Genomic DNA, 57,671 nt, shown 5'->3' on the forward strand with positions numbered 1-57,671 from the left:
GAAGAGAATTCAAATTCATGAATTCTCTTCTTTCTTTTTATCGGATTGTATCAAATTTATTTTGATACAGCTCCTTTGTATTTCCCCTAATTTTCTTTTCTTAATTCTTTGGATTTATCAAAACCCGGATCAACTTTAAATATACTTACAGATAATTTCTTATATACTAACATAGTTATTGCCGACACCAAAATAGCTTTTAGTCCGTTAAATGGTATTAAACCTACCATTACATATTGAGTTATATCAATCTTTCCCGACATACCGAAAACAGGTAACAACAAGTATATATTTGCTAAAATTCCTGCTACCTCCATAAATAGTCCACCAACTATCATTCCAATAATAGCACTCTTCTTACTTTTATTTCTATGATAAATCATTGCTGCTGGTACTACAAAAGATACACCTATTATAAAGTTTGCAAGTTCCCCTACAAAACCTGTTGCAGTTCCTGTCATTAATAGATTTAAAAGAATTTTTAAACCTTCTATAATAACACCTGCCATTGGTCCAAAGGCAAAAGCTCCTATAAGAACTGGTAACTCACTTAAGTCCATCTTTAACCATGGAAATAATGGTATTAGTGGTATTTCAAAAAGCATAATTACCACTGCAATTGCACTAAGTAATGCAATTTTAACAAATTTACTAAGATTTTTTGAAGTATTCATTTTCCCTTCTCCTCCCAAAAGTTAATCTTCTGGGGTAGCTTATTAGAATTTAGCTTTTTAATCATATTTAATATAGCCTCCGGAAAACTATTTATACATCTTAGTGTATAAAAATATGATTTAAAAAATAAAAAAGCCCTGATAATAATTATCAGGGCCACAAAAAAACACACTTATTATAGAGCTAGCTCTACTAAATCCTAATACGTTACCTTCTTTCATCCAGACTATACTGTCGGCCTCGGAGTTTCACCGAATCTGCTAAAAATAGCTCGCGGGCTTTACCGCCGGTGGGGAATTACGCCCCGCCCTGAAGATTTATTTAATTTACAAATATATTATACATATATGTACAAACATATTCAAGTTATTACTATATTTTTTTATACAACTAAAAGAGAGAAGTCTCCTTAGACTTCTCTCTTTTAGTTGTATTCTACTCATCTTCCTTAATATCTTTCATAGTTAAAGCAATTCTATGTCTCTTTGTATCTACTTCCATTACTCTAACCTTTATTACATCTCCAACCTTAACAATATCAAGTGGATGCTTTACAAATCTATTAGCCATTTGGCTCTTATGAACTAATCCATCTTGGTGAACTCCAATATCAACAAAGGCACCAAAATCAGAAACATTTCTTACAGTTCCCATAAGAACCATACCTGGTTGTAAGTCCTCAAGGTTAATTACACCAGTCTTTAAAATAGGTTTTGGCATTTCATCTCTTGGGTCTCTACCTGGCTTTTGAAGTTCTTTAATTATATCCTTTAATGTCATTTCACCAATTTCTAATTCTTTTTCTATGTTCTTTAAGCCCTTTTCTGCAACCCTATCCTCAATATCAGAAAGCTTATTGTTCTTTAAATCTTCACTAGTATATCCCAGTAACTTTATAAGTTCTTTGGCTTCCTTATATGATTCTGGGTGAACAGCAGTGTTATCTAAAGGTTCTTTACTTTCTTGAACTCTTAAGAAACCAGCACATTGCTCATATGCCTTTTGACCTAATCTCTTAACTTTTAAAAGCTCTTTTCTTGCTTTAAATCCACCTTGTTCATCTCTATAATCAACTATATTCTTAGCTATAGCTGCATTTATACCTGAAACATATGTTAAAAGGCTTGGAGTTGCTGTATTTAAGTCTACACCAACCTTATTTACTGAATCTTCAACAACACCCTTTAAAGATTCCTCTAACCTTTTTTGAGTAACATCATGTTGATATTGACCAACTCCTATTGCTTTAGGATCAATTTTAACAAGTTCTGCCATAGGATCTTGTAATCTTCTACCTATGGATATTGCTCCTCTTACAGTAACATCTAAATCAGGATATTCCTTAGTTGCAAGTTCTGATGCTGAATAAACTGAAGCTCCTGCCTCTGAAACTATAACATAAGCTACTTCTTTTCCACTTTCTTTCTTAATTTCAGAAATCATTTCTGCAATAACTTCTTCAGATTCTCTTGATGCTGTACCATTTCCTAAAGAAATAACATCTACATCATATTTATATATTAATTCCTTTAATGTCTTCTTAGTTCCTACAATATCTCTCCTTGGAACTGTTGGATATACTGCTACATTTTCAAGGAATTTACCTGTACTATCTAATACTGCTATCTTACATCCTGTTCTAAATCCAGGGTCATATCCCATAACAGTCTTTCCTTTAATAGGTGCTTGCATAAGTAAAGCCTTAAGGTTTTCCTTAAAAATTAAAATTGCCCCTACTTCTCCCTTATCAGTTAATTCACTTCTTATTTCTCTTTCTATTGAGGGGAATATTAATCTCTTGTAAGCATCCCTAATTGCTAACTTTAACTGCTCATCTGAAACTTTATTTCCCTTAAGAATTTCTCTTTCTAAATAAGATATAATCTTATCTTCTCCAATTGTTATCTTAACAGAAAGAATTTTTTCCTTTTCTCCTCTATTAATAGCTAATATTCTATGTGGAGGTATCTTTCTAACCTCTTCACTATAGTCATAGTACATTTCATAAGGAGTTGTTTCTTCTGAAGATCCTTTAGACTCTATTAACCCTTCTCTCATTACTAATTCTCTTATGAATTTTCTGTACTTAGCTTCTTCTGAAATTCCTTCTGCAATTATATCTAAAGCACCTGATACTGCATCTTCTGCTTTTTCAACTCCCTTTTCTTCATCTATATACTTAGAAGCTTCCTGAAGTAAATCTCCTTTGAATGCACCTTCTAATATAAGATTAGCTAATGGTTCTAATCCCTTCTCTTTAGCTATAGTTGCTCTTGTTCTCTTCTTTGGCTTATATGGTCTATATATATCTTCCACTTCAGTTAAAGTTTCAGCCTTGCCTAATGCTTCTGTTATTTCTTGGGTTAACTTTCCTTGCTCCTCTATAAGCCTAGAAACATCAGCTTTTCTCTCATCTAAATTCCTTAAATAAGTTAATCTTTCAGAAAACTTTCTTAAAACTTCATCTGAAAGTCCACCTGTTTTTTCTTTTCTGTAACGAGCTATGAAAGGAACTGTGTTTCCTTCATCTAGCATTTCTACTACATTATTTACTACTCCAATCTTTAGTTCTAATTCCTTGGCTAATCTTTCTTCAATACTTACCATTTTTTCCTCCTAAGATTTACCTCTATATTAATAGTATTTTTCTATTATATGCTTTTTTATTCCTTTTGAAAATAATAGTTACTCTTCTAATAACTTCTTAAGCTCTATCCAATTATTAATTTCTATATAATCAACCATTGGTGTATATTTTTCTTCCCTAAGTGCTCCTTTAAACCATATAGGTTTTATGCCACTTAAACTAGCTCCTTCAACATCAGCAATTACATTATCTCCACAAAACCATACATCCTTACTCTCTAAATTAGCTTTTCTAAGTGCTAATTCAAAAATTCTTTTATGAGGTTTCTTAAACATATATTCACTTGATGCAATAATAAACTCAAAATGATTATTAGGAAGAAAGGTATTTATCCTATTTTTTAAGGTTTCTCCACTATAGCTTAAATTACTAATAACACCAGTTCTTATTCCTTTTTCATGTAAAAAGTTTAATAAAAGTTCAATATTTTCTACTGGTTTTCCTGGTGCTGAAGCATCCCAGAATATTCTATCCATCTCATTTTGAGTAAGATCAAACTCAATTCCAAAATAATCATATAAATAATTTTGAAAACAATAATTATGGACCTCTATACTATTAAAAAACTTTTTGCCATCACCTTCTCTTCCAATTTCAATATTTAGTTCAGTATAAAAATCAAATACTTCCTCTGCACTAATATTATTAGGATTCTTAGTTGCTTTACCTAAAAGAACATTTAATCCTTCTAACCTATTAAATTTTTGTTCTTCAATAAGAGTCTGTCCATAGTCAAAAAGTATCATCTTTGGATAATCCATATATTCTTCCCCCTTTAAACCTCTTTCACCATCCTATAATATCATTTTTTTCAATATTATTGAAATCACTTTTTTCTTTTCTTGTGATTTTTTCTTACTCTCTTTATAATAATTATTATTTATACTGCAAAGGAGAAGGTGTTAATGGAAAAGATAAACATGCTTGGTACAGGCTCTGCTATGGTTACTAAATGCTATAATACTTGCTTTACTATTTCTAACAATGATGAGTACTTTTTAGTTGATTGTGGTGGGGGGAATACCGTTCTTACTAACTTAGAGAAATCAGAAATCCCTATTAATAAAATTCATAATATGTTTATTTCACATAACCATAACGATCATATATTAGGTTCTATATGGGTTATAAGAGCTGTGTGTAATAATATTCTCAATGGAAAATATGAGGGAAACTTAAATATATACTGTCACCAATCTTCAATAGATGCTATCAAGAGTATAAGCTTTTATGTACTCCAAAATAAATTCACAAAATTCTTTGATAACAGAGTACTCTTCATCCCAATAAATAATGGTGATGAAGCTGAAATACTTGGAAGAAAAACTATATTTTTTGATATAAAGAGCACTAAACAACTTCAACATGGATTTAAAACTTATCTTCTAAATGGTAAATCTCTTACTTTCCTTGGTGACGAACCCTATAGAGAATATGTTAAAGATTACTGTATAAATACAGATTATCTTATGCATGAAGCTTTTTGTTCTTATGAAGATAGAGAAATTTTTAAACCTTATGAAAAGCATCATGCTACATCAAAGGATGCTTGTGAAAATGCAGCAAAACTTAATGTAGGAACTGTAATTCTATATCATGCTGAAGATAAAAACTTAGCTACAAGGAAGGAACGCTATATTAAGGAAGGTAAAGAAGTTTTTAATGGAACTATCTATGTTCCAGATGATTTAGATATTATTAAACTATAAAATAAAGTAGAACTTATCCTTTTATATTATGTAACCTTCTGATATAATATAATTTGTAAATATTTTACAGTAGGTGATTTTATGAATAAAATGATACAAAAAATAGTCTCTCTAGCATTACTTTTTTTAATAAGCCTCTTAGTATTAGATTATTTTAAAATAATAGAATTTAATAATGTTTTAGGAAGTTCCCTAGCTTTTATAACAATTGTTTTAATAGTTTTTTCTTCTACATCTGTAATATGTACAAGCAAATCTGGATTAAATAAATTTATAAACTATTTAATTTTAACTGCAATCACTGTAGGAATAGTTCTTAGAATTATTTACGGAAAATTAAATATGGTTATATATGCCGCACTACTACTTACAGTTGTTTACGCATTAATGGATATGCTCTATAAAAGACCAGACTAACATAATCATAATATTGCCCCTGAATTAATAGTATTAAATGAATAACTATTAATTCGGGGTTTTATTATGAAAAAAATTATTTACAGCATTGCCACCTTACTTTCCTTAACTGGACTCATAGTTTGTATATTTTTCAAAAGTAGTTACTACAACTTCAATCCTTCAAATGTTAAAAAAAATATAGAATATCTTTCTTCAGAAGAACTTAAAGGAAGACTTTCTGGAAGTTCTGAAAATGAAAGAGTTGCAAATGAAATAGAAGGACTATTTAAAGAACTTAATCTTAAACCTTTAAATAATGAATATAAACAAAGCTTTAATGTAAATGCTCCTATTTTCACAGGAGGTACCCCTACTCTTAAATTGTTGGCAGGTGAATCTGTTGTGCAAGAATTTAAATTGGGTGATGAATTCAAAGAGGACATGCTTAATTTCAAAACAACCTCTATTCAATTTACAAAGAATGATAAGTATGACATCTATAAAAGCGGATTTGCATTTCATAAAAATAATGAAACATACTTTTTTACCTCTAACTTAAATAAAGAATCCTCCTTTAGAAGCTCTTTTTGGAATGAGGCTCCATATTCTTTTGTTATAGAGATAAATATTGATACTTTTAACGCAATACTAGATGGTATAAGAATGGGATATACCTTAGATGTAAGTTTGCCATATAAGGTTGAAGAAAAAACTATATACAACGTTTGTGGTATGATAGAAGGTACCTCGAAAGACCTACCTCCTTTAGTATTTACTGCACACTTTGACCATTTAGGTGCCGATAGTTTAGGAACAGTTTATTCTGGAGCTTTAGATAATGCATCAGGTACAGCTTTTTTATTTGAACTAGCAAAAACCTTTTCCACTTTAAGACTTCCTGAACGTGATATTATATTTGTTGCTTTAAATGCAGAAGAATTTGGTCTACTTGGTTCTAAGGCTTTTGCAGATAAATATAAGGATGAATTAAGTGGTGCAGAAATAATCAATTTTGATATGGTAGGATGTGAAGATTATCCAATAACTATGATGAGTAGTGCATCTAACCTTGATAAAACTACTCCTTTAATAGATAGCTTAATTGAAATATGTAATAACTTTGATATTGAAAATAAGGTTACTTATCAAGATTCAAGTGATCATGCTAGTTTCTGTAACGATGGCTTTGACTCATTAACATTATCTCATTCTAATACCACCAATATCCACACTCCAAATGATACTGTAGACAAAATATCAACTAGAGGAATCTCTCAAGTCTATGAAGTTGTAGAGTGCAAGACAATAGATTATGCTTACAATAATATAATATTAATTTTCTATAACTCAAAAACACTAATCCTTTTTGCCTTAACTTCTATTGCCTTATTACTTATTGGATTAGTTAAATTAAAACATATTGTAATAAAAGATGAAGATTTAAGTGCTTAAAAAAGTGGAGTGGATATTTATTTTTCTTGTTCCGTCGCAATCTCTAAGTCACAGAAAAATAAATATCTATTCCCTTTCTACTAAAGGTAAGGAAATTATAAAACTATTATCTGTGATTTTATATTTTCCTATGTCATTTTATAATCTTCTTTCAATAAGGAATACCATGCTGCATCACAAATCCCCTGATTATTTATATCGGATTGTCTAAGAGTCCCTTCATACTTTAAACCGCACTTCTCCATAACCTTGCCAGAATTTGTATTCCTCGGATCATGTCTTGACTCTATTCTATTTATTCCAACCTCTTCAATTAAAAATTTTATAACTGCTAAAAAGGCTTCAGAAGTAATTCCTTTATTCCACCAACGTCTTCCAATACAATATCCTATATGAGCACTTCCTACTTCTTCATTCAATCTAACTACCCCAATTGAACCAATTACCTGACCAATTTCTTTTAGCTCTATCCCCCAATCATAGGTTCTGGGATCACTATAATTACTTATTAAAGACTTTATATATTCTTTAGATATATCTAAACTCTTATGGGCAGGCCACATCAAATACTTAGTAACCTCATTATCACTTGCCCAATTATGAAACATAACTTCTCCATCATCTATGTTAAATTTTCTTAAAATCAATCGATTAGTTTCTAATGTTACCGTACCTAAATTCTTCATATTATACCCCCAATTAATCTCTATAAAATTATTTTTTATTATTAAATTTTATTTCTAACAAAACTTTTATATGTGACTAAAATATGAGCAATTCCCCAAACCCCTGTTGGTATAAAAGCTACGAAATTCCCAATGCAAATTTCACTTAGAATAAAGTATACAACGGGAAATACGGCCATACAAATAAGTATCACAAAATTTATTTTTCCTAAATTTAACTTTATTTATTCTTAAGTTCTTGCTCACTATAATGTTTCCTAATCTATTTTATCTTAATTATCTCGTTTATTTATATTAACTAATTAAACCCACAAAAAGAAGCTATCAATAATAGCTTCTTTGTTTAAATTGTTTCCATTTTAATTTTATATATAGCTTATTATCTTCTTTTTCCGCCCAAATCTTTTGTCCTTGCTTCTCTACCAAAACCTTAGTTATTGCAAGACCTAATCCTGTATTTTGTCCTGTTCTCATTCTATCCCCAGTAAAAAATCGTTCAAAAATCCTTGATGCATCATCCTTTTTCAAACTACTTGCATCATTACAAAAAACTATTAACACTCCATTTTTTTCTTTCTTTAACTCAATTGATAAATCTCCTTCTGCATGCTTTAATGCATTTTGAATTAGATTAGTAAAAATTCGATTTATAGCTTTTTTGTCACCGTATACTAACGGGATATTCTCTTCAATATCAATCTTTGGCTCTAATCCCTTGCTAATAAATTCACTATAGAATGAAGCTATATGGTCACATAAAATATTACTTAAACTAACCCATTCACAATCAATAACATATTCATCTGCTTGCAATCTTGATAAGTCATAAAAACTAGATATTAATTCTTTTAAATTGTTAGACCTTGATTCTAGAATAGATATATATTGTTTTTTCTCCTTCTTAGTTATATCCTCATCCTGAATTAATTGGATATAACCTATTATAGATGTTAATGGAGTTCTTAGATCATGAGATATATTTGCAATAGATTGCCTTAGTTCTATATCCTTCTTTTTATATTCTTCAGTTATTTTCTTATTAATCTTTAAAGATTTATTTATTTCTTCTATTAAATCTTCTATCTTACTATTAGGATATCCCATTCTAAGCTCTTCATTGGTCTCACTATCATTTATTTCTCTTAACTTTTCAGTTAATTTTTCAATCTCCCTACGTCTTAAAATAAGTAAGGTAATTGTAATACAAAGAAATACTAGTAATATACTTATTATTAAATTTTGCACTACACTCACCTTCCTTTTATTAAACTTCTCTTCTCCTAAAAATCAATAATGATATGGTAGTAAAAAATATAACTGTAAAAATTCCAACCCATAAAACATGAATCATCATATCATTTGTAGCATTAAAATTACCAACTATATATGCTTGTGGAATTATAAGCCATCTCCTTAATATACTTACTCCGCTCCACGCCCTTCTACCTAAATTAGCTATAATGCCTTCTGATAAAGCCAAAGAAAAAATATACATTGCTGGCGCCATACTATCTATTTTTAATAATACAACCCAAAAGTTTGCGATTGCAAGGCTCCCAATAAAAATTGGGTATACACATAATATCCTTATAATAAAGCTTCTAAAAATATCGCTTGTATAACCTTCTCCACCTTCTAAAAAACACATCCCTATGATTAAAGCTAAAACTATTAATATAAATGTTATAGTTCCCATAATACCTTGACCAATAAATTTAGCTATATATATCTTACCTCGAGATACATTTGAAGTTACTGTATTCTTTATTGTTCCATACTTAAACTCTTCACCAAAAAGCACTCCCAAGAATGCTAACATAAAAAGAGCTGCTTCTATTCCTAAGTTTGAAACTTTCTCTATTACATATAGTTTCGTAGTACTTCCTTCAAATATAAATAATGCAAATACCAAAAATGTTATTCCTAATAACACACCATTAAAAACATAGATATACGGTCTATGAATAAATTTGTACAGTTCTGATTTTACTATGTTTAACATACCCCTTCCCCCTCTTAAGCTTCTTGTTTCTTATAGATACTAACAGAAGCCGCGGTAAACAAGATTATATAGCATAAACTTACTGTAAATACTTTAGGTAACTCTCCCCAACCTGAAAATAATGTTGATATATCTCCAACTTGGGTAGATAAAAATATCCATTGAACTTTTCCTATACCACTCCATACTGTTCTTTCAATAATATAAATCACATTAGAAATTTGCATCAATATAAAATAGTATATTATACATACTATAGATTGCTTTTTAAAAATAACTCCTAAAAAGTTTACTATAGAAATCCCTCCTATATACGGAATTGTGCTTATATAAAACCTTTTAATAAACTCTATAATAAGTTCTTTATTGTAACCCTCTCCTGGTTCTAATAAACTAAGTAATAATAGAAAAATTATCATACAAATAGTTGCTACTATATATGCAAGAATAACTTGTACTATAAACTTACTAAAGAATATCTTAGTTCTTGATACGCTAGAAGAAATTAAATTTTTCAAACTTCTATTCCCATATTCTTCTACTAAAACCACTCCAAATATCATCATTAAATAGAAAAAGAATGTAAAAGCGTTAAAATCGCAAATCAAGTTTATCATTTCAACTCTTGTTATTCCTCTTAACTCTACTATATTTATATTTAGAGTCCCCTTGGCGGACAACATAACCAAAGTTATACCTACAACTAAAGCTCCACATACACTATACATAAATGGACTTCTTAAATATCTATAAATATCTGCTTTAATTAACTTTACCATTTTTTTCGCCCCCTATTAGGTTGATGAAATAATCCTCTAAACTACTTCCCACCTTATCTAAAGAGGACACCATAACCCCTCCATTAAGTAGCTCTTTGTTAACTATAAATGGCTCTTCTAAATATTCATAAACATTAATTAAGTTATTATTTAAAACCTCATATTTATTACAATTTAATTTTTCCTCTAATATTATTGCTGCTTTTTCAGCATTATCTACCTTAATCGCTAAACAGTGCTTACATTTTTCTGCTAATTTCTCTGCTGATATCTCTTCTACTAATTTCCCATCATTAATAAATCCATAGCAAGTAGCAAGTTGAGAAAGTTCTCCTAATATATGACTAGATATTAAAATAGTAATATTTTTAACCCTATTTAAGTTTATTAAAAGTTGTCTTATTTCTTTAATCCCCATAGGATCTAATCCATTAATAGGCTCATCTAATATTAATAAATCTGGGTTTCCCATAATGGCTAGTGCAATTCCTAATCTCTGCTTCATCCCAAGTGAAAAACCTTTAAATTTCTTCTTTCCTACATCTTCTAGGCCTACAAGTTTTAATGCTTCATCAACACATTCTTTTCCTACTATTCCTCTTTGAATCCTATAATACTCTAAATTTTCTTTTGCAGATAAATATGGGTAAAAACATGGTGATTCTACAAGACATCCTATTTTCGAATGTACTTTTATCCTGTCCTTTTCCGAAGTCTTCCCAAACAACTCCACTTCACCATCTGTAATATTGGCTAAAGATAATGCCATTCTGATTATTGTAGTTTTACCAGCACCATTTTTTCCAATTAGTCCATATATATCACCTTTATTAACTGTTAGATTAACTTTATCTACTACATATTTATCTCCATACTTCTTACTTAAATTTCTTGTAACAAGTACATTTTCTTTCATATTTATCATCCCTTCCTCTATATTTTCTCTTTAAGAGCTCTCTTACAATTCCTATTGTAAAATCAATAAAACAAGATATCTTAAAGAAAACATTAAGAAAGTATTAAGTTAATCAGCTAATTTAAATCCTATTCCCCATACAGTTTTGATGTACTCATTATCTTTATCAATACTACTAATTTTTGAACGTAAATTACTCACATGAACATTAACCGTGTTATCATCTCCAAAAAAATCATCATTCCACACATGCTCAAACAAATTCTCTCTAGTAAATACTTTTTTAGGATTACTCATTAGCAACTCCAATATAGAAAACTCTTTCCCTGTTAGAGTAATTCTTTCATTCTTAACTCTAACTTCTATTTGCTCTTTATCCAATACCAACTCTTTATACTTAAGCACTTTTTTAGAATTTTCTCCTATAGAAAACTTAGTGTATCTTCTAAGCTGCGCTTCAACCCTAGCTAATATTTCTTTGATATCAAATGGTTTAGATACAAAATCATCTGCCCCCATTTTTAGAACATTTACTTTATCATCTAAGGCTGTTTTAGCTGAAATAACTATTATAGGCATATTTTTAGTTTCTCTAATATTCCCAATTATTTCTTCCCCAGTCATTCCAGGAAGCATTAAGTCTAATAATACTAACTGAAAATTATACATATTTAAAAGCATCTTTCCTTCTGTTCCTGAAAAGGCTTGTCTAACATTATATCCTTGCTTAATTAAAATCTTATAAATCAAATTATTTATACTTTCGTCATCTTCTATAACTAATATATTTTCCTTCATATAGTTCTCACTCCTATAACATAGTAGATTATATCTTAATTATAATATTTTATAAAAGTAAACTAGAAATTGCAAAATAATTTACCATCATTAATTACTCTCGCTCATAGTTAGGTAATTATAACCTTTTAATGATCTGAATTATGCATAGGAATACAATCCTATGGGATTGCATAAGTTCATCTATTTTATCTTAATTACCTGGTTTATCTATATTAACTAATTAAACACTCTTTTTACCTAGTGCCTTCTTATCTTTTACCTCCTTACCTTTTTACCTAGTATCTTAACCCTGTACCTTCTATCGCTTTTCACAAAAAGAAACTGCCCTTAGGCAGTTTCCCTTATTTTGCATTTTTTCTTTTTTTAAGAACTACTACTGTTACTCCAGAGCATAGCATTAAAGCAACAAGTACTATTACCACTGTCATTGAATTACTGTCCCCAGTTTTTGATGGTGTTCCTTGAGTATTACTTGTAGTTCCACCATTATTATTTGTATCACCAGGTTTTATTGAATCTCCAGGCTTACCTGGATTCTCTGTATCTCCTCCACTAGGTGGTGTTATTACACCAGAATCTGAAATAATCTTAAAGTGTCTTGTAACAACTAAAGATTTATTTCCAGCCTTATCTGTAGCATAAGCCTCTAAAGTATATTCTCCTTCAGCTGTAATTTCCTCTCCACCATATGAATTTCCATTTAATAAAAGAGTAATTGTAGCTTCTTCATCATTACAAACAACATTAGGTATTACTGATTCTGTGAATTCTTGTCCTTCACCTATATTTGTAATGTTTACTTGTGGAGCTTCAGTATCTATCTTAACCTCAGCTAATGCAACTTCACTCACATTACCTGCATAATCAGTTACTCTTGCATATACCTTAGAAGATATACCTACTGAGAATTGTCCGTTATATTCAGTATAATTTTCTCCATCAAAACTGTATTCAATCTTATCAATTTGAATTTCATTAGAACTAATTGTTACATTAACAGGTTTATTAGTTAATTCTGTAGTGCTTAAGTTTATAGAAGGCTTTACTGGAGCTTCCTTATCTAAAATAACAGGAATATATTCAGCAACACTATTTCCCATCATATCAACAGCTTCAACTAATACATTATTAACACCTTGTTGTAATTTTATGTTCTTAGAGAACTCTCTTTGTAATTTATCTTCTCCCTCTACAAACATTTGATCTAAAGTTAATACTGCTTCACCATTTATATATAGGGAATATCCATGTAGATTATCTGTAACATTTCCTTTTAAAGTGAAATTTTCATTGTTAGTGTAAACTTTATTATCATCTCTAACATTTAAATCAAATGATACTGATGGTGCTTTTGAATCATAAAGAACTTTATAGTTCTTATTAACAATAACTTTTCCGTCCTTATCTTCCAAATAAACATTAATCCTATTTGTGCCTTGTTCTAGTTTTTGCTTAAATTCAAATGTTAAATCATTCTTTACAGTTACATCTTCTCCAGAAATCTTAAAGACTCCAGGTTTATTGCTTAACTTACCTTCAATTGTATAAAAATCATTTTCTGTTAATTGAGCTGAAATAATATTAAGTGCTTCTAAATTATAGAATTCAACTGATAAATTATTATCTTCACTATACCTAGAAATAACCATATCTTTATAAGATATATTTCCAGCTGCATCTGCTGCTATTATGGATATACCATTTAATCCATCTGTAAGGTTCACTTCTACGCTTCCTTTTCCATTTGCATCTAAGGATATAGGTTGTAAATCTTCACTATTAACTCCTAGGTATGCCTCAACATAATTCCCAGTAAACTCATTTATTTCAGAAACTGATACCTGAAGATTTATAGAATCTTCTGTAGTTGTATAGTAAGGTGATACAGTTCCTATATCAGGTGTAACAGAAAGAACTGGTGCAATAGTATCTAATAATACTAGTATACTTGTTCTAACTATAGTATTTCCGTCCCTATCTTCTGCATATAGACTTACTTCATTAACTCCCTCAACTACTGGCAATGGGTAATTAAATCTATTATTTTCTATTTCTACATCTTCACCATTTATCTTTAAAACTCCCACTGAATCATTAGCTAAACCAGTTACATTATACTTACCATCAGCTAACATATCTGCTGAAATAATCATGCCATTAGATATATTAGTAAATTTAACATCTGCATTTGTAACATTTGAGATAACCTTTTGATCTAATCCAAAATTACCTGCATTATCCATTGTAGCAACTACTATATCATTAGTAGTTTCAATTGCAAAAGGAATTATAGCATAGTAATTACCATTAGAATCTTTACTTATATTATCTTCAGATAATACAAGCATTTTATCTCCAATCATAACTACAAAGATATCACTTAATCCTGAGGCTTCATCATTAGACTTCCATTTTAAAACATAGTTAACACTATTATTATCACTTGCAATACTCTCAACTCCAAGAATATCTATTTCTGGAGCAACTGTATCTACCATAATTGGCATATCTAAGTTTTGAGGAGTTGCATTTGGTAAATCAACTTTATTAACTACTCTAATATAATAATTACCGTCTTCAGCATTTTCATATCTACCAGTATTCATATTATATAGTGTTCCATCCCAAGCTCCTTCACTAACTAGCTTAGGACCACTAGTTCCATTAATATATTCTTCAAGAATATTCTTCCTAACATTATTTTCTTTATATATTTCAGATAAAACATCTCCATTTTCATCTAAAACTTGAATCTTAAGTTCTTTAGAATTTCTAAGCATATATAAATATGGCATTACTTCATCTAAAGTACCATCATTATTAGGAGAGAAGGCCATCTTACTCTTATCAAATACTGTATATTGTCCATTATTAACTGCTCCAATATAAGATAAACTTTCACCAGAAACTCCAATTAAAGCTGTTTCTGCAGTAATACTAGAAGTTGATCCATCAGTGTATTCAGGATCATCTACTATTTTTTCAGCAGACCAATCTCCATAGAAGCCCATAAATGGCATTACTAAAGAAGGTGTATTTTCATTACCTACAAATTTTACAAATCCTTCAACAAACTTTTGTGCTGTAACAGCTGATGAAAGATTTAAAGTACAAGTTACTGTAGCAGTTCCATTAGCTGGTACTGTTACTGATGACTTATCAAAATTTATTGAAGCACCTTCAAGTTCAACTTCATGAATATATCCAGCTTGATCAGTTACCTCACTATATACCTTAACTTCTGGAATAGAATAAGTTATTTCTTCACTTCCATAATTCTTTAAAGTTAAGGTAAAGCTTGTGCTATTTCCAATTTCCTTTAAGGCTACAGATGCTTGTCCATCAGAATTAGTAACCATTACCTTGTTATTTATTGCATTTCTTATTTGTAAAAGCCCAGCTCCTTGTCTTCTTGGAGAATAAGGAGTTACTCCATTTCCATACTTGTCAGTCATAGGAACTGATGTATTCATTGCAGTATTCTTTGCAAATGTAACTAAATCTCTTTCTGATAGGTTTAATCCATTAGCTTTAATGCCTTGCATAATTAATGCTTGAGCACCTGAAGTGTGTGGTGCAGCCATAGATGTACCACTCATACTTTGATAATTATCATTATTTGCAAGAGAATAAATATCTCCACCTGGTGCAGTTATTTCAGGCTTAAATTCTAGGCTTGGTGTTGGACCCCATGAAGTAAATTGAGACATATCACCCTTATCTATATTTTCGCTTGATAATGCTCCACCTTGCTCAAACTTTATTGTACTATCCCCTGATGTTATTAGAGATCTTAGCCTTTCACCATCTGAATATCCTACACTAAATATAGGTTTATCAGCTATAACATTATCAACTGCCATAGAGATGGTTTCATTTCCACCATCTGCATGGTTATATATAATAACTGCCGAAGCACCTGCGTTTATAGCATTATTATATTTTTCTGTAAAGCTTATATCTCCTCTAATAATTAAAGCTATCTTACCATCTGCATTTGTACAGTCACTTTCGCTACCTATACCACAATAAACTAATTCATGGTTATTTGATAGAGAATCGTAATTAGATCCACTTACCTTTGAATATTGAACTTTTCCAGTAGCATTACCTGTTGTTGTGTAAGTTAATGCTGGCCCTATTGCTGATGTATTTTCCATGGATGCAACTGATAAAGCATCAGAAGCTGTTGATGGAGAACCTATTAAACCTGTATCAATAGTTCCAAATAAGTTATGAGGTTGTTCCCATGAGCTTGAACTTGTAGATACTTGTGCATTACCAGCTGATATTACACATAAAACGCCCTTATCTGTAGCATTCTTTATAGCCACTTCTTGTGGATCATCAGGATCACTAAAACCTGCATCTGATCCTAAGCTCATGTTAATTACATCTGCTCCTAATTTAACAGAGTCTTCAATAGCAGCAATTATATCATCATCATATGCTCCTTTTATTTCAGGATTATTAGAAAATACCTTCATTGCTAGAAGTTGTGCCTCTGGGGCAACCCCCTTAACACCCATTAATCCTTCTACCTCATCTGAAGATCCGTTGGCTCCCACGATTCCAGCTACATGCATACCATGTTCCCCTGCAGCTCCAACATCAATAATGTCATTATTTCCATCTGCATAGTTATATCCATATGGAACCTTATTGGTAAAGTACTTACCGTAATCAAATTGTTCAATAGCAGCATTCATATTACTTTGTGTTAACTTAACATCATTATTTGTAATCTTTAAGTCCTTATGCCTATAATCAATACCACTATCAATTATGGACACTACCATTCCTTCACCCTTATAACCTAATTCACTCCATACACTAGTAGCTCCTGTTATCTCATCTGCATATGCCATGGTTGGATAATATTTTCTAACCTCAGTTACAGACTTAACTTCTGATATGGCTCTAATTTTATTTATATTTTTTCTTGTAGTACTTATTGAGAAACCATTAACTAAATATCCAAAGCTTCTTTTCACCTTTGTTCCTGTTATTGCTTCTACCTTCTTTATCACACTTTGTTGAGCACCCTTAACTGTGTTTTCCTTAGTTTTCACATTAGAATTATAACCGTTAGATTCTGAAATAATAGCAGGTGAATCTTTTAGCTGAACTATAACTCTAATCTCCTCATTTTCGTCTAGCTTATTGCCATTCTCATCAAAGTCTTTTCCAAATTCACTTTGGCCTTTGCTATGCTCTGAAAGTTCTCCTTGTGATTCTTTCATCTGCTTTAATAACTCAGACTTAAGTTTTGATGCTAAATCTTCTTTAGCACTAATCTTAACTCCATTACCAAGAATCATAGTAGTTCCTAATGCAATAGCCGTAAGTAATGATAAGAACTTCTTGTTTTTCCCCCTCATAATTACCTCCCCATTAATAATATTTATATATATAAACATTACTTAAATTAAGTAATGATAATTTTTAATGATGAATAGCAATTACGCTAGTACATATTTATTTTTCTTTTCTATAATTATACTATTTTGCTTTATTTTACAATATATGTATTTTAAATCTATTAATAATTTAAGGTTATTTTTATATAAGCTATTACTTATCAAAGAATTTAATTACCAATTTATTAACAAAACAAAAAGGTAAAATAGATATTTATTTTGCTTGTTCCGTCGCAAGCTCCAAGTCACAGAAAAATAAATATCTATTCCCTTCATACTAAAGATAAGAAAAAGAGAGAAATTTAAAAACTTCTCTCTTTCTGATACTTAAACTTATATATAACTTTCTACTAATTCTTTATACTTTTCTCTAAGCTTAATAAGCTCTTCATTATTACTTTTCTCTTTTTCATATAATTCTTCTTTACATCTATCCAATTTATCTTTTACATTTCTCACGCTACCTAAAGATGAATCTATTTTGTTACTTACACTTATATCTGTAAATATATTATCAAAGAATACATCTACCAAATAACTTGATTCTATATTATTAAAATTTCCTGATATGCTTATCATGTTAATATCACTTAGCTCTTTTTCTAGCTTTGTTATAGCATAACCCAATCTCTCTATTTCTTTTTTAGCTGAGTTAACAGCATCATGTTTCATAATAGATGTAACAGCTCCTCCACCTAATACGTCCCATGTTGCCAACCCTGATGCATCATTAAGATATTTTAATGCAGAATTAACTGTAAAATCACAATTAATAGCTTCATCTATTGCTTCCTTTATCTCTATACCTTCTTTTACATATCTGTTTATTGAATCTTCTATTTCTTCAAGTTCTAACCTCTTATTTAAGTCTAGCCCCTTTAATAGCTCTGACTTTTCCTGAATAAGTTCATCATATCTTTCCTCATAATTACTAATAGATTCAATTCTACTTTTTGTAGTTTCTAAATCATTCTTTAACTCTTCAACAGTAACTCTATATTCTTCGTATCTTAACTTTGCCTCTAGATATTCTTGCTCTTCCTTGTACAACTTTTCTTCCCTAAAATTAAATATAGTACTTATTATATTAACAACTGATATTTTATTAAATTTCTCTACATCCTTAAATTCTTTATTCAGCTTTTCTTCTAACCTTTCTAAGACCTTATTATTTTTATAGTAAGTATCTTCTAAAGTAACTAATTTTTCTTCTAAGGTTTCCTTTAATAAAATATTATCCTTACATTCTCTCAGTTCTCTATTAATATCTTCAAACACTTATATTCCCCCTATAACTATTTAATTAACCAGTATACTTTATCTTCTGATATTTCATAACCTAATTTCTTCTGTAAATTTAAAGACTTAATGTTATCTTCTATAACTTGTCCATAAGCATAAGCTCCAGACTTTATTCTTTCGTTTGTAGCCACAGCCTGAAGTCTTAAAGCTATACCCCTTCCCCTATATTCAGGTAATACCTCAAGCATACCTATTGAGCCTTCTTTATGATAGCCAATAAAGCCACATAAATTTCCATCAATAAAAGCTCCATATACTGCATCATTTCTTATTCTATCTTCTACATACCCATCTAATACAGTTATAGATTTAGAATATACTTCACTAACTTTATAAGCATAATCTTCTGATAATAGCTTTATAGTAACCTCTGAATTTCCAATATCGATTGGTTTTTCTTTTGTATATATTACATTAAAACATACCATCTTCTCATAAAGCTTAAATCTATCTTCTAATAACCTAAAATCTAACTCTTTATGTCCAACTATCAACTCTGCATCTTTGGGAATCATATTAACTATATTTTTAGTTGTCTTTTCATCTAATGCATACATCATATAGGCTTTAGAGACCTTTTCATATATCAATATTCCTTTGGAAGATAAATAAAGAATCTTTGCGCTTCCTCTTCTAATAGGTTCTATCATATCTACTGTTAACATAAAATTCTTCATTAATAATTCTACTGCTTTTCTCATAATACCCTCTCCTATAAACATATTTTACCACAAAATATTAATATCTTTTATAAGCTTTTAATATAGGTGAATACAATGCAAATTTGTTAAATAAAAAAGAAGTCATCTCTTGATAACTTCCCTTTAACTTTTATTTCCTTTTTTAATAGTTAACCATAATAGAATTAAAGCAATTATAGTAATTATAAGTTTAATGCTACCCTCATTTGCATTTATGAATTCATGACTTACTAAAGCCTCTAAGGCTATTGAAGGTATCTTTCCTAAAAAAGTTGTTACAACAAATATAAATGAATTTACACTGCTTAATGCTGCTCCTAAAGTTATAAATCCTGAAGGAATAAATGGTATTAATCTTCCTTCAAAAATAAGAACACCAGCTTTCCAACCTTTACTCTTTACTAAATTATCAACTAACCTATACTTTCCTAATATAGAGGTAATACTTTTTTTTAAACCTAATCTATAAACTTTAAAGCTTATATATCCCCCTATACTTTCACCAAGTAAGGATATTATAAATCCCCAAATTGGTCCAAAAAATATAATATTAGCTCCAGTTACAAATATGGATGGAACTACTCCTAGTAAAGCAATTATAACACTAATTATTATAGATATAAAAATTGCAAATTCTCTATATTGTCCTAAAATCTCTAATACACTATCAATACTAAACATTTTCTAATATATCAATTACATCTAATAAGCTTTCACATATCCTATATGATTTAGATTTCATATTTTCATCTGGTTCTTTCATATCTGGAATATTTACTCCTAACATTCCTGCACTATAAGCTGCTTCTATCCCAGCACCTGAATCTTCTAAAACCATACACTCTTTTGGTTCTACTCCTAGCTTTTCTGCCGCTTTTAAGAATATCTCTGGGTCTGGCTTAGAATTTACAACTTCATCACCACAGATAACATAATCTGCTTTTTCTAATACACCGCCTAATTTAAGTAAATGCTCTGCTCTATCTCTTGAGGTAGAGGTAGCAACAGCAACCTTATAACCATTCTTCTTAAGATAATCTAAAAGTTCATGAATTCCTCTTTTTAGTGGTATACCATCTTTTTCAATAGCATTCATTTGATGCTTTATCTTTTTCTCATATAAGCTTTCTAGCGGAAAATCTTCACCGAATTTTTCTATCATAAGTTTTCCAAATCCCTTAAGATTTCTTCCAATTAAAGTACAGTAGAAATTTCTATCCATCTCATATCCTATTTCTGCACAAATATCTCTCCATGCATTAAATGATAGTCTTTCTGTATCAAAAATAAGACCATCCATATCAAATATTACACCATTCACCCTTCTCATATATAGCCTCCTTAGTTTATCTGAGTTTATTTATTACTTGAAAGATATGAATTTATAAATAAATCAATATCTCCATCCATTACTCCGTTAACATTAGATGTTTCCACATTAGTTCTATGATCTTTAACCATGCTATAAGGATGGAATACATAAGATCTTATTTGACTTCCCCATCCCATATCCTTTAAATCTCCAGTTAAGTCTTCTATCTTTTCTTTATGTGCTCTTTCTTTTAACTCTATTAACTTTGCTTTTAACATAGCCATAGCAGTATCTCTATTAGCAAATTGACTTCTTTCATTTTGGCATTGTACAACTATTCCAGTTGGAATGTGAGTTATTCTTACCGCTGATTCTGTTTTATTAACGTGTTGCCCACCTGCTCCACCTGATCTATAAGTATCTATCTTTAAGTCATCCGACTTTATATCAATATCCTGTTCTTTTGTAAGCTCTGGTAATACTTCAAGTGAAGCAAATGATGTTTGTCTCTTACCATTAGCATTAAAAGGAGATATTCTTACAAGTCTATGAACGCCTTTTTCAGCTTTTAAATATCCATAAGCATTCTCACCCTTAACTCTTAGGGTAACGCTCTTTATACCAGCTTCATCACCTTCTAATAAGTCTAAAGTTTCAACCTTATACCCTTTCTTTTCACACCATCTTGTATACATTCTAAGAAGCATTTCAGTCCAATCATTGGCATCTGAACCTCCTACTCCTGCATGTAAAGTTAAGATAGCATCATTACCATCATATTCTCCTGATAATAATATCTCTATTTTATATTGATAAAGTTCCTTTTCCAATTCCCTTACTTCAGAGATTATTTCTTGTGCTGACTCTTCATCATCCTCTTCCATAAGCTCATAAAGAACCTCTATATCCTCAACTCTTCTTACAAAATCATTATGTTTAGAAACTTTATTTTTAATTCTTTTACTTTCTTTTGTAACTTCTTCTGCCCTTTTTATATCATCCCAAAATCCACTTTCCTGCATTTGAAGTTCTAATTCTTTTAATTGTTTTTCTAAAGCTTCCTTGTCAAAGTGAAGCCCCCATTTCCTTTATAGTCTCTTTTAAGCTAGGAACCTTACTCATTTCCTTTTCTAGCTCAAGTATCATATAATCATCTCCTTCACTATTAAAAAGGCTAACCATCAAATGGTTAGCCTATACATATTCTATGCTTCTCTTCCACAGCAGTTCTTATACTTTTTACCACTACCACATGGACATGGTTCATTTCTGCCAATTTCCATTTTCTTTCTTACAGGCTCTCTCTTTGTTGACTTTGAATCCCCATCAGCTCCTGCATGAACAGCTGAAGTTTCCTTAGCTACTCTTTCTCTTTCTGGAGCCTTTTCCATTTGAACATGGAAGATATATTTAACTGTATCAGTTTTGATTCCTTGAATCATTTCATCAAACATTTGACTACCTTCCATTTGGTAAGCTTGAACAGGGTCTTGTTGCTTAAATGCTCTTAATCCCATACCTTGCTTTAAGTGGTCCATGTTATCAATATGATTCATCCACTTTGAATCAACTGTTCTAAGAAGAATTACTCTTTCAATCTCTCTCATCTTTTCAGAACCAAATTCTTCTTCTTTTCCATTGTAAATTTCAGTTGCTATATTCTTATACTTTTCAATGATTTCATCATTAGTAATCTTCATTAATTCTTCAACAGTTACTCTGTTATCTGGAACGCATATATCATCTAAATATGCTATAAGCTTCTTCATTTCAACTTCAACATCGTCACCCTCAACACCATTTAAGTGGCTTAATACAGCATTTGAGATAACATCTGAAGTCATATTTAGAATTTGATCCTTTAAGTCTTCACCTTCTAGAACTTGTGCTCTTTGCTTGTAGATAACTTCTCTTTGCATATTCATAACATCATCATATCCTAATAATGTTTTTCTTATGTTAAAGTTATTACCTTCAACCTTCTTTTGAGCATTTTCTATTTGCTTTGTAATTATCTTATTTTCTATAGCATCATCTTCTTCTAATCCTATCTTATCAACAACTGCTTGAATCTTATCAGAACCAAAGATTCTCATTAAGTCATCATCTAATGATATATAGAATGTAGAAGAACCTGGATCTCCTTGTCTTCCTGAACGTCCTCTTAATTGGTTATCAATTCTTCTAGACTCATGTCTTGCAGTACCAATGATCTTAAGACCACCAACTTCAACTACACCTTCTCCAAGCTTAATATCAGTACCTCTACCAGCCATGTTAGTAGCTATAGTTACCATTCCTAACTCACCTGCATGAGATATGATTTCTGCTTCTTGTTCATGATACTTAGCATTTAATACTTGGTGAGGAATTCCTCTCTTCTTAAGTATCTTTGATAATTCTTCTGACTTCTCAATACTTACAGTACCAACAAGAATTGGTTGACCTGTCTTATGAGTTTCTATGATATCCTCAACTATTGCATTAAACTTACCTTTTTCATTTTTAAATACAAGGTCTGCATTATCAACTCTTTGTACTGGTCTATGTGTTGGAACAACTATAACGTCAAGTCCATAAATTTCTCTAAATTCATTTTCTTCTGTTAAAGCTGTACCTGTCATACCTGATAATTTATTATACATTCTAAAGTAGTTTTGGAATGTAATTGTAGCTAAAGTCTTAGATTCTCTTGCAATCTTAACTCCTTCTTTAGCTTCAATAGCTTGATGAAGACCATCTGAGTATCTTCTACCTTCCATAAGTCTTCCTGTAAACTCATCAACTATGATAACTTCTCCATCCTTAACCATGTAGTCCTTATCTCTTCTCATAGAGTAGTTAGCTTTTAAGGCTTGAGTTACATAGTGTTGAAGAGCCATATTATCAGCATCAGCATAGTTATCTAGCTTAAATGCTCTTTCTGCCTTTTCTACACCTGCATCAGTTAACATAACTGCATTAGCTTCTTCATCTATTGTATAATCTTCTTCTTCTCTTAAAGTCTTTACAAAGTAATCTGCTACTTTATAGAATTCAGTTGATTTTTCACCTGCTCCTGAAATTATAAGTGGTGTTCTAGCTTCATCGATAAGAATAGAGTCAACCTCGTCCACTATACAGAAGTTAAGCTGTCTTTGTACTCTTTCTTCTTTGTAAATAACCATGTTATCTCTTAAGTAGTCAAAACCAAATTCATTATTTGTTCCGTAAGTAATATCAGAACCATATGCCTCTCTTCTTTGGTCATTTGTAAGTTCATGAACAATAACACCTGTAGTTAAACCTAAGAAGTTGTAGATTTGTCCCATCCACTCCATATCTCTTTTTGCAAGATAATCATTAACTGTTATTATGTGAACTCCGTTTCCAGATAACGCATTTAAATATGCAGGTAAGGTAGCAACTAATGTTTTACCTTCACCAGTTTTCATTTCTGCAATTCTTCCTTGGTGAAGTACAATTCCTCCAATAAGTTGCTCTCTATAATGCTTCATTTGAAGAACTCTCCAAGATGCCTCTCTAACAGTTGCAAAAGCCTCTACTAGTATATCATCAAGAGTTTCTCCATTTGCTAATCTCTCTTTAAATTCAACAGTTTTATTCTTTAATTCTTCATCTGTTAACTTAGACATTGACCCATCTAACGCTTCAATCTTATCAACGATAGGTTTTATTCTATTAACTTCTCTTTCACTATATGACTTAAATAATCCTCCAAAAAGTCCCATAATTTCATCCTTTCAACTATTTATTAATAACGTTACTATATAATTTCATATTCTAATTTCTATATTTATAAATTATACCATTGTAACTTATATATATACAACAATTATAACTATTTATTAACATAAATGCAAAAACTCCATAGAGCTTTGGATTTCTCCTTAACCCTATGGAGTCTACACTCTTTATTTATATTCTGGTTCTATCAAACCATAATTTCCATCTTTTCTTTTATAAACAACACTTACGTTATTTGTATCAGCATCTTGATATACAAAGAAGCTATGTCCTAGTAATTCCATTTGTAGTACTGCTTCATCTGCAGACATTGGTTTTACATTAAAAGATTTAGTCTTTACAATTCTTGAAGTATCCTCATCAGCATCCTCGTTCTTAAATTCTAATGAATTGAACTCTGGATACCTTAATGACCCTGAATTATTCTTTCTAGAAAGCTTGGTTCTTTGTTTTCTTATTTGTCTTACAAGCTTTTCTTCTACAAGGTCAATTGACTTATACATGTCGTCTGTAACTTCTTCTCCTCTTAGAATAACCCCATTAAAAGGAATTGTTACTTCTATTCTTTGTCTATTCTTTTGTACACTTAATGTAGCTCTTGCTTCTACATCCGGTCCAAAGTACTTCTCCAGTTTAGAGATCTTTCTTTCCACCATTTCCTTTAATGAAGGTGTTAACTCAATATTTTTTGCTATTACTGTAACTTTCATAAGCCCAGCCCCTCTCATAATTATTATGATTCTTTAGACCTTTATTAAGTTGTTTTTTATTATACTTTAATTTTACATAACTTCTGAAATCTTAACAACTTTTAATTTTCAGAATATTCTTTTACTTTATTCATACTACTTCAACTATCTTAATATTCCTCTTTTTTTTGCAAAATATGTATACATTTTATCATTTGACATAATTATTAATACTATATTTTCCTAGACATAAAAAAAAGAGCAGTGTTTACACTACTCTTGTTAAGCTAGCTGACCTGGTCTTTGCCCCCACACTCGCCTACTGGAGATTTCGCTACCCAGAATTACCCTCTCACTACTAACCCTCTCAATTAAAATTGGTAGGACTTACTTCTATACCGCACCATGCTCATCAAAACTTTGTTTGAGTTACGTGGATCGTTTTGCCTGCGACTAGCCTCGACTTTCAACCACAGACCTAGCTTACATTAATATTATACATACGATTTTGCCATAGTCAACAATTTTATTTGAACAACCCCTGCCTCTTTTAATACTCGCTCTGCTTCATGAAGGGTTGCACCTGTTGTAATTACATCATCTAGTATTATAAATTTCTTTCCTTTTACTTCTTCTTTATTAATAATTTCAAATACACCTTTTATATTTTTTAATCGCTCTTCTCTTTTTAAAGTCTTCTGTATTTTGCTATCTTTCACCCTTTTTAAGGTATTTAATATGGTAAAATTATTTCTTAACCCTAATTCCTTAGCTAAATACTCACATTGGTTAAAACCTCTCATCTTAAGGCTTTCTTTTCCTATAGGAATATATGTTATTATATAATCCTTTTCTATAAAATTAACCAATCTTTCCTCAACTAGCTTAATAAGTTCTTCTCCTGCATCAAATCTTCCCTTAAATTTAAATTTTAATATTAATTCCTTTAATGCACCTTTATAATATCCAAGACAAAGCTCCCCACTATCACAATATGTAATTGAAGATTTACATTTATGACATAACCCATAGGTATCCTCTTCTCCACACACTATACACTTACTATCCCTTGGATATATTATTTCTAATAAACTTCTTTTTATTATTGATAAAACCTTTATAATCCTTTTTCCCATAACATCTTATTAAAATCTCTAGATACATCCCTAACCCTATCTATAGTATTAGTTACTTCATTTGCTACAAATAACATTTCTGAAGTTTTACTTAATGTTTTTGATATTTGACCACATATATACATAAGTTGTTTATAACTATACTCATCACTGTCTGCAAATAGTACTATAGCATCTCCAATGTTAGTTTCCTCTAAAGATATCTCCTTAAAATCTGTTATTATAAATGTTGCCTTATCTTTTACTTTTAAAACATTTATCTTATTATTTTTATCTTTGTATACTTTTTTTATTTGAACCTTATTTAATTTAAGCTTATTTGAATAATATTCATATACATTTTCTAAAGCTTCACTATTAGGGACATATATGACTAAATTTCTTTTATTATCCTTAAACCATTTTATATAATCATATAAAATATATGGAATATCCTTATTTAAATCAATTCTAGTATTTATAACTCTAGGTTCTATAAATGGCTTTTTAGTAACTATAGGAGTACATTCTATTTTATCTCCTAGCATAGTTACCTCTTCTAAAGAATACACTATTATTCTTTCTGACTTGCTAATTATAAAGTTATACATATCTCTTAACTTTCTATTGTCTATAGTAGAAAAATTTGATATATCATCTAAAATAACTAAATCGTATTTTCCTTCTATATCCTTTATATGTTTATACTTTACAAAATTAATATCACATTCTCCAAGACCACTTTCTAATTTACAATAAGTCATATGTTTATACTTATTACTTAATCCATCTAATAGTTTCTTTTCTTGATACCCTTCATCTGATATATATAAAACTTTCTTTCTCATGGAAATAAAATAACTTACTATATCTATAAAAATTGTATTTGTATTAAAAGGACATGTACTTATGGATAAAGTTTTTATACCACTTTTATACCAACTATATATTCTTCTAGAAACATCTAATATCTCTTCTGATATATTTTTATTAAATATAACCATATTACCCTCTCTTTTATTCTATTACATCACTATTAAGTAAATCTTTTATTCTATTCTCTAATGATGAATATCTCTCAGTACTATTAGTGTTTGCAACCATATATTGAAGTGCCCTTGGATATCCAACCACCGTTACTAGTTCCTTTGCTCTGGTTATTCCAGTATATATTAAGTTTCTATTCATTAAAAAAGGTGATCCCATAAATGATGGAATAATTACAACCTTAAATTCACTTCCTTGACTTTTATGTATTGTAATTGCATAAGCCAATTCTAATTCATCAATATTTTCAGCATCGTATATCACCTTTTTTTCATCATCAAATATTACTGTAATACTTCCTCTTTCATTATCAATACTTTGAATGAATCCCATATCTCCATTAAATACACCTTCACCGTCAAGGTCTCCCTTGCCACTTATAGAAGTCCACTTTATTGAGTAATTATTCTTAGTTTGCATAACCTTATCCCCTTCTCTAAGAATAAGATTCTTTATCTTTTTCTCTTTTTTGTCCTTTGAGGGTGGATTTAATATTTCTTGTATTTTTTCATTCAAATTTATTATTCCTAAAACTCCTTTTTTCATAGGACTTAAAACTTGAATATCTCTTCTTTTATCCCATGATTTATTGAAGTTTGGTAATCTCCTATTAACTAAATCTAAAGTAACAGAAAGAATATTATCTACATTTTCTTCCTTTAAAAAATAAAAATCTTTATTCTTTTGATTTAAATATGGCATCTCCCCATTATTTATTCTATGTGCATTAGTGATAATTAAACTCTCTGCTCCCTGTCTAAATATTTCTTTTAATCTAACTACCTTTATTAATCCACTATTTATTAAATCTTTTAGCACATTTCCAGGCCCTACCGATGGTAATTGATCCACGTCTCCTACTATAATAAGCCTTGTTCCAACTCTTATGGATTTTAATAAACTGTGCATTAAGAATATATCTATCATAGAAGCTTCATCTATTATTACTACATCTCCATCTAATGGTTCATCTGATTCATCATCTAAAGGTGTATCATCATCCCCAGCCCCTATATCTAATAATCTATGTATTGTTTTTGCTTCTCTTCCAGTTGATTCAGTCATTCTCTTAGCTGCCCTTCCTGTTGGGGCTGCTAAAAGCACTTTCATTCCCTCATTTTCATAAATTTCAATTATGCTTTTTATAATTGTTGTTTTACCTGTTCCTGGTCCTCCAGTTATTATCTCTATTCCATCAGTAAAAGCCCCCATAATAGCTTCCTTCTGAGAGCCTGCAAAGTTAATGCCACTTTTCTTTTCAAACAAAGAAATCTCAAATTCTATATCTGTATTTATAGTTTGGTAATTTTGAATTGATAACCTTGCTATTCTTTCTGTTATACCTAATTCACTATAATAAAATATAGGTATAAATACACATTCCATCTCATTTATTTTTTGTACTATTAGCTTTTTCTCTAAAAATGCATTATATATATTTCCTTCTATTAGTTCTTCCTTAACCAATAAAAGTTCTTTAGTTTCTTCTATAACCTTATCCTTAGGCATATATGTATTTCCAGCAGCACAGAATCTATTTATTACAAAGTCTATTCCACTCTTTATTCTAGAATCAGACTCCCTATTGATTCCTATCATTGACCCAATTCTATCCGCCGTAGCAAAACCTATTCCCTTTATTTCTCTGCAAAGAATATAAGGGTCCTTCTGAACAATATCTTTAGCATTAGGTCCAAATCTTTTATATATTTTTAAACACTGCCCATGGGTTATTCCAAAACCTTGAAAATATATCATTATATCCTTTAAATCATGTTGTTCTAAATATGATTCATAGATAATATTAAATTTCTTTTCTCCAATACCATCAATCTCTTTTATTCTTTCAATATTATTATCTAGCACATCCATGGCCTCTTCACCAAAGTGGTCTATGATTTTCTTTGCGGTAACAGGACCAATTCCTCTAATTATTCCAGATGATAAATACTTCTCTAAACCATCTATTGTAGTTGGCATAATCTCTTCACATTTACTAATGCTAAACTGCTTACCAAATTGTTTATGCATTATCCAAGTACCAGTTAACTTTACATGTTGCCCTTCTCTTAAGTAAGGAATTGTTCCTACAGCTGTTATAGGCTTATTATCTATATTAATTTTAGATACTACATATCCTGTATCATCACTTTTAAAAAGTATTACTTCAACAAAGCCTTCTAAGACTTCCATATTATCTCTCCATATCCAATAAACTTATTTTTATTCTTGACTATATATATTATAATTATATCATAGGATTATAAAGTTTCTAAAAATTGATGGAGGTGTTTTAATGCTAATAAAAAATTGTAATATTATTTATTTAGACAAAATTGAAAAAGGTTCTGTACTAGTTGAAAACGGAAAGATTAAAGAAATTAACCCTTCTAATGTTAACGATACAGAAGTTATAGATGCTGAAGGTTTATACCTTTCACCAGGATTTATTGATGTTCATATTCACGGTGCTGGTGGTTGCGATACCATGGATGGTACTGTTGAATCTATAAATACAATTGCAAAAACAATAGTTCAACATGGTACAACATCTTTTACACCAACTACAATGACAGTGGCTGCTGAAGATATCAGAAAATCTATGGAAGTTATTAAAAAGCTTAAAGAAGAAGGAACTGAAGGTGCTAATGTATTAGGAGCTCACTTAGAAGGACCTTTCATAAGCCCAAAAGCAATTGGTGCTCAAAATCCAAACTTCTTACTTGCGCCATCAGTAGAAAACTATAATAAAATAGTTGGTGACTATAGTGATGCTGTTGTATCCATCACAATGGCTCCTGAAGTTGAAGGTGCAAAAGAATTAATCAAGTATCTTTCTGACAATGGTGTTACAGTATCTATGGGACACACAAAAGCTACTTATGATGAAGCTATAGAGGGAATAAAATGTGGTGCATGCCACTCAACTCACCTTTACAACGCAATGACTCCTTTCACTCATAGAGAACCAGGTGTTGTAGGTGCTACATTTGATACTGACATAACTACAGAAACAATTTCTGATGGTATCCATATTTCTTACCCTGCTCTAAGAACAGCTTATAAACAAAAGGGAACTGATAAAGTTTTATTAGTTAGTGATGCTATGGAAGCTTGTGGTATGCCAGATGGTCAATATTCTTTAGGCGGTCAAGATGTTATAGTTAAAAATGGTGCTGCAAGATTATTAGATGGAACTTTAGCTGGTTCTGTTCTTACTCTTGATAAAGCTGTTAAGAATATATATAACAACTCAAATTATCCTTTAAATGAAGTTGTAAGAATGGCTACTTACAATGGTGCAAAACACTGTCATGTTGAAGATCATAAAGGTTTAATAAAAGAAGGCTATGATGCTGATCTTATATTATTCAATGAAGATATAGAAATTCAAAAAGTTTTCGTTAATGGAAAAGAAGTTTATAATAAATAATAAAAAGGCTTATTGCAAATTATTGCAATAAGCCTTTTTTTCTATAATAAGTTTTTAATTTCTTCAACCTTGTTTAATTGCTCCCATGGAAGATTTAAGTCTGTTCTTCCAAAATGTCCATAAGCAGCAGTTTGCTTATAGATTGGTCTTCTTAAATCTAACTCTTTAATTATTGCACCTGGTCTTAAATCAAATACCTTTTCAACTATATTAATTATAGTTTGTTCATCAACTTTTCCAGTTCCAAATGTCTCAACTTCTATTGATACTGGCTTTGCAACACCTATAGCATAAGCTAATTGTATTTCAAGCTTATCTGCAAGCCCAGCAGCTACTAAGTTTTTAGCAACCCATCTTGCTGCATATGCTGCTGATCTATCCACCTTTGTTGGATCTTTTCCTGAGAATGCTCCACCACCGTGTCTTCCCATTCCTCCATAAGTATCAACTATTATCTTTCTTCCTGTTAACCCTGAATCTCCTTGAGGCCCCCCTACAACGAATCTTCCAGTAGGATTTATATAATATTTAGTATTTTCATCTAATAATTCAGCTGGAACCACTTCTCTTATTACGTATTCCATTAAATCTTTTTCTATTTGTTCTAAAGTAACTTCTTCACCATGTTGAGTAGAAATAACTATTGCATCTATTCTCTTAGCTGTGTTATTTTCATATTCAACTGTTACTTGTGTTTTTCCATCTGGTCTTAAATAATCTAGTGTTCCATTCTTTCTAACTTCAGTAAGTCTTCTAGAAAGTCTGTGAGCCATAGCTATTGGTAGTGGCATAAATTCTGGAGTTTCATTTGTTGCAAAACCAAACATCATACCTTGGTCACCAGCACCTACTGCTTCAACATCATCCTTATCACCTTTTTTAGATTCTAAAGCTTCGTCTACTCCCATTGCTATATCTGCTGATTGTTCATCTATAGTAGTCATAACTGCACATGTATCACAGTCAAATCCATACTTAGCTCTATCATAACCTATTTCTCTTATTGTTTCTCTAACAACTTTAGGAATATCAACATAACAATTCGTTGTTATTTCCCCCATTACCATTACTAATCCTGTTGTTGTACATGTTTCACATGCTACTCTTGCATTCGGATCCTTTGATAAAATGGCATCTAATACTGCATCAGATATTTGATCACATATTTTATCTGGATGTCCTTCTGTTACTGACTCTGATGTAAATAATCTTTTCATAATTTGTCCTCTCCTTCCAAATGTTTTTTAGGCAATAAAAAAACCCTTCGATAAGAAGAGACTTTACTATATAATCTCTCTCATCTCGTAGATAAAAAATCTACAGGAATTGGCACCTTGTAATATAACAGGTTGCCGGGTTTCATCGGGCCCTTTCCCTCCACCTCTCTTGATAAGAGTTTTTTATTTAATTTTGCAAACTTATTGTAACATATTACTTTTTTAAACTCAATAGTATTTATTACATAATTTCAACTTTTATCCACAGAAGATTTTTTTCTATCCACAGATTTTATCAACTTAATACACATTATCAACTTTCAAGGAATAAAAAAGGTAGAGTGGATATTTATTTTGCTTGTTCCGTCACAAAGCTCCAAGTCACATCAAAACAAATATCCACCCCTCTCATACTAAAGGTAAGGAAATTATAAAATTATTATCCTTGTTTTTATATCTTTTTAATATGAAATTGTAATAATACCTTTAATTTATAGTAAATTAAAATTTTATACTTTTCTAGACATTAAAAAAAGCAAGTAAACTTGCTTTTAAATGGTGGAGGAGGACGGATTCGAACCATCGAAGCGAATCGCAACAGATTTACAGTCTGCCCCCTTTGGCCACTCGGGAACTCCTCCATTAATGGAGCTGGCAATAGGAATCGAACCTACAACCTGCTGATTACAAGTCAGCTGCTCTACCGTTGAGCCATGCCAGCATATTATATTTATTTTTTAAGTTTTAAATGGTGGGCACAACAGGGATCGAACCTGTGACCCCCTGCTTGTAAGGCAGGTGCTCTCCCAGCTGAGCTATGCGCCCATTTAAATGGTGGAGGAGGACGGATTCGAACCATCGAAGCGAATCGCAACAGATTTACAGTCTGCCCCCTTTGGCCACTCGGGAACTCCTCCAATTTTTAGTTTTCTTCAAGTACTGTAAGCACCGGATCAACAATAGTTAGTATATATTCTATGCTCTTATATTTCAACTCCCAAATGACTCCATATATCAAAATTATCCTTAATTTACTCTATATCTATCACTTTTACTCCCATTTAATACTACATCCGTTTTTTCTACACATTTTCTTTAATATTATTAAAATTTACATATGGAGATAATATATTCTTTATTTTCTCATAATCCTCGCTACTTAATCTAGTCTTTAAAATTGATATAGCATTTCTCATTCCACTTTCCTTATCTTCACCATTTATAGTATCTTCTATCATACCTATATCACTTGTTGACATTGTTGTAATAACCTTTTTTAGTTCTTCATAATCTTTCCTAGGCATTTCATTGTATATATCCTCTACACTTACCTTTAATATAGGATCTACATCAACAGATACTTCTTTACTTTCCTCTTCTTCCTTACTCTCTACTTCTTTTTCACCATTTTCACTGTTAACATCTTCATTTGTAACTGCACCTAAGTTCACCATATCCTCTACTGACTTTGGTTCCCAGAAAAAAATAGTATATATAGTAGTAAAGCTTGCTAAAAGAATTACTAATCCAACAAAAACTTTTTTCACTTTTTTTCACTCCCTTCATATTTGATTTATTGCCACTTAGCATTTTTTTATTCTTATATACTATTTATTAGTTCCCCCTCATATATTATTGAAGGGGGTGTTATGGCTTGAATAAAAGGAAGGTTCATTATAAATCTGCACTAGCTTATTATGAAATTGCAGAAGGAATAAAAGATTTTATGAAAGATAATACAGCTATAGTTTGTATAGGAACTGATAAATGTATTGGAGATTGTTTAGGGCCTTTAGTTGGTACTATATTAGAAGAGAATCTCTTTCCTTTACCAATCTATGGTACTATATCAAATCCCATTCATGCTTTAAATATAGATAAACGATTAGAAGAGATAAATAAATTACACCCTGATGCTTGCATAATTGGTATTGATGCTTGTTTAGGTGAGAATAAATCAATAGGTGAGATTCATACTAGAGACTATGCTATACATCCTGGAAAAGGAGTTGGAAAAACACTTCCTGATGTAGGTATGGCCTCTATAATAGGTATAATAGACTCAAGTGATAATGCCGACTTCTTTTCTTCTAGATCTATTCGCTTATCTCTAGTTCTAGATATGGCCAAGGTTATTTCAAGAGGTATTATACATGCATATTATTTAAACAAAGGAATAAATTTAAAAATATAATAATTTTCTTATATATAAAAAGTGAGAAACTTTACAAAGTTTCTCACTTTTTATGTTACTCTATTAAAACTACTTCTTGATTATTTAAGTTATTATCCAACTTATCAAAATAAGCAAGAACCTTTCCAGTTCCTTCTGCAACACATTCAACTGAGTCAGTTGCAACTACAGCACTTACTCCAGTTTCAAATTCAATAAGCTTGTCTAATCCATCTAATAAAGCTCCCCCGCCAGTTAAAAGGATACCCTTTTCTATAATATCTGCCGCTAATTCTGGAGGAGTTTTTTCTAACACTGCTTTTACAGCCTCTACTATTGAAGTAACAGGTTCTTGTAGTGCTTGTCGAATTTCTTCAGTTGTTATTGCTACCTCATCTGGTAAACCAGTAACTAAATTTCTACCCTTCATACTTGAAGTTAAATTTCTAGATCCTTTAAAGGCTGAACCTATTGTAACCTTTAATTCTTCTGCAGTCTTTTCTCCTATCATAATTTTATGCTTACTTCTTACATACTTTATGATAGCCTCATCAAATTTATCTCCTGCACTTTTTATTGAGGATTTAACAACAATACCACCAAGGGAAATTATAGCTATATCACATGTCCCCCCGCCAATATCAACTACCATTGATCCATTTGGCTTTGTTATATCTAATCCAGCACCAATTGCTGCTGCTAAAGGCTCCTCTATCAGATTAACTCTCTTTGCTCCGGAATTTCTTGCTGCATCTATTACGGCTCTTCTCTCTACTTCTGTAGCCTGTGAAGGAATGCAAACCATTACCTTAGGAGCAACCATGTTTTTCTTTCCAACAGCTTTAACTATAAATGCCTTTAACATTTTTTCGGTTACATCATAATCAGAAATAACCCCATCTCTTAATGGACGAACTGCCACTATATTTCCTGGTGTTCTTCCAATCATCTTTCTTGCTTCTTCTCCAACAGCCAATACCTTATTATTAATTTTGTTTATAGCAACAACTGATGGTTCTTTTAATATAATACCTTTACCTTTTTCATAAACAAGCACAGTAGCTGTACCCAGGTCTATTCCCAACTCTACCCCTGATCTCCAAAACCACATTTTTTTCACTCCCATATATAAAAATTACATTTAGATATCGATTTCTTCAAAATTCTGCCTATTCTTTATTATATATGGAATATTCTTATCATTCAATAGCTTTATACTTTAATTTAGTGGCTTTTCCGCCTCTAATATGTCTTTCTGCTTTATTAAGTTCTAAAATACTATGAGTTTTTTCTGCAATAAGTGGATTTATTTTTGGTAATCTCTCTGTCATGTCTTTATGAATTGTACTTTTACTTACACCAAAAACTTTAGCAGTTTTCCTAATAGTAGCTTTTGAATCAATTATATATTGTGCTACCTCAAGAACTCTTTCTTCAATATAGTCTTTCAAAATGCTACCTCCTTCATTTTTATTTCTTTATGATTTTTAATTATTGACCAGTCATTCCTTTTTCAAGGAATGACTGATTAATATAATTTCTAATAAATTACTTTAAGTTGTATGAAAAATACTTTAATGGGTCTACTTGTTTTCCTTGTGAATTTATTACTTGTATATTTAAAAATTCACCAAACTTATCACCAAATATCTTTACAGTATTTCCAACTTTGCCAATAATAGTGCTAGATGTTACCTTATCTCCAGCCTTCACGTTAACCTTAGGATCAAGATTAGCATAAACAGTCTTTAATCCATTAGCATGCTTAATAACAACTCTTGTTCCTTCTTCAACATCTCCAACGCCTACTGTTTCTACAACACCTTCTGCTGCTGCTTTTACTTCTGAACCTATCTTAGATTTAATATTTACTCCAGATAAAACACGTTGATTCCCTTCATCATCAATAATTTGAGGAGTTGTCTTAAACTCTCTAATTAAAGTTCCTGAAATTGGATTAACAAATTTCACTTCTGTAGTATTTGATACAGCAGTAGTCTTTTCATTATTCTTATTGGTTGTATTATCTACTCTTTCTGCATTTTGCATGTTATTACTTACATCTTTATCATCAACATTCAACGAAATTTCTTTATTATTCTCTTCTTTTTTAGGATCTGTTTGTAAATTACGTGATTTCTTAAAATACACAGTTCCAAGTGTTGTGACAATACACAAACATAGGAAAAGTACTACGTAAAAACCCTCCTTCCTAAAAAAATCTTTCACCTTTTGTACATTATTTTTGTCCATATAAACACCTCCTTTTTCTATTGTTTCCTTTTTATATAAATTAATACATATTATCCATATTTAATTTGTTTTTATTTTAAAAAAATAAGGATATAAAATAAGCATTTAACTTATCTTATATCCTTACCTTATTAAAAGTTTTTAATCGCTATTTATACACTATTTTTTCAATTTCTATTCCTGAATAATAATGTTTTAATATCTCTTTATAATTCTTTCCATCCTTGCCCATAAAGTTTGCTCCCCATTGGCTCATTCCAACTCCATGTCCATATCCTTTACAATTAATTTTAATCACATCATTTCCATATTCAATTGTAAAATTTGATGACCTAAGATCAAATAACTTTCTAAAATCAATTCCTGAAATACTTTTTGTTCCTAATGCTATACTTTTTACATATTCAGCATTAGTTCTAGATTCTATCTTCACTTTATCTTTCACATTTGCTGTTGTTACTCCAGAATCCTTATATGTTTTATTTATTGTATTTACAAACTCATCAAATCCAATTTCCTTTGTTGTACTATATTTTGTAGCCTCTTCATCCCATGAACTATCTACTGATTTTAAATAAGGAATATCTCCCGAGAATACTTCTAAGGAATCCTCTGTCTTCCCCCCACTGATGGCGAAGAATTGAGGATACTTAACTATTTCATCCCCATATATCATAACTTCTCCCTCTGTAGCCTTAACAGAGCTAACAATCTTATCCCAATAAGTTTCTGCTTTTACACTATCCCACTTCTGCATTCTTTCATCCTTACTCATATATGCTTGGCAGTGAGTTGATGAGCAAATTTCTGCCCCATGCTCTTTAGCTGTTTTACAAGGAGAAATTCTCTTAGAAAAATAAAAAGTTCTAGCTGCTATGGATTGAGCCTTTATTGCCTCTTCATTAAATTCTGCAGGCATTTCTGCGGCTACTACCCCAACTATATAATCCTCTAAACTTATTTCTTCTACCTTCTCTGTGGCAGTATTATATACCTTTACTTTATCACTGCCTCTAACTATTACCCCTTCATCTTTAACATATTTTATAGTATCATCACCAAGTTCAAAAGAGCTTGTCCGTTTAAATGGAGATACAATAAATATACTACAAATTATTATTGTAAAAGAAATTATAAATATGGTTATATAAGAAATAACTTTAAATTCATTTTTCGCACCATTATAATTCATTTCTCCCTCCTAAAAAATAATTTCTTTTTATTATATGCTTACATAATTTTAGTTATCACTACTCTCAATAAGCTTTATTATTTTCTAATATTTATATGTTTATATATATTTATATTCATATATTTATATAAATATATATTCTTATATTTATATATTTTTGCATAAAAGAAGCTATATCCTAACGATATAGCTTCTTTATAAAAAAATTATAATTCCTTTTTAATACTTAACTCTTTCAATATCAGCTCCAAGACCCCTGAATTTCTTTTCAATATCTTGATAACCTCTATCTATATGATAAATATCTCCTATTTCTGTTGTTCCTTCAGCTACTAGCCCAACCAAGATCATAGCGGCTCCTGCTCTTAAATCTGTTGCTTTAACCTCGCATCCAGTTAGTTTATTAACGCCTTCAACAAAAGCTGTTCTGCCATCTATTTTAATTTTAGCTCCCATTCTAGTAAGCTCTGCCACATGCATAAATCTATTCTCAAATATAGTTTCTGTTACTATGCTGGATCCCTCAATTAAACATAATAAGCTCATCATTTGAGGTTGCATATCTGTAGGGAATCCTGGATAAGGTAAAGTTTTAATATCTACAGGTTTCTTAGGACCTGTTCCATCAACTATTATAGATTCTCCTAACTCTTCAAAATTAATTCCACATTCTTTTAGTTTCTCTATTAATGGTCTTAAATGTTCACCATTTATACCATTAATTTTAATAATACTGTTTGTCATTGCTGCACCTATCATAAATGTTCCAGCTTCAATCCTATCATATATTGGTTTATATTTAATTCCGCTTAAATGGTCTACACCTTCTATTGTAATTTTTCCTGTACCAGCTCCAACTATATTAGCTCCCATTGAGTTTAAAAATTCTGCTAGATCCCATATTTCAGGTTCTTCTGCAGCATTCTCAATTATAGTTTTTCCTTCTGCTAATACAGCAGCCATAATTATATTTTCAGTTGCTCCAACTGAAGGGAAATCCAAATAAATTCTATTTCCTTTTAGTCTATCCACCTTAGCTTCTACATATCCATGTCCAATATTTATCTCAGCTCCTAAAGCTTTAAAGCCTTTCAAATGGAGATCAATTGGTCTGCTACCTATATTACATCCTCCTGGAAGTGATAATTTACAATAGCCAAACCTGGCTAACATAGGACCCATTATTAAAAATGAAGCTCTCATTTTCCTTATCAATTCACTATTAGCATCAACAGGAATTAATTTCTTTGTATTTATTTTTATCTTGTCATCCGCTATTTGTAAATTACAATTTAAACCGCTAAGTAGGTTACATATAACTAAAACATCTTCTAGCATCGGTATATTTTCTAATTCAATATCCTCTTTCGAAAGAATTGTTGCTGCAATTATAGGCAAAACCGAATTCTTCGCTGCGCTTATGTTTACCTCACCACTTAGCTTTTTTCCACCTTTAACTACTATCTTTTCCATATTCTCCTCCATAATGACTTATTAGTATGTTGAAAAAATTATTGGTGTACCAATAACTAAGTAAGTCCCTTTATCGTAGTTACTTACTGCAAAATTGACCCTTTCTCCATCTTGTAACTTAGCTGTTCCAACATAACCATTATGGATATCTAGGGCATTTATGTCTTTTATGTTTTGTGCTTCCGTAATAAGATCTAATCCTTCTTCTGTATTATTTATTTTTCCCTTTATATATTTAAAATATCTAGGTTTACTTGAAGTATTAACTTGTAATTGTGATAAATCTTGTATTAAATTTAGTAATTTTTTGTCTTTACTAAAATTAGTTATTACTGCATCTACTAATGTTTTTTCCTTATTTTCATAAACAGTTATATTTATTTCTAAATTATTGCACTTCATAAAAATACTATTTTGGGTCACTTCAGAAATACTTGAATTATAATGTTTTTTCACCTTTTTTTGTATTGAATTTAAAGTATCTTCTAGTGGCATATTACTTTCATATTCTATTTTTAAGCCACTTTCTACAAAGGTACTTTCTTCTTTTATTAGTTTTTCAATAGAATAAAAATCACTATATGACCAACTAACTATAGGAAAAGCACTAATAAAAATAACAGAAAAAAGGAAACTTAATATAAGGCATACTCTAACCTTCACATATACCCCCACCTTTCCTTCATAATTATGGTCACTTATTCCATTTTCTATTCAATTCCTTTATTTACTATTAGTATATAAAACTCGTATTTTTTTGTGAAAGATTGTCAAAAAAATATAATTTTTTACAAAAAAAAAGCATTCACTAAATTGAATGCTTTTTTAAACCTATTCTTATATTTGCTCTAATTAACGCTGCCTGTGCTCTTGCAACATCAAACTTAGATGAATCTTTTAATCTTTCTTCAGCTCTTCCTTTTGCTTCTTCTGCTCTAGCCAAATCAATATCTTCAACTAATTCTGCTGCATCGCTACAAAACATCATTTCATTGTTATTTAGATTAATTACTCCCCTAGATGTAAATAGTTCTTTTTTATTTCCTGCCTTATCATAGAATATAGTACCACTTGGCACTGTACTCATTATAATAGGTGCATGATTAGGCAGAAATTCAACTGCTCCGTTAACTGTATTTACAAATACTTTTTCTACTTCTTCGTTTATAACCATCTTACTAGGAGTTAAAATTTTTAATATAAAGGTTTTGGCCATTTTCCTCCACCTCTTATCCTAATGTTTTAGCTTTTTCAAGAGCTTCTTCTATAGTACCTACGAATAAAAATGCTGATTCTGGTATATCATCATATTTTCCATCTAAGATTTCTTTAAATCCTCTTACAGTCTCTTTTATTGGAACATATTTACCTGTCATTCCTGTAAATTGTTCTGCTACCGTAAATGGTTGTGATAAGAATCTTTGGATTCTTCTTGCTCTTGAAACTACTGCTTTATCTTCATCTGATAATTCATCTACACCTAAAATAGCAATTATATCTTGTAATTCCTTATATCTTTCAAGTATGTTCTTTACATCCATTGCCACTTCATAATGCTCTTTACCAACAACTCTTGGATCTAGAATTCTTGAAGATGATTCTAATGGATCAACAGCTGGGTAAATACCTAATTCTGAAATACTTCTTGATAAAACTGTTGTTGCATCTAAGTGAGCAAAAGTTGTAGCTGGTGCTGGGTCAGTAAGGTCATCTGCTGGAACGTATACTGCTTGAACTGATGTTATAGACCCGTTAGTAGTAGATGTAATTCTTTCTTGAAGAGCACCCATTTCAGTTGCAAGAGTTGGTTGATATCCAACAGCTGATGGTATTCTTCCTAATAAAGCTGATACTTCTGAACCTGCTTGTGTAAATCTAAATATATTATCTATAAATAACAGTACGTCTTGACCTTTATCTCTAAAATATTCAGCCATTGTAAGTCCTGTTAAAGCTACTCTCATTCTTGCTCCAGGTGGTTCATTCATTTGACCAAACACTAATGCAGTCTTTTCTATAACCCCTGAATCCTTCATTTCATGGTATAAATCATTACCTTCTCTTGATCTTTCACCAACACCAGTGAATACAGATAATCCACCATGTTCTTTAGCTATATTATTAATAAGCTCTTGAATAAGAACAGTTTTTCCTACACCTGCTCCACCAAAAAGACCTATTTTTCCACCTTTTTGATAAGGAGCTAGTAAGTCAATAACCTTTATTCCTGTTTCAAACATTTCTGGTTCAACTGATTGATCTTTGAAGCTAGGAGCTGGTCTGTGTATTGGATATTCTTCCTTAGCATTTACATCTCCAGCATTATCCATAGTTTTTCCTAAAACATTAAATAGTCTTCCTAGTACTTCTTCACCAACTGGAACTGCTATTGGTCTACCAGTATCTACAGCTTCCATACCTCTTCTTAGTCCTTCAGTAGCTTCCATTGCTATGGCTCTTACTATATCATCTCCCATATGTTGCTCAACTTCAGCTACTAATACATCTTCTCCCATATTTATATGAATAGCATTATATAAATTAGGAAGAGAGTCTGAATTAAACTTTATATCAACTACTGGTCCTATTACTTGAACCACTTTTCCTATCTTGCCAGGCATCTAATATACCTCCTTACTATTTTTGTGCTTCTGCTCCTCCAACTATTTCTGAAATTTCTTGAGTAATCATGCTTTGTCTAATTCTATTATATCTTATATTAAGTTCTTGAATTATATCATTTGCATTGCTTGTTGCTCCATCCATAGCTTGCATTCTAGCACTTTGTTCACTGCATTTTGCACTTAACATTAAAGCCCTTAACTTTCCTTTTAGATATATATCTAAAGAATCTGTAAGAACAGTTTTTAAATCAGGTTCTACTATTTGTTCTCCTACCTCTCCTACTGCTCTTTCAACAGGCAATAGTTTTTCACTTTTAACTTCTTGTTTTATAGGAGATACAAATTCTGTATATACAACATTAACCTCTGAAACTTCACCTGAAACAAATAGCTTTAAAGCTTTTTCATAAACTAGTTTAACTTCTTTTATAGTTGGTATATCAGGGATATCAACATATTCATCTATAGTTTCTAATCCGTTCCTTCTTAAATAAGATATTCCCTTACTACCTACACTAATTATTTTGCAATTATCCTTATCATCCTTAATTAAGCTATCTAAAAAAGCAACTACATTATTATTGTATCCAGCACATAATCCAGTATCAGAAGTAATTATTATATAAAGCTTATAATTACCATCATTTCCATCAAAATATGAAGTAGTAAGTTTTTCTTCTGATATTTTTGCTAAAGACTTCATAGTTTTTTCAGCTATTTCTAGATATTGCTCATTTATAGATAACTCTTTTCTACATTTTCTTAATTTAGAAGTGGCAACAAGTCCCATTGCATTGGTTATTTTCTTGGTACTTTCTACGGACTTTAATCTTCTTTTTATCTCTATAAGTCCTGCTGCTCCCATTATTCCACCTCCTAAAGAATTGCATAGCTTTTAAAAGCTATGCCTCTTGTAAAAATATCTTTTTATATTCAACGATTGTTTCTTCTAATGTTTTCTTTATTTCATCAGTTAAAACTTTTTCTGTTACTATTTTCTTTAATAATTCTCTTTGATGAGTATCCATATATTCTAAGAAACTTTTCTCAAACTTTCTTATATCACTAACTTTTATATCTGAAAGGAAGTCATTAACTGTTGCATATAAAATAACAATTTGCTTTTCAACAGCCATTGGTTCGTATTGATCTTGCTTTAATACTTCAATTAATCTCTTACCTTTTTCAAGTCTTCTCTTAGCATCTCTATCTAAATCTGATCCAAATTGAGAGAATGCTGCAAGTTCTCTATATTGCGCTAGTTCTAATCTTAGAGTACCTGAAACTTGCTTCATTGCTTTAATTTGAGCATTACCACCAACTCTTGATACAGAGATACCTGCATTTACTGCTGGTCTTTGACCTTGATTAAATAAATCTGATTCTAAGAAAATTTGACCATCTGTAATTGAAATTACATTAGTTGGAATATACGCTGTAACATCCCCTGCTAATGTTTCTATTATAGGAAGAGCTGTTAGTGATCCTCCTCCATTTTCAGCTGACAACTTAGCTGCTCTTTCTAGCAATCTTGAATGAATATAGAATACATCTCCAGGGTATGCTTCTCTTCCTGGTGGTCTTCTAAGAAGTAATGACATTGTTCTATAAGCAACTGCATGCTTAGATAAATCATCATAAATAATTAGTACGTCCTTACCTTGATGCATAAAATATTCACCCATACTACATCCAGCATATGGTGCTAAATATTGTAATGGTGCTGTATCTGATGCTGTAGAACTTACTATTATTGTATAATCCATAGCTCCCATTTCAGTTAATGTATTAACTATATGAGCAACTGTAGATTGTTTTTGACCTATAGCAACATAGATACAAATAACATCTTTACCTTTTTGATTTATAATTGTATCAATTCCTATAGCAGTCTTTCCTGTTTGTCTATCTCCAATTATAAGTTCTCTTTGTCCCTTACCTATTGGAATCATAGAATCTATAGCTTTAATACCAGTTTGTAGTGGTTCATTAACTGAACTTCTATCAATAATAGATGGAGCTGGAATTTCCATTGCTCTAGTATTACTAGTTTTTATAGGACCTTTTCCATCAATAGGATTACCTAATGAATCGACAACTCTTCCTATTAATTCTTCACCAACTGGAACTTGAACTATTCTATCAGTTCTCTTTACGATATCTCCTTCTTTGATTCCTTCTTCTGACCCTAGTAGAACACAACCTACATTGTCTTGTTCAAGGTTAAGAGCCATACCATATACATTATTAGGGAACTCTAATAATTCCCCTTCCATACAATCATCTAACCCATATACTCTAGCGATACCATCACCAATTTGGATTATTGTACCAGAATCTACTTTTTGAATATGTTTTTCATATCTTTCAATTTCTTTTTTTATAATTGAAGTAATTTCTTCTGGTTTTATATTCATGGACTCACCTCTATTCTCTCTTAAGCATTATGTCTTTCATTTCCTCTAGTTTAGATTTTATTGTTCCATCAATAACATCATTTCCAACTCTTACGTACACTCCACCTAGAAGACTCTTATCGATTTCTGTAGCCATAATAATTTTCTTATTATACTGCTTTTCAAGTTTTTCTTGTAAATCAGAAATTTCACTTTCTAATAATGGTACTGCCGTCTTCACCACTGCTGATAGAATATTTTTTCTCTCAAGATCAATCTTTTCCATTTGGTTAAGCTTTTCTCTTAAGTACAATATTCTATCTTTCTCTATAAGTATCAATAGAAATGAAAGTAATTCTTCATCTATTTTTCCTTTAAAAATATTTATAAATGTTCTTTTTTTATTTTTAGTACTTATTTGAGGATGTTTTACAACCTCATAAAAATCCTTATTATTTTCTATTAAGTCACAAATTTCTCTAAGGTCATTAATATACTCATCTACTTTATTTTTTTCTTTAGCTACTTCATATAATGCTAAGGCATATCTCCTATCTAAATATTCATACATATTTAACTACCTACCTTAGTTATAAAATCGCCTATTAATTCCCTTTGAGTACTATCTTCAAGCTTTTCTTCTAGAGCCTTTGTAGATAATTCAATTGCTAAATTAACTACTTGTTTCTTTATTTCATATTGAGCTTTTTCTTTTTCTCTTTCTATTTCTAACCTTGCTCTATCAACTATAGCCTTAGCTTCTTTATTAGCATCATCTACAATTTCACTATATACTTTATTAGCTTTTTGTTTTTTCTTTTCTATTATCTTCTTACCTTCTTCTTTAGAAGACTTAAGAATTCTTTCATTTTCTATTAAATATAATCTTGCCTTTTGAGATTCATCCTCTGCATTTGACAATTGTTCTTGTATAAAATCTTCTCTGTCTTGTATAGCAATACGAATTTTTTCCCAAAAGAAGTGTTTAAGTATTAGTACTAAAATAAAAAAGTTTATTAACGTCATTAATAGAACTGATGGATCTATATCCATATACTCTCAGCCTCCCTTCGGAGTCAATAATATCAACTCTTCTTAAACTATTTTATAACTATTAACATTATAGCTACTATTAACCCGTAAATAGCTGTTGCTTCTGAAAGACCTGCACCTAATATTAAAGCACTTTGAATCTTACCTGCTGCTTCTGGTTGTCTTGCAATTGATTCTGTTGCCTTTCCTGTTGCTATACCAATTCCTATACCTGCTCCAATTCCTGATAATACAGCGATACCTGCTGCAATTACTGATAAATCCATTTAAACTTCCTCCTTCAAAATTACATTCTAATGATGTTCTGCTGTCATTTTAATATTTATTATTGTTAGCATTGTGAATACTAGCATTTGAATGCTTCCATCAAATAAATCAAAGTATCCATGTGCTATAATTGGTGCTCCTATTTGAGCTAGCATTCCTATTGAACCTAATGCTTCATAGATCATTTCTATAAGCATAGTAGCTGCCATCATATTACCAAAAAGTCTAAGAGCCAATGATATTGGCAACATTACTCTTTCCATAATATTTAATGGAAGCATCATTAAGAATGGCTCTCCCAAGCCTTTTGTATAACCCCACACACCATTTCTCTTAATTGCTGTATAGTTAATAACTAAGAATGATGTTAACCCAAGTCCTAAGGTAACGCTTAAGTTTTGAGTTGGTGGTGCTATTCCTACTATTCCCATTAAGTTAAGAACTAATAAATATACAACTAAAGTTCCAACATAAGGAATATATCCCACATAACTTTCGCCCATATTATTTTTAACAAGTCCTTCTATAGTAGTATATAAGGTTTCTAATACTACCTGTCTCTTATCTGGCACCCTTTTAAGATTTCTTGTTAAAATATAGGCTGCGATTCCTAAAATCAGAATTACCGCCCATTGAACAACTATGTCTCTTGTAATGTTTATGGGGAAACCTCCGATATTAAAGGAAAAGATAGGTGCTACTGATTCCAACCTAAACACTTCCTTCCACTGTTAATGTACAATAAAGTCTTATTCCTTGGTCCAGTATTATTCCAACTAAATAGGACAATACTAATATAATATTGTGGATAAATGGTAATATAACTACTAATACTAAAAGAACTCTAAGAATAGATGTTGTTAAGATTAATATTTTATTTTTATGAATCCACCTTTTAGTAGCAAATGATATTGCCAAATAATTTAACATTCCAACTGTTATACCCAAGAAAAAAACTATTGCAGGCTTAAACGAAAATACTAAGCTAATGATTAAAGACATAAATAAACCAACTAGCATATCATATTTTGTGATTTTTCGTTCCAAGTTATTCATCTCTTTACTCATTGAGCACGCCCCTCTCGTTTACTCTTATGTATTATAGCCCCACAATAAACTTTAAGAAAACCTTATTTTTACTTAAATAAACTTAAAATTGTTTAAATTTTGAATTTATACATGCAATATTAGCCATTCTCTTAACAAACATCGATAGTCTTCCTTTTCTCAACAATAATACATAAATTTATTCATGGTTATTCATTTATCTAAATATTCTGAAAACTAAATCGTTATGCAAGTTTACTTGATAACATTTTCATTTAATACTTTGTTTAAATATTTTATTATATTTTCTAAATTTATTCATAGTTATAGCGTATTAACTACCATTTACTCCTCTTTTTCATTATTATATTGAAATAGATTATTCGTATTTATTCATATATTTATTTAAAATAAATATTATTTTCTTTAGAAATACTTCTATTATTATGTAATATATCACTATTTTTAATAGAAAATACTCAAGTTTTTAACCATTTACTCCTTTTTTGTATCGAAAAATAATAGACTTTAGTTACGTTTTAAACTTTCTTAAATATAAAAAGAATGTATTAGAATATCTCTAATACATTCCTAAATATATGTTTATATTATACTCTTTCAACAATAAGAGCTGTTCCCATTCCGCCACCTATACAAAGTGTAGCTAAACCTCTCTTAGCATCTCTCTTTTCCATTTCATAAAGTAAAGTTGTTAATATTCTAGCTCCTGAAGCTCCTACTGGATGTCCTAAAGCAATAGCTCCACCATTTACATTAACCTTGCTCATATCAAAGTTAAGGTCTTTAGCAACTGCTAAACTTTGAGCTGCGAATGCTTCATTAGCTTCTATTAAGTCCATATCTTCAACAGTTAAATTAGCTGCCTCTAATGCTTTCTTTGTTGCATGGAATGGTCCATAACCCATTATTGCTGGGTCTAATCCCTTAGAACCATAGGAAACAATCTTAGCTAAAGGTTTAACGCCTAATTCAGCTGCCTTTTCTGCACTCATAACAACGAATGCAGCTGCACCATCATTAATTCCTGAAGCATTACCTGCTGTAACTGTACCATCTTTAACAAATGCTGGCTTTAATTTAGCTAACTTTTCAACAGTTGTTCCAAATCTTGGAAATTCATCAGTATCAAATACTATTGGATCTCCCTTTCTTTGTGGAATAACAACTGGAACTATTTCATCTTTGAATTTTCCAGCCTTTATTGCTGCTTCTGCCTTAGCTTGTGAAGCTGCTGAAAACTCATCTTGCATTTCTCTAGTTAATCCCCATTGTTCAGCTATATTCTCAGCTGTAACTCCCATATGGTAGTTATTAAATGCATCCCAAAGAGCATCTTTTATCATTGTATCAACTAATTTTCCATCACCCATTCTTTGTCCCCATCTTGCTTTATCTAAAACATATGGAGCCGCAGACATATTTTCCATACCACCAGCAACTACGATATCAGCATCTCCTGCCTTAATCATTTGTGCTGCTAATGCAACAGTTCTTAAACCTGAACCACAAACCTTATTTATTGTCATAGCTGGCACTTCATTTGGTAATCCAGCTTTTAAAGTAGCTTGTCTAGCCACATTTTGTCCTAGACCTGCTTGAATAACATTCCCCATTACTACTTCTTCAACTTGTTCTGGATTTATTCCTGCTCTCTTAACTGCTTCCTTAATTACAATAGCTCCTAATTCTGCTGCTGGAACATCTTTTAATGATCCACCAAATGAACCTAAAGCTGTTCTTGCTGCACTTGCAATAACTACTTCTCTCATTTCATATACCTCCTAAATTCAAAAAAAACTCATTCATCTTTGTTAAAGTATTAACACAATTACAATTATACCATTTTTCACATATTTTTCAAGGAATATTTGTTAAAATTTAGACAAACTATCTTTTAAATTCCTCTACTTCTTTATCACTTAAATCAAAATATCTTAATATAGCATCTGCAATTCTCTCTGATGCCTTTCCATCACCATATGGGTTTACTGATTTACTCATTTTTTCATAAGCTTCTCTATTTTGAATTAATTCATTAGCTTCACTTAGAATTTTTTCTATATCTGTCCCAACTAATTTTACTGTACCATATGCTACTGCTTCTGGCCTCTCTGTAACATCTCTAAGAACTAAAACAGGTTTTCCTAAGTGTGGTGCTTCTTCTTGTAACCCACCAGAATCAGTCATTACCATAAAACACTTATTCATTAAATTATGTGTTTCTTTTGTGTCTAATGGTGGTAATAAATGAATTCTATCGTTTCCACCTAATCTTGCATGAACAACATCTTTTACTACAGGGTTTAAATGTACTAGATAAACTAATTCTACATCCTTATTATCCTCTACAATTTTATTTAATGCTGTACAAATATTTTCTATTCCTTCTCCCCAGTTTTCTCTTCTATGGGCAGTTATCATTATTACTTTCTTGTTTACATAATCTATTTTATTTAGTTCTTCATTTTCAAATTTATAATCTTCCTTAACTGTATGAAGCATAGCATCTATTACAGTATTCCCTGTAATATAGATATCATTTTCATTTATGCCTTCTCTTAAAAGATTATTTTTTGACCCCTTTGTTGGTGCAAAGTGTAAATCAGCTAATGATCCTGTTAGTTTTCTATTCATTTCTTCTGGAAATGGAAAGTACTTATCAAAAGTTCTTAATCCTGCTTCAACATGCCCAACCTTTATTTGTTGATAGAACGCTGCTAATGCACCTGCAAATGTAGTTGTTGTATCTCCATGAACTAATATCATATCTGGTTTTTCTTTTATAAAAACCTCTTCTAATCCTTCAAGCACTCTATTAGTAATACCAGTTAAAGATTGTTTACTTTTCATTATATTCAAATCAAAATCTGGCTTAATCTCAAAATACTCTAGAACCTGGTCTAACATCTCTCTATGTTGCGCAGTAACACACACCTTAGATTCTATTTCTTCTCTTTTTTCTAATTCCTTAACTAACGGTGCCATCTTAATTGCTTCTGGTCTTGTTCCAAAGATGGTAATAATCTTCTTTTTCAATTCACTTACCTCCAAATATAATTGTTAATATCCAAATTCTCTACTTATTGCTAACGAATCATCCTCATCTACCCATGACGAAACATCTATAACTCTATACTCGCTTTTACTATCTCTAATAATTACATTTTCTATGCCTGAATTTATTATCATTCTTTTGCACATTGAGCAAGAATTAGCATCTTTCACATACTCTTTAGTGTTAGCATCTTTACCTACTAAATATAATGTTGCTCCAATCATATCTCTTCTTGAAGCACTAATAATAGCATTAGCTTCACTATGTACACTTCTACACAACTCGTAATGAGTGCCTCTTTTAACATTTAGTTTTTCTCTTATGCAGGTTTGCATATCTATACAATTTTTTCTTCCCCTTGGTGCTCCAGTATATCCAGTTGAAATTATTTCATCATTTTTTACTATTATAGATCCATAATTTCTTCTTAGGCATGTCCCTCTTTCTGCTACAGTTTCCGCTATATCAAGATAATAATTATCTTTATCTCTTCTTCTCATAACCTACTCCTTATTTACTAAATATAATTTTTATATTCTTATTAAATTATATATTAGTTTAATATCTCTGTAAATCATTGTATATTTTCACAAAAAAGGTTGTGTCGATATTTATTTTGCTTGTTCCGTAGCAAGCTCCAAGCCACGGAAAAATAAATACCTATTCCCTTCGTACTTAAGGTAAGGAAATTATAAAATTATTATCCTTGATTTTATATTTTCCTAGATAGCAAAAATAAAGAGAAATTGCAAAGCAATTTCTCCCCCTTAACTATTTAATTTATCTATTAACTATTTAGTTCCAAATAGTCTATCCCCTGCATCCCCAAGACCAGGTACTATATATCCTTTTTCGTTTAACTTTTCATCTATTGAAGCTACGTATATATCTACATCTGGATGTGCTTCTTGTACTGCTTTTATTCCTTCTGGAGATGAAATTAAACAAGCAAGTCTTAAATTCTTAGCTCCTCTTTGCTTTAATAAAGTTAAGGCATCAGCTGCTGAACCACCAGTTGCTAACATTGGGTCAACAACTATTACTTCTCTTTCAGCTATATCTTGTGGTAGCTTACAGAAATACTCAACTGGCTTTAAAGTTTCTTCATCTCTATATAGCCCTATATGTCCAACCTTAGCTGCAGGAATTAAACTTAACATTCCATCTACCATACCTAATCCAGCTCTTAATATAGGAACTATAGCAACCTTCTTACCAGCTAACATCTTGCATTTAGTCTTACAAATTGGTGTTTCAATTTCTACTTCTTCCATGCTAAAATCTCTAGTTACTTCATAACCCATTAACATAGCAACTTCACTTACTAATTGTCTGAAGTCTTTAGATCCTGTGTCCTTACTTCTAATAAATGCTAACTTATGTAGTATTAGCGGATGATTGATTTCAACTACTTTACTCATTTCTTATCCCTCCAAGTTATTTATAATATTTTTTTTCAATCTCAGTTATTTTATTTATTCTTGCTAGGTGTCTATCACCTTCAAATTTAGCACCTAGGAATGTTTTTACAATATCTAGTGCTAATCCAGGCCCAACAACTCTTGCACCTAAGGCTAATATATTGGCATCATTATGCTCTCTTGTTGCATGTGCACTAAATGTATCTGAGCATAACGCTGCTCTTATTCCTGGAACCTTATTAGCTGCAATGCTTATACCTATTCCTGTTCCACAAATTAGAATTCCAAGATCACATTCCTTTGATGCAACAGCTTCTGCTGCCTTTAATGCATAGTCAGGATAATCACATGACTCCTTAGAATATGTACCAAAATCCTCTACATCATACCCATTATCTTTTAGATAAGATATAATTTCCTCTTTTAATTCAAATCCACCATGATCTGCTCCTAAAGCTATTTTCATAGTGCCACCTCCATCATTATGTATATTCATAAAAAAAGAAAGAGTAGGTATATATATACCTTAATCTTTCTTTATTTTTGACAATAATAAAGATACTGATCCCTTTATCTGATTGTAAGTGTTTTTATAAACAGAAACTGTGCCACCGTAAGGATCTTTAATTTCATCCTCTACGCCAACATACTCAGATAAAGTAAATATCTTATTCTTATAGTTTTTATAATATGTTTTTAAATAATCTCTTCCATACCTAGTCATTGCTAAAACTAAGTTTGATTCTTCTAGTAATTCATTTTCTATTTGTTTAGCTTTTCTATTTTTCAAATCAAGTTTAAGTTCTCTATAAATTAATTCAGCTGACTCCTTACTTACCTTACTTCCTGGTACAATTGATATTCCAGCCGAATTTGAGGTAATATTATCATCTGTATTTAAGCTGTTAAAAACAGCTTCTGCTATAGGACTTCTACAAGTATTTCCTGTGCATACAAAGAGAACTTTCATATTTACCTCCAACTAAACATTTATAATATCAAAACCTGCAGACTTCTGTAATCTATTCATTATAGCTAGGCCTACACCCTCTTCATCATAAGCCTCTGCAAGAATTATATCAACATTTTTATCATCTAAACTTCTTAGTGCTTCAAATAAATTTTTGGCTACTTCAGATAGATTTTCCTTACTTCCAACTACTAGTACCTCACCTAATTCATAGTGAGATGAATTTTCTTTAGAAGATAGAATTCCAACCTTTTTACCTTCATCTATATAATTGTGTACCAACTCATTAATTTTTTCAACAGTTTTTTTTCTATTTCCTTTTATAATTTTAACTTTTGCATTTGGTGCATAATGACGATATTTCATTCCAGGTGCCTTTGGTTTAAAGTCCTGGCTTGGTTTTTGCATTATAGCTTTATCAATTTCTATATTAGGATCAATTTCTCTTAGCATCTCTAATGTTATTCCACCTGGTCTTAATACCATAGGAGGAGTAACCGTACAGTCTACTATAGTGGACTCTACCCCTACTTCACTCTTTTCTCCACCAATAATATAGTCTACCCTTCCACTTAAATCTTCTACACATCTTTCTATATCAGTAGGGCTTGGTCTGCCACTAATATTCGCAGAAGGTGCTGCAATAGGTGTATTAGAAAGTTCTATTAATTTAAGGGCAATGTCATTACTTGGCATTCTTATCCCTATTGTATCTAAGTTAGCACTAGTTACATTAGGAATTATATTTTTTTTCTTCATTATAATAGTTATTGGTCCTGGCCAAAATTTATCCATTATCTTTTTTGCTACCTTTGGAACTTCTTCTACCAAATCACTTATTTCTTTACTTGCAACATGAACTATTAAAGGATTATCCTGAGGTCTACCTTTTGCAATAAATATTTTTTGAACTCCATTTTCATCTAAAGCATTAGCTCCCAATCCATATACTGTTTCTGTTGGAAATGCTACAATTCCCCCAGTCTTTATTACTTCTGCTGCTTCTTTTATGTATATTAAATCCTTTTTTAAATCATTAACTATGGCTACTTTTGTTTCCAAGTTTATTCCTTCCTTCTTTATACTAAAGTTTGTCCTCTTGCTATTTTTATATTCTGAATACATTCATCAGTATATGTAGCTCTCACACAATTTTTATATATAGTATCTAAAATCATGTACTTCTTAAGGCCGCCTCTTCTTATTACTTGATAATAATATATGTTCTCTGGTTGAAGTTCTTTAATTCTCCTATATTCCTCAGATGCTAGAGGATATCTCTTTAAAAATATAGACCCTATTGGTTTTAAAGACTTATTCTTAAAGTTTACTGTAGTTATAATAATAATATCCATATCCTCTTCCATTTTTTCAGTATGTACTAAAGCAACCTTATCACACAAAATCACACTTTCTTTTGAAAGCAATCCATTCTTAAATCTTAATTTATTATTACTGCAACTATAATCTAATTTATAATAATTCATTTTATTTATAACAGCAACAAATATAAGAAATTCAATAAATAATAGATAACTTAAGTAAAATGTATTAGTAAGTCCAGTTAACAATAAAATAATAGGTAAAGTAATAGCAAGAACAATCATTAAAATATAAAACTTTTTCAAGAACTTTTTTTCTCTTTTTATTGCCTTATATATATTCATACCATCCCCCACTAGCATAAAAGCCCTACATTTTTAAATGCAAGGCTTTCTTTGATATTACATATCTGTATTTCCCATTTGTTTCATTTTTTCAGCTTGATCTGCAGTTATAAGTGCATTTACCACTTCATCTATATCACCATTTAAGAAGGCCTCTAACTTATAAAGAGTTAATCCTATTCTGTGATCTGTAACTCTACCTTGAGGATAGTTATAAGTTCTTATTCTTTCACTTCTATCCCCTGTACCAACTTGACTCTTTCTATCTTCAGCAATGCCTGCATTTCTTTCTGCTTCTGCTTGTTCATAAAGTCTAGCTCTTAATATCTTTAAAGCTTTTTCTTTATTCTTTAACTGAGACTTTTCATCTTGACATGAAACTACTAAACCTGTTGGTAAGTGAGTCATTCTTACAGCTGAGTCAGTAGTATTAACGCATTGTCCACCGTTTCCTGATGCTCTAAATACGTCTATCTTTAAGTCTTTTTCGTTAATTTCTATTTCTACGTCATCAACTTCTGGTAAAACTGCAACTGTTGCAGTTGATGTATGAATTCTACCACTTGATTCAGTATCTGGAACTCTTTGTACTCTGTGAACTCCACTTTCGTACTTAAGCTTTGAATATGCTCCGTTACCCTTAATCATGAATACTACTTCTTTGAAACCACCAATGTCAGTTTCATTAGCACTCATCAATTCAACAGTCCATCTATTGTTTTCTGCATATCTTGTATACATTCTAAATAGGTTTGCTGCAAATAGAGCTGCTTCGTCTCCACCAGCACCACCTCTAATTTCAACGAATACGTTCTTATCATCATTAGGATCCTTAGGTAATAATAAAATTTGAATTTCTCTTTCTAATTCTTCCTCTCTAGTAGTTAAATCAGAAATTTCTTCTTGAAGCATTTCTCTCATTTCTTTATCATTTTCTTCTGCTAACATCTCTTTATTAGCCTCTAGATCCTCAGTAACTTGTTTATAATTTCTATATGCATTAACTATTATTTCTAACTCGGCATGCTCCTTACAAAGCTTTCTCCATTCATTTTGATTGGCCATTATTGATGGATCACTTATCTTTACAGATAATTCATCATACTTATTTTCTATGAAAGCTAATTTATCTAATAACATGATATCACTCCGTACTTCATTTTTTCACATTTTAGTATTATATCACATAATCTTCGCTATTTTCAACAAGCAAACTTTCCTAATACTACTCTGTCTAATCCTGCTAAGTCTTTTACCACCTTAACATCTACAAATCTATTTTCTTCTAACAAGTTTTTTACACTTTCACCTTGGTCATATCCTATTTCAAAACAAAGCATTCCACCTTCTAATAAGGTTTCTTTACTTTGCTCTACAATCTTTCTATAGAATACAAGACCATCATCTCCACCACTTAAAGCAGTTTTAGGTTCATAATCCTTTACGTCTTCCATTAGTGTTTCTATTTCCTCTTCTTTTATATAAGGAGGATTTGAAACAATAATATTATATCTTTTATTTACTTTTATTACTTCATCTAATAAATCACTCTTTATAAAGCTTACCCTATCTTCTAAATTATTCCTTATTATATTCTTTTTAGTCACCTTTTCTGGAACTGGATATAAATCTATCTCATCAACTTTAATATCAGGTCTATAATGGGCTAATGAAATTCCAATTGCTCCACTTCCAGAACATAAATCACATACTTCTAACTCTTTGTTTATAGGAATTAATTTCAGAACCTCTTCTACCAGCACTTCAGTATCACTTCTTGGGATAAGCACTCCTTCTTCTACATAAAAGTCTAACCCCATAAAATCACATTCTCCTAATATATATCTAACAGGCATTTTATTTTGGCGTTTCTTTATTAAATCAAAATATTTTACCTTATTTGAATTTGATACCTTCTCTGTAGAATTTGTAATTAAATATAATTTATCCTTTTCTAAAACTTTTCCAAGTAATAATTGCGAATCTAGTCTAGATGTATCTATAGCGGCATCTCCTAGTATTTTAGTCCCCTCATTTAAAAGCTCACCTATTGTTTTTTCCTTATCTTCAATACCTTCAGCTGCTTTTAGTGAAGCTATTGCAACTTCTATTTGCTTATCATCTGGCTCTCTTGTTGTTAACCCTTGAAGTTTTAGCCCTGGATAAGAAATTATTCTAGCTAGAACACCATTGCTCTTACCTAACCACTTTATAATTTCATATGTTATTCCAGCTACAATTGGTATCAATAATATTCTCAATATTATTCTCTGTAAAAATCCTCCCCATCCTGTAAAAGAGAAAATAAATACACTTACAAACATAATTAAAAATAAAAAGTTAGTACCACATCTTGGATGAAACCTTGAAAACTTCTTTACATTTTCAACAGTAAGCTCTTCTTCAGCCTCATAGCAGAAAATAGTTTTATGCTCTGCTCCATGATATTGAAATACCCTGTACATATCATCTAATTTAGCAATTCCCCATATATATATTATCAATATTGATATTCTTATAGCGGCTTCTATTAAATTTAATAATATTGGTGAAATACCAAATCCTTTAAATATAGTTGCTATAGCTGTAGGTAATCCTATAAACAATCCAATAGCAAGTAAAAATGCTATTCCCATTGTTATACTCATAATTATATCTTCAGCTTTTTCTCCATATTTTTTTCTAAGCCATCCTTCAAATTTATCTAACAGCTTTTCAAATTTTGACTCTGGCTCATAATCTTCATCCTCTTCAACAAATGAAGCTGAATGATTTAAAGAATCCATTCCTATTTTTAAGGAATCTACTAATACAAATATTCCTCTTATAAGTGGAATATTTAAGAACTTATATTTTTTAGTTAATGGCACTACTTTTTCAACTTTAACATCAATCTCTCCATCTTCTTTTCTTACTGCTATTGCCATTCCTTTAGAGCCTCTCATCATTACTCCTTCAATAACAGCTTGCCCACCAACATCTTTTCTTTTCATATTATCACTCACTTACTTCTCTTCATTTTTATATTTATAGTAGCATTGTCCACATAAGGATTCATATTCAACATTATCTACTGTATCAATGGCTATTTGATCTCCTGAAAAAACAAATTTTCCATTAACCTTTCTACCATTTAATAAAGCTTTATTCCCACATTTACATATAGTTTTCATCTCTTCTATACTATGAGCAATTAAAAGAAGTCTCTCACTTCCTTCAAAGCCTTCCATCTTAAAGTCGGTTCTTAGTCCATAGCATATTACTGGAATTTCTAAAGTAACAGCTATCTCAAATAATTCATCTATCTGATGCTTTTTCATAAATTGTACCTCATCTACTAATATACAATCTAGTGCACCATTTAATTCTATATTTTCCTTAACTTCACTAATAATGTCTGTATTTTTATCTACAATCATATCAACCTTTACTTCAACGCCTAATCTAGAAACAAGTTTATCGCCACCTTTTTTATCCGTAGAAGGTTTGATTAATAAAACTCTCATTCCTCTTTCTTTATAGTTATAGGCCACCTGCATTAAATGAGTTGATTTACCTGAATTCATAGCACCATACCTAAAATATAACTTACTCATCTAAAATAATCTCTCCTCTTATCTTTTGTTATAAAAATTATAGCATTTTACAAATTGATTAAAAAGTACTTTTAAAAATTCCCTCTTCTTGACTCGAAATATACCTTGTGATATACTCTAATAGTTATTTAAGATGTTCACATTTAGTGGACAATTTCGAAAGAGGTGAAATAAATGAGAGAAGGCATACATCCTGAATACCACCACGACGCTGTGGTTAAGTGTGCATGTGGAAATACTTTTACAACAGGTTCAGTTAAAGACGAACTTAAAGTAGAAATATGCTCTAAATGCCACCCATTCTTCACTGGTAAGCAAAAGGCTGTGAACGTCGGCGGAAGAGTTGACAAGTTCAATAAGAGATTTAACCTTAACCAAGGTAAGTAAGAAATTATGGGAAAGACTACTAGTCTT

General features: G+C 30.8%; 54 protein-coding genes, 4 tRNA genes and 2 riboswitches. Of the genes, 6 read left to right on the forward strand and 52 right to left on the reverse strand.

What is annotated here, in order from left to right; translation table 11 throughout:
* Window positions 1-86: 86 nt before the first annotated feature.
* The 3 genes from I4V16_RS14290 to I4V16_RS14300 all read right to left on the reverse strand — a co-directional run bounded on the left by I4V16_RS14290 (window position 87) and on the right by I4V16_RS14300 (window position 4,083).
* Window positions 87-674, reverse strand: a complete 588-nt coding sequence (locus tag I4V16_RS14290; RefSeq protein ID WP_049178451.1) for an ECF transporter S component — start codon at window positions 672-674, stop codon at window positions 87-89.
* Between the two features lie 206 nt (window positions 675-880).
* Window positions 881-996: riboswitch (FMN riboswitch) on the reverse strand.
* 114 nt (window positions 997-1,110) lie between these two features.
* Window positions 1,111-3,282 carry a Tex family protein gene (locus I4V16_RS14295; RefSeq protein WP_195966915.1) on the reverse strand — a complete coding sequence of 724 codons (2,172 nt, stop codon included), beginning with the start codon at window positions 3,280-3,282 and terminating at the stop codon, window positions 1,111-1,113.
* 78 nt (window positions 3,283-3,360) lie between these two features.
* Entirely contained in the window at window positions 3,361-4,083 is a 723-nt protein-coding gene (locus I4V16_RS14300) for an HAD family hydrolase (RefSeq protein WP_195616785.1), read from the reverse strand.
* Between the two features lie 144 nt (window positions 4,084-4,227).
* Here I4V16_RS14300 and I4V16_RS14305 point away from each other — a divergent pair, with 144 nt between their 5' ends.
* From I4V16_RS14305 to I4V16_RS14315, 3 genes are all read left to right on the forward strand, one after another.
* A complete protein-coding gene (locus tag I4V16_RS14305; RefSeq protein WP_195542481.1) occupies window positions 4,228-5,031 on the forward strand; it encodes an MBL fold metallo-hydrolase in 804 nt (267 codons plus the stop codon).
* A gap of 81 nt (window positions 5,032-5,112) precedes the next feature.
* Window positions 5,113-5,448, forward strand: a complete 336-nt coding sequence (locus I4V16_RS14310; protein ID WP_195573035.1) for a hypothetical protein — start codon at window positions 5,113-5,115, stop codon at window positions 5,446-5,448.
* Between the two features lie 66 nt (window positions 5,449-5,514).
* The gene (locus tag I4V16_RS14315) at window positions 5,515-6,882 is read left to right on the forward strand and encodes a M28 family metallopeptidase (RefSeq protein ID WP_049178446.1); all 1,368 of its coding nucleotides are present in this window, start codon (window positions 5,515-5,517) and stop codon (window positions 6,880-6,882) included.
* A gap of 128 nt (window positions 6,883-7,010) precedes the next feature.
* Here the strand turns inward: I4V16_RS14315 and I4V16_RS14320 are convergent, their stop codons facing one another.
* The 17 genes from I4V16_RS14320 to I4V16_RS14400 form a co-directional block, all read right to left on the reverse strand.
* On the reverse strand, window positions 7,011-7,568 hold the full coding sequence (locus tag I4V16_RS14320; RefSeq protein WP_099328864.1) for a GNAT family N-acetyltransferase: 558 nt from the start codon (window positions 7,566-7,568) through the stop codon (window positions 7,011-7,013).
* 324 nt (window positions 7,569-7,892) lie between these two features.
* A complete protein-coding gene (locus tag I4V16_RS14325; protein WP_099328865.1) occupies window positions 7,893-8,813 on the reverse strand; it encodes a HAMP domain-containing sensor histidine kinase in 921 nt (306 codons plus the stop codon).
* A 19-nt stretch (window positions 8,814-8,832) separates the two neighbouring features.
* Window positions 8,833-9,570, reverse strand: coding sequence for an ABC transporter permease (locus tag I4V16_RS14330; RefSeq protein ID WP_049178443.1), 738 nt, complete (start codon window positions 9,568-9,570; stop codon window positions 8,833-8,835).
* Window positions 9,571-9,584: 14 nt separating this feature from the next.
* On the reverse strand, window positions 9,585-10,349 hold the full coding sequence (locus I4V16_RS14335; protein ID WP_049178442.1) for an ABC transporter permease: 765 nt from the start codon (window positions 10,347-10,349) through the stop codon (window positions 9,585-9,587).
* Window positions 10,333-11,265 (reverse strand): ABC transporter ATP-binding protein, encoded by a 933-nt coding sequence (locus I4V16_RS14340; protein ID WP_049178453.1) that lies wholly within the window; start codon window positions 11,263-11,265, stop codon window positions 10,333-10,335. Before I4V16_RS14340 ends, I4V16_RS14335 begins: the two co-directional genes overlap by 17 nt.
* Before the next feature lie 108 nt (window positions 11,266-11,373).
* Window positions 11,374-12,063 carry a response regulator transcription factor gene (locus tag I4V16_RS14345; protein WP_049178441.1) on the reverse strand — a complete coding sequence of 230 codons (690 nt, stop codon included), beginning with the start codon at window positions 12,061-12,063 and terminating at the stop codon, window positions 11,374-11,376.
* A 344-nt stretch (window positions 12,064-12,407) separates the two neighbouring features.
* Window positions 12,408-17,447, reverse strand: a complete 5,040-nt coding sequence (locus I4V16_RS14350; protein WP_195573033.1) for a S8 family serine peptidase — start codon at window positions 17,445-17,447, stop codon at window positions 12,408-12,410.
* A gap of 372 nt (window positions 17,448-17,819) precedes the next feature.
* Entirely contained in the window at window positions 17,820-18,764 is a 945-nt protein-coding gene (locus I4V16_RS14355; protein ID WP_099328868.1) for a hypothetical protein, read from the reverse strand.
* Between the two features lie 17 nt (window positions 18,765-18,781).
* A complete protein-coding gene (locus I4V16_RS14360) occupies window positions 18,782-19,489 on the reverse strand; it encodes a GNAT family N-acetyltransferase (RefSeq protein ID WP_161954472.1) in 708 nt (235 codons plus the stop codon).
* 123 nt (window positions 19,490-19,612) lie between these two features.
* A complete protein-coding gene (locus tag I4V16_RS14365) occupies window positions 19,613-20,104 on the reverse strand; it encodes a VTT domain-containing protein (RefSeq protein ID WP_304358510.1) in 492 nt (163 codons plus the stop codon).
* 58 nt (window positions 20,105-20,162) lie between these two features.
* Window positions 20,163-20,819, reverse strand: coding sequence for an HAD family phosphatase (locus I4V16_RS14370; RefSeq protein ID WP_049178488.1), 657 nt, complete (start codon window positions 20,817-20,819; stop codon window positions 20,163-20,165).
* Between the two features lie 26 nt (window positions 20,820-20,845).
* Window positions 20,846-21,947 (reverse strand): peptide chain release factor 2 gene (gene prfB, locus I4V16_RS14375; RefSeq protein WP_099328870.1). Its coding sequence is split into 2 segments (ribosomal slippage): window positions 20,846-21,868 and window positions 21,870-21,947, totalling 1,101 coding nucleotides; the frame shifts between segments, so codons are not numbered across the junction.
* A 59-nt stretch (window positions 21,948-22,006) separates the two neighbouring features.
* Entirely contained in the window at window positions 22,007-24,532 is a 2,526-nt protein-coding gene (gene secA, locus I4V16_RS14380) for a preprotein translocase subunit SecA (protein ID WP_049178486.1), read from the reverse strand.
* A gap of 183 nt (window positions 24,533-24,715) precedes the next feature.
* Complete coding sequence (raiA, locus tag I4V16_RS14385; RefSeq protein ID WP_049178485.1) at window positions 24,716-25,258, reverse strand: ribosome-associated translation inhibitor RaiA; 543 nt, start codon at window positions 25,256-25,258, stop codon at window positions 24,716-24,718.
* A 473-nt stretch (window positions 25,259-25,731) separates the two neighbouring features.
* On the reverse strand, window positions 25,732-26,373 hold the full coding sequence (locus tag I4V16_RS14390; RefSeq protein WP_049178484.1) for a ComF family protein: 642 nt from the start codon (window positions 26,371-26,373) through the stop codon (window positions 25,732-25,734).
* Entirely contained in the window at window positions 26,355-27,356 is a 1,002-nt protein-coding gene (locus tag I4V16_RS14395) for a hypothetical protein (protein WP_195542478.1), read from the reverse strand. The genes I4V16_RS14390 and I4V16_RS14395 overlap by 19 nt, the downstream gene beginning before the upstream one ends.
* A 13-nt stretch (window positions 27,357-27,369) precedes the next feature.
* Window positions 27,370-29,592: an ATP-dependent RecD-like DNA helicase gene (locus I4V16_RS14400; protein ID WP_099328873.1), complete on the reverse strand. Its 2,223-nt coding sequence runs from the start codon at window positions 29,590-29,592 to the stop codon at window positions 27,370-27,372.
* Window positions 29,593-29,695: 103 nt separating this feature from the next.
* On the opposite strand from I4V16_RS14400, the gene nagA reads away from it, so the two are divergent.
* On the forward strand, window positions 29,696-30,832 hold the full coding sequence (nagA, locus tag I4V16_RS14405) for an N-acetylglucosamine-6-phosphate deacetylase (RefSeq protein ID WP_099328874.1): 1,137 nt from the start codon (window positions 29,696-29,698) through the stop codon (window positions 30,830-30,832).
* Window positions 30,833-30,873: 41 nt separating this feature from the next.
* On the opposite strand, the gene metK is transcribed toward nagA, so the two are convergent.
* The 6 genes from metK to I4V16_RS14435 form a co-directional block, all read right to left on the reverse strand.
* On the reverse strand, window positions 30,874-32,049 hold the full coding sequence (gene metK, locus I4V16_RS14410; protein WP_099328875.1) for a methionine adenosyltransferase: 1,176 nt from the start codon (window positions 32,047-32,049) through the stop codon (window positions 30,874-30,876).
* A 77-nt stretch (window positions 32,050-32,126) separates the two neighbouring features.
* Window positions 32,127-32,228: riboswitch (SAM riboswitch) on the reverse strand.
* A gap of 377 nt (window positions 32,229-32,605) precedes the next feature.
* Window positions 32,606-32,690 (reverse strand) — tRNA-Tyr (locus tag I4V16_RS14415).
* 5 nt (window positions 32,691-32,695) lie between these two features.
* Window positions 32,696-32,770 (reverse strand) — tRNA-Thr (locus tag I4V16_RS14420).
* Window positions 32,771-32,798: 28 nt separating this feature from the next.
* A tRNA-Val gene (locus I4V16_RS14425) sits at window positions 32,799-32,874 on the reverse strand.
* Between the two features lie 7 nt (window positions 32,875-32,881).
* Window positions 32,882-32,966, reverse strand: a tRNA-Tyr gene (locus tag I4V16_RS14430).
* A 165-nt stretch (window positions 32,967-33,131) separates the two neighbouring features.
* Entirely contained in the window at window positions 33,132-33,596 is a 465-nt protein-coding gene (locus I4V16_RS14435; protein ID WP_111937815.1) for a hypothetical protein, read from the reverse strand.
* Between the two features lie 107 nt (window positions 33,597-33,703).
* Between I4V16_RS14435 and yyaC the strand changes: the two genes are divergently transcribed.
* Window positions 33,704-34,243: a spore protease YyaC gene (gene yyaC / locus I4V16_RS14440; RefSeq protein ID WP_049179002.1), complete on the forward strand. Its 540-nt coding sequence runs from the start codon at window positions 33,704-33,706 to the stop codon at window positions 34,241-34,243.
* A 55-nt stretch (window positions 34,244-34,298) separates the two neighbouring features.
* On the opposite strand, the gene mreB is transcribed toward yyaC, so the two are convergent.
* From mreB to I4V16_RS14570, 26 genes are all read right to left on the reverse strand, one after another.
* Window positions 34,299-35,333, reverse strand: coding sequence for a rod shape-determining protein MreB (gene mreB, locus I4V16_RS14445; protein WP_099328877.1), 1,035 nt, complete (start codon window positions 35,331-35,333; stop codon window positions 34,299-34,301).
* A gap of 88 nt (window positions 35,334-35,421) precedes the next feature.
* Entirely contained in the window at window positions 35,422-35,673 is a 252-nt protein-coding gene (spoIIID, locus tag I4V16_RS14450; protein ID WP_099328878.1) for a sporulation transcriptional regulator SpoIIID, read from the reverse strand.
* A 97-nt stretch (window positions 35,674-35,770) separates the two neighbouring features.
* Window positions 35,771-36,475, reverse strand: a complete 705-nt coding sequence (locus tag I4V16_RS14455; RefSeq protein ID WP_099328879.1) for a M23 family metallopeptidase — start codon at window positions 36,473-36,475, stop codon at window positions 35,771-35,773.
* Between the two features lie 148 nt (window positions 36,476-36,623).
* The gene (gene spoIID, locus I4V16_RS14460) at window positions 36,624-37,667 is read right to left on the reverse strand and encodes a stage II sporulation protein D (RefSeq protein WP_099328880.1); all 1,044 of its coding nucleotides are present in this window, start codon (window positions 37,665-37,667) and stop codon (window positions 36,624-36,626) included.
* Between the two features lie 219 nt (window positions 37,668-37,886).
* Window positions 37,887-39,140, reverse strand: coding sequence for a UDP-N-acetylglucosamine 1-carboxyvinyltransferase (murA, locus tag I4V16_RS14465; protein WP_049178998.1), 1,254 nt, complete (start codon window positions 39,138-39,140; stop codon window positions 37,887-37,889).
* Between the two features lie 21 nt (window positions 39,141-39,161).
* Window positions 39,162-39,803 carry a hypothetical protein gene (locus tag I4V16_RS14470; protein WP_195966917.1) on the reverse strand — a complete coding sequence of 214 codons (642 nt, stop codon included), beginning with the start codon at window positions 39,801-39,803 and terminating at the stop codon, window positions 39,162-39,164.
* A gap of 145 nt (window positions 39,804-39,948) precedes the next feature.
* Complete coding sequence (atpC, locus tag I4V16_RS14475) at window positions 39,949-40,356, reverse strand: ATP synthase F1 subunit epsilon (protein WP_049178996.1); 408 nt, start codon at window positions 40,354-40,356, stop codon at window positions 39,949-39,951.
* A gap of 13 nt (window positions 40,357-40,369) precedes the next feature.
* The gene (atpD, locus tag I4V16_RS14480; protein ID WP_027097059.1) at window positions 40,370-41,761 is read right to left on the reverse strand and encodes a F0F1 ATP synthase subunit beta; all 1,392 of its coding nucleotides are present in this window, start codon (window positions 41,759-41,761) and stop codon (window positions 40,370-40,372) included.
* A 16-nt stretch (window positions 41,762-41,777) separates the two neighbouring features.
* On the reverse strand, window positions 41,778-42,629 hold the full coding sequence (gene atpG, locus I4V16_RS14485) for an ATP synthase F1 subunit gamma (protein ID WP_099328882.1): 852 nt from the start codon (window positions 42,627-42,629) through the stop codon (window positions 41,778-41,780).
* Window positions 42,630-42,666: 37 nt separating this feature from the next.
* Entirely contained in the window at window positions 42,667-44,181 is a 1,515-nt protein-coding gene (atpA, locus tag I4V16_RS14490) for a F0F1 ATP synthase subunit alpha (RefSeq protein WP_049178994.1), read from the reverse strand.
* A 10-nt stretch (window positions 44,182-44,191) separates the two neighbouring features.
* The gene (locus tag I4V16_RS14495) at window positions 44,192-44,731 is read right to left on the reverse strand and encodes a F0F1 ATP synthase subunit delta (protein WP_049178993.1); all 540 of its coding nucleotides are present in this window, start codon (window positions 44,729-44,731) and stop codon (window positions 44,192-44,194) included.
* 2 nt (window positions 44,732-44,733) lie between these two features.
* Window positions 44,734-45,213 (reverse strand): F0F1 ATP synthase subunit B, encoded by a 480-nt coding sequence (locus I4V16_RS14500; RefSeq protein WP_027097063.1) that lies wholly within the window; start codon window positions 45,211-45,213, stop codon window positions 44,734-44,736.
* A 47-nt stretch (window positions 45,214-45,260) separates the two neighbouring features.
* Window positions 45,261-45,479 carry an ATP synthase F0 subunit C gene (gene atpE, locus I4V16_RS14505; protein ID WP_027097064.1) on the reverse strand — a complete coding sequence of 73 codons (219 nt, stop codon included), beginning with the start codon at window positions 45,477-45,479 and terminating at the stop codon, window positions 45,261-45,263.
* Between the two features lie 27 nt (window positions 45,480-45,506).
* Window positions 45,507-46,190, reverse strand: coding sequence for a F0F1 ATP synthase subunit A (locus tag I4V16_RS14510; RefSeq protein ID WP_049178992.1), 684 nt, complete (start codon window positions 46,188-46,190; stop codon window positions 45,507-45,509).
* Between the two features lies 1 nt (window position 46,191).
* Complete coding sequence (locus I4V16_RS14515) at window positions 46,192-46,548, reverse strand: hypothetical protein (RefSeq protein ID WP_049178991.1); 357 nt, start codon at window positions 46,546-46,548, stop codon at window positions 46,192-46,194.
* Between the two features lie 587 nt (window positions 46,549-47,135).
* Window positions 47,136-48,317 carry an acetyl-CoA C-acetyltransferase gene (locus I4V16_RS14520; RefSeq protein ID WP_099328884.1) on the reverse strand — a complete coding sequence of 394 codons (1,182 nt, stop codon included), beginning with the start codon at window positions 48,315-48,317 and terminating at the stop codon, window positions 47,136-47,138.
* A 118-nt stretch (window positions 48,318-48,435) separates the two neighbouring features.
* Window positions 48,436-49,584, reverse strand: a complete 1,149-nt coding sequence (gene wecB, locus I4V16_RS14525; protein WP_271804987.1) for a UDP-N-acetylglucosamine 2-epimerase (non-hydrolyzing) — start codon at window positions 49,582-49,584, stop codon at window positions 48,436-48,438.
* A 24-nt stretch (window positions 49,585-49,608) separates the two neighbouring features.
* Window positions 49,609-50,103, reverse strand: coding sequence for a deaminase (locus I4V16_RS14530; RefSeq protein WP_049178989.1), 495 nt, complete (start codon window positions 50,101-50,103; stop codon window positions 49,609-49,611).
* Window positions 50,104-50,394: 291 nt separating this feature from the next.
* Window positions 50,395-51,024 carry a uracil phosphoribosyltransferase gene (gene upp, locus I4V16_RS14535; RefSeq protein WP_099328885.1) on the reverse strand — a complete coding sequence of 210 codons (630 nt, stop codon included), beginning with the start codon at window positions 51,022-51,024 and terminating at the stop codon, window positions 50,395-50,397.
* Between the two features lie 16 nt (window positions 51,025-51,040).
* Entirely contained in the window at window positions 51,041-51,490 is a 450-nt protein-coding gene (gene rpiB, locus I4V16_RS14540; protein WP_099328886.1) for a ribose 5-phosphate isomerase B, read from the reverse strand.
* 60 nt (window positions 51,491-51,550) lie between these two features.
* Window positions 51,551-51,994 carry a low molecular weight protein arginine phosphatase gene (locus tag I4V16_RS14545; RefSeq protein ID WP_049178986.1) on the reverse strand — a complete coding sequence of 148 codons (444 nt, stop codon included), beginning with the start codon at window positions 51,992-51,994 and terminating at the stop codon, window positions 51,551-51,553.
* A 12-nt stretch (window positions 51,995-52,006) separates the two neighbouring features.
* Window positions 52,007-53,056 carry an L-threonylcarbamoyladenylate synthase gene (locus I4V16_RS14550; protein WP_111937829.1) on the reverse strand — a complete coding sequence of 350 codons (1,050 nt, stop codon included), beginning with the start codon at window positions 53,054-53,056 and terminating at the stop codon, window positions 52,007-52,009.
* Between the two features lie 17 nt (window positions 53,057-53,073).
* A complete protein-coding gene (locus tag I4V16_RS14555) occupies window positions 53,074-53,661 on the reverse strand; it encodes a hypothetical protein (RefSeq protein ID WP_049178985.1) in 588 nt (195 codons plus the stop codon).
* A 57-nt stretch (window positions 53,662-53,718) separates the two neighbouring features.
* Window positions 53,719-54,801 carry a peptide chain release factor 1 gene (gene prfA / locus I4V16_RS14560; protein WP_049178984.1) on the reverse strand — a complete coding sequence of 361 codons (1,083 nt, stop codon included), beginning with the start codon at window positions 54,799-54,801 and terminating at the stop codon, window positions 53,719-53,721.
* 62 nt (window positions 54,802-54,863) lie between these two features.
* Window positions 54,864-56,654: a peptide chain release factor N(5)-glutamine methyltransferase gene (gene prmC, locus I4V16_RS14565; protein WP_049179004.1), complete on the reverse strand. Its 1,791-nt coding sequence runs from the start codon at window positions 56,652-56,654 to the stop codon at window positions 54,864-54,866.
* A gap of 12 nt (window positions 56,655-56,666) precedes the next feature.
* The gene (locus I4V16_RS14570; RefSeq protein WP_049178983.1) at window positions 56,667-57,257 is read right to left on the reverse strand and encodes a thymidine kinase; all 591 of its coding nucleotides are present in this window, start codon (window positions 57,255-57,257) and stop codon (window positions 56,667-56,669) included.
* A 174-nt stretch (window positions 57,258-57,431) separates the two neighbouring features.
* On the opposite strand from I4V16_RS14570, the gene rpmE reads away from it, so the two are divergent.
* The gene (rpmE, locus tag I4V16_RS14575; RefSeq protein ID WP_027097078.1) at window positions 57,432-57,644 is read left to right on the forward strand and encodes a 50S ribosomal protein L31; all 213 of its coding nucleotides are present in this window, start codon (window positions 57,432-57,434) and stop codon (window positions 57,642-57,644) included.
* The last annotated feature ends 27 nt before the right edge of the window (window positions 57,645-57,671 follow it).

This window comes from Clostridium sp. 1001283B150210_160208_E6, from assembly GCF_015669365.1.
Classification (GTDB): Bacteria; Bacillota; Clostridia; order Clostridiales; family Clostridiaceae; genus Clostridium; species Clostridium paraputrificum.

What these genes read in the sequence shown, in the direction of transcription:
- I4V16_RS14290 (WP_049178451.1), bottom strand. Translation starts at nt 674, where the DNA reads ATGAATACTTCAAAAAATCTTAGTAAATTTGTTAAAATTGCATTACTT.
- I4V16_RS14295 (WP_195966915.1), bottom strand. Translation starts at nt 3,282, where the DNA reads ATGGTAAGTATTGAAGAAAGATTAGCCAAGGAATTAGAACTAAAGATT.
- I4V16_RS14300 (WP_195616785.1), bottom strand. Translation starts at nt 4,083, where the DNA reads ATGGATTATCCAAAGATGATACTTTTTGACTATGGACAGACTCTTATT.
- I4V16_RS14305 (WP_195542481.1), top strand. Translation starts at nt 4,228, where the DNA reads ATGGAAAAGATAAACATGCTTGGTACAGGCTCTGCTATGGTTACTAAA.
- I4V16_RS14310 (WP_195573035.1), top strand. Translation starts at nt 5,113, where the DNA reads ATGAATAAAATGATACAAAAAATAGTCTCTCTAGCATTACTTTTTTTA.
- I4V16_RS14315 (WP_049178446.1), top strand. Translation starts at nt 5,515, where the DNA reads ATGAAAAAAATTATTTACAGCATTGCCACCTTACTTTCCTTAACTGGA.
- I4V16_RS14320 (WP_099328864.1), bottom strand. Translation starts at nt 7,568, where the DNA reads ATGAAGAATTTAGGTACGGTAACATTAGAAACTAATCGATTGATTTTA.
- I4V16_RS14330 (WP_049178443.1), bottom strand. Translation starts at nt 9,570, where the DNA reads ATGTTAAACATAGTAAAATCAGAACTGTACAAATTTATTCATAGACCG.
- I4V16_RS14335 (WP_049178442.1), bottom strand. Translation starts at nt 10,349, where the DNA reads ATGGTAAAGTTAATTAAAGCAGATATTTATAGATATTTAAGAAGTCCA.
- I4V16_RS14340 (WP_049178453.1), bottom strand. Translation starts at nt 11,265, where the DNA reads ATGAAAGAAAATGTACTTGTTACAAGAAATTTAAGTAAGAAGTATGGA.
- I4V16_RS14345 (WP_049178441.1), bottom strand. Translation starts at nt 12,063, where the DNA reads ATGAAGGAAAATATATTAGTTATAGAAGATGACGAAAGTATAAATAAT.
- I4V16_RS14350 (WP_195573033.1), bottom strand. Translation starts at nt 17,447, where the DNA reads ATGAGGGGGAAAAACAAGAAGTTCTTATCATTACTTACGGCTATTGCA.
- I4V16_RS14360 (WP_161954472.1), bottom strand. Translation starts at nt 19,489, where the DNA reads ATGAGAAAAGCAGTAGAATTATTAATGAAGAATTTTATGTTAACAGTA.
- I4V16_RS14370 (WP_049178488.1), bottom strand. Translation starts at nt 20,819, where the DNA reads ATGAGAAGGGTGAATGGTGTAATATTTGATATGGATGGTCTTATTTTT.
- secA (WP_049178486.1), bottom strand. Translation starts at nt 24,532, where the DNA reads ATGGGACTTTTTGGAGGATTATTTAAGTCATATAGTGAAAGAGAAGTT.
- raiA (WP_049178485.1), bottom strand. Translation starts at nt 25,258, where the DNA reads ATGAAAGTTACAGTAATAGCAAAAAATATTGAGTTAACACCTTCATTA.
- I4V16_RS14390 (WP_049178484.1), bottom strand. Translation starts at nt 26,373, where the DNA reads ATGGGAAAAAGGATTATAAAGGTTTTATCAATAATAAAAAGAAGTTTA.
- I4V16_RS14395 (WP_195542478.1), bottom strand. Translation starts at nt 27,356, where the DNA reads ATGGTTATATTTAATAAAAATATATCAGAAGAGATATTAGATGTTTCT.
- I4V16_RS14400 (WP_099328873.1), bottom strand. Translation starts at nt 29,592, where the DNA reads ATGGAAGTCTTAGAAGGCTTTGTTGAAGTAATACTTTTTAAAAGTGAT.
- nagA (WP_099328874.1), top strand. Translation starts at nt 29,696, where the DNA reads ATGCTAATAAAAAATTGTAATATTATTTATTTAGACAAAATTGAAAAA.
- metK (WP_099328875.1), bottom strand. Translation starts at nt 32,049, where the DNA reads ATGAAAAGATTATTTACATCAGAGTCAGTAACAGAAGGACATCCAGAT.
- mreB (WP_099328877.1), bottom strand. Translation starts at nt 35,333, where the DNA reads ATGTGGTTTTGGAGATCAGGGGTAGAGTTGGGAATAGACCTGGGTACA.
- I4V16_RS14455 (WP_099328879.1), bottom strand. Translation starts at nt 36,475, where the DNA reads ATGGACAAAAATAATGTACAAAAGGTGAAAGATTTTTTTAGGAAGGAG.
- spoIID (WP_099328880.1), bottom strand. Translation starts at nt 37,667, where the DNA reads ATGAATTATAATGGTGCGAAAAATGAATTTAAAGTTATTTCTTATATA.
- murA (WP_049178998.1), bottom strand. Translation starts at nt 39,140, where the DNA reads ATGGAAAAGATAGTAGTTAAAGGTGGAAAAAAGCTAAGTGGTGAGGTA.
- atpC (WP_049178996.1), bottom strand. Translation starts at nt 40,356, where the DNA reads ATGGCCAAAACCTTTATATTAAAAATTTTAACTCCTAGTAAGATGGTT.
- atpD (WP_027097059.1), bottom strand. Translation starts at nt 41,761, where the DNA reads ATGCCTGGCAAGATAGGAAAAGTGGTTCAAGTAATAGGACCAGTAGTT.
- atpG (WP_099328882.1), bottom strand. Translation starts at nt 42,629, where the DNA reads ATGGGAGCAGCAGGACTTATAGAGATAAAAAGAAGATTAAAGTCCGTA.
- atpA (WP_049178994.1), bottom strand. Translation starts at nt 44,181, where the DNA reads ATGAATATAAAACCAGAAGAAATTACTTCAATTATAAAAAAAGAAATT.
- I4V16_RS14495 (WP_049178993.1), bottom strand. Translation starts at nt 44,731, where the DNA reads ATGTATGAATATTTAGATAGGAGATATGCCTTAGCATTATATGAAGTA.
- I4V16_RS14500 (WP_027097063.1), bottom strand. Translation starts at nt 45,213, where the DNA reads ATGGATATAGATCCATCAGTTCTATTAATGACGTTAATAAACTTTTTT.
- atpE (WP_027097064.1), bottom strand. Translation starts at nt 45,479, where the DNA reads ATGGATTTATCAGTAATTGCAGCAGGTATCGCTGTATTATCAGGAATT.
- I4V16_RS14515 (WP_049178991.1), bottom strand. Translation starts at nt 46,548, where the DNA reads ATGAGTAAAGAGATGAATAACTTGGAACGAAAAATCACAAAATATGAT.
- I4V16_RS14520 (WP_099328884.1), bottom strand. Translation starts at nt 48,317, where the DNA reads ATGAGAGAAGTAGTTATTGCAAGTGCAGCAAGAACAGCTTTAGGTTCA.
- I4V16_RS14530 (WP_049178989.1), bottom strand. Translation starts at nt 50,103, where the DNA reads ATGAGAAGAAGAGATAAAGATAATTATTATCTTGATATAGCGGAAACT.
- upp (WP_099328885.1), bottom strand. Translation starts at nt 51,024, where the DNA reads ATGAGTAAAGTAGTTGAAATCAATCATCCGCTAATACTACATAAGTTA.
- rpiB (WP_099328886.1), bottom strand. Translation starts at nt 51,490, where the DNA reads ATGAAAATAGCTTTAGGAGCAGATCATGGTGGATTTGAATTAAAAGAG.
- I4V16_RS14545 (WP_049178986.1), bottom strand. Translation starts at nt 51,994, where the DNA reads ATGAAAGTTCTCTTTGTATGCACAGGAAATACTTGTAGAAGTCCTATA.
- I4V16_RS14555 (WP_049178985.1), bottom strand. Translation starts at nt 53,661, where the DNA reads ATGAATATATATAAGGCAATAAAAAGAGAAAAAAAGTTCTTGAAAAAG.
- prfA (WP_049178984.1), bottom strand. Translation starts at nt 54,801, where the DNA reads ATGTTATTAGATAAATTAGCTTTCATAGAAAATAAGTATGATGAATTA.
- prmC (WP_049179004.1), bottom strand. Translation starts at nt 56,654, where the DNA reads ATGAAAAGAAAAGATGTTGGTGGGCAAGCTGTTATTGAAGGAGTAATG.
- I4V16_RS14570 (WP_049178983.1), bottom strand. Translation starts at nt 57,257, where the DNA reads ATGAGTAAGTTATATTTTAGGTATGGTGCTATGAATTCAGGTAAATCA.
- rpmE (WP_027097078.1), top strand. Translation starts at nt 57,432, where the DNA reads ATGAGAGAAGGCATACATCCTGAATACCACCACGACGCTGTGGTTAAG.